The organism is Candidatus Ozemobacteraceae bacterium (assembly GCA_035373905.1).
Classification (GTDB): Bacteria; Muiribacteriota; Ozemobacteria; order Ozemobacterales; family Ozemobacteraceae; genus MWAR01.
The window spans coordinates 1-57,671 of the sequence record DAOSOK010000014.1; the positions used below are offsets into that span (position 1 = coordinate 1).

General features: G+C 60.7%; 50 protein-coding genes. 40 read left to right on the top strand and 10 right to left on the bottom strand.

Translation table 11 applies throughout. The features are described 5' to 3' along the window. Positions 1 to 102 precede the first annotated feature (102 nt). Positions 103 to 363 carry an AbrB/MazE/SpoVT family DNA-binding domain-containing protein gene (locus tag PLU72_08365; GenBank protein ID HOT28191.1) on the top strand — a complete coding sequence of 87 codons (261 nt, stop codon included), beginning with the start codon at positions 103 to 105 and terminating at the stop codon, positions 361 to 363. Next, positions 360 to 794 carry a PIN domain-containing protein gene (locus PLU72_08370; protein ID HOT28192.1) on the top strand — a complete coding sequence of 145 codons (435 nt, stop codon included), beginning with the start codon at positions 360 to 362 and terminating at the stop codon, positions 792 to 794. Before PLU72_08365 ends, PLU72_08370 begins: the two co-directional genes overlap by 4 nt. A gap of 364 nt (positions 795 to 1,158) precedes the next feature. Here the strand turns inward: PLU72_08370 and PLU72_08375 are convergent, their stop codons facing one another. The 3 genes from PLU72_08375 to PLU72_08385 all read right to left on the bottom strand — a co-directional run bounded on the left by PLU72_08375 (position 1,159) and on the right by PLU72_08385 (position 10,442). Continuing rightward, a complete protein-coding gene (locus tag PLU72_08375; protein HOT28193.1) occupies positions 1,159 to 6,432 on the bottom strand; it encodes an Ig-like domain-containing protein in 5,274 nt (1,757 codons plus the stop codon). 267 nt (positions 6,433 to 6,699) lie between these two features. Continuing rightward, positions 6,700 to 7,587, bottom strand: coding sequence for a DNA-processing protein DprA (locus PLU72_08380; protein HOT28194.1), 888 nt, complete (start codon positions 7,585 to 7,587; stop codon positions 6,700 to 6,702). Next, positions 7,584 to 10,442, bottom strand: coding sequence for a SpoIIE family protein phosphatase (locus PLU72_08385; GenBank protein ID HOT28195.1), 2,859 nt, complete (start codon positions 10,440 to 10,442; stop codon positions 7,584 to 7,586). Before PLU72_08385 ends, PLU72_08380 begins: the two co-directional genes overlap by 4 nt. Positions 10,443 to 10,585: 143 nt before the next feature. Here PLU72_08385 and PLU72_08390 point away from each other — a divergent pair, with 143 nt between their 5' ends. Both PLU72_08390 and PLU72_08395 read left to right on the top strand, forming a co-directional pair. After that, on the top strand, positions 10,586 to 11,290 hold the full coding sequence (locus tag PLU72_08390; GenBank protein HOT28196.1) for a 50S ribosomal protein L25: 705 nt from the start codon (positions 10,586 to 10,588) through the stop codon (positions 11,288 to 11,290). A gap of 142 nt (positions 11,291 to 11,432) precedes the next feature. Further along, complete coding sequence (locus PLU72_08395) at positions 11,433 to 11,939, top strand: CarD family transcriptional regulator (protein HOT28197.1); 507 nt, start codon at positions 11,433 to 11,435, stop codon at positions 11,937 to 11,939. Between the two features lie 63 nt (positions 11,940 to 12,002). Here PLU72_08395 and PLU72_08400 read toward each other — a convergent pair whose 3' ends face one another. Further along, entirely contained in the window at positions 12,003 to 12,989 is a 987-nt protein-coding gene (locus tag PLU72_08400; protein HOT28198.1) for a D-glycerate dehydrogenase, read from the bottom strand. 108 nt (positions 12,990 to 13,097) lie between these two features. On the opposite strand from PLU72_08400, the gene PLU72_08405 reads away from it, so the two are divergent. Beyond that, positions 13,098 to 15,365 carry a hypothetical protein gene (locus PLU72_08405; protein HOT28199.1) on the top strand — a complete coding sequence of 756 codons (2,268 nt, stop codon included), beginning with the start codon at positions 13,098 to 13,100 and terminating at the stop codon, positions 15,363 to 15,365. Here PLU72_08405 and PLU72_08410 read toward each other — a convergent pair. Continuing rightward, entirely contained in the window at positions 15,355 to 16,470 is a 1,116-nt protein-coding gene (locus PLU72_08410) for a homoserine O-acetyltransferase (protein ID HOT28200.1), read from the bottom strand. The genes PLU72_08405 and PLU72_08410 overlap by 11 nt on opposite strands. 123 nt (positions 16,471 to 16,593) lie before the next feature. Between PLU72_08410 and PLU72_08415 the strand changes: the two genes are divergently transcribed. From PLU72_08415 to PLU72_08425, 3 genes are all read left to right on the top strand, one after another. Then, positions 16,594 to 17,214 carry a tetratricopeptide repeat protein gene (locus tag PLU72_08415; GenBank protein ID HOT28201.1) on the top strand — a complete coding sequence of 207 codons (621 nt, stop codon included), beginning with the start codon at positions 16,594 to 16,596 and terminating at the stop codon, positions 17,212 to 17,214. Positions 17,215 to 17,224: 10 nt separating this feature from the next. Next, positions 17,225 to 18,970, top strand: coding sequence for a tetratricopeptide repeat protein (locus tag PLU72_08420; protein HOT28202.1), 1,746 nt, complete (start codon positions 17,225 to 17,227; stop codon positions 18,968 to 18,970). 66 nt (positions 18,971 to 19,036) lie between these two features. Continuing rightward, positions 19,037 to 19,192 carry a hypothetical protein gene (locus tag PLU72_08425; protein HOT28203.1) on the top strand — a complete coding sequence of 52 codons (156 nt, stop codon included), beginning with the start codon at positions 19,037 to 19,039 and terminating at the stop codon, positions 19,190 to 19,192. Between the two features lie 78 nt (positions 19,193 to 19,270). Here PLU72_08425 and PLU72_08430 read toward each other — a convergent pair whose 3' ends face one another. Then, positions 19,271 to 20,110, bottom strand: coding sequence for a tetratricopeptide repeat protein (locus tag PLU72_08430; protein ID HOT28204.1), 840 nt, complete (start codon positions 20,108 to 20,110; stop codon positions 19,271 to 19,273). 94 nt (positions 20,111 to 20,204) lie between these two features. Here PLU72_08430 and PLU72_08435 point away from each other — a divergent pair, with 94 nt between their 5' ends. The 5 genes from PLU72_08435 to PLU72_08455 are packed head-to-tail and all read left to right on the top strand — an operon-like array spanning position 20,205 to position 26,771. After that, positions 20,205 to 22,421, top strand: a complete 2,217-nt coding sequence (locus PLU72_08435; GenBank protein ID HOT28205.1) for an extracellular solute-binding protein — start codon at positions 20,205 to 20,207, stop codon at positions 22,419 to 22,421. A 12-nt stretch (positions 22,422 to 22,433) separates the two neighbouring features. Next, positions 22,434 to 23,255 carry a carbohydrate ABC transporter permease gene (locus PLU72_08440; GenBank protein ID HOT28206.1) on the top strand — a complete coding sequence of 274 codons (822 nt, stop codon included), beginning with the start codon at positions 22,434 to 22,436 and terminating at the stop codon, positions 23,253 to 23,255. Continuing rightward, positions 23,252 to 24,235 (top strand): hypothetical protein, encoded by a 984-nt coding sequence (locus PLU72_08445; protein HOT28207.1) that lies wholly within the window; start codon positions 23,252 to 23,254, stop codon positions 24,233 to 24,235. Before PLU72_08440 ends, PLU72_08445 begins: the two co-directional genes overlap by 4 nt. A gap of 24 nt (positions 24,236 to 24,259) precedes the next feature. Continuing rightward, positions 24,260 to 25,192 carry an N-acetylmuramic acid 6-phosphate etherase gene (gene murQ, locus PLU72_08450; protein ID HOT28208.1) on the top strand — a complete coding sequence of 311 codons (933 nt, stop codon included), beginning with the start codon at positions 24,260 to 24,262 and terminating at the stop codon, positions 25,190 to 25,192. Continuing rightward, positions 25,182 to 26,771 (top strand): SpoIID/LytB domain-containing protein, encoded by a 1,590-nt coding sequence (locus PLU72_08455; GenBank protein ID HOT28209.1) that lies wholly within the window; start codon positions 25,182 to 25,184, stop codon positions 26,769 to 26,771. The genes murQ and PLU72_08455 overlap by 11 nt, the downstream gene beginning before the upstream one ends. Before the next feature lie 367 nt (positions 26,772 to 27,138). Here PLU72_08455 and PLU72_08460 read toward each other — a convergent pair whose 3' ends face one another. Next, positions 27,139 to 28,491, bottom strand: a complete 1,353-nt coding sequence (locus PLU72_08460) for a hypothetical protein (protein HOT28210.1) — start codon at positions 28,489 to 28,491, stop codon at positions 27,139 to 27,141. Between the two features lie 228 nt (positions 28,492 to 28,719). Here PLU72_08460 and miaB point away from each other — a divergent pair, with 228 nt between their 5' ends. The 10 genes from miaB to PLU72_08510 all read left to right on the top strand — a co-directional run bounded on the left by miaB (position 28,720) and on the right by PLU72_08510 (position 38,642). Continuing rightward, the gene (gene miaB / locus PLU72_08465; protein HOT28211.1) at positions 28,720 to 30,045 is read left to right on the top strand and encodes a tRNA (N6-isopentenyl adenosine(37)-C2)-methylthiotransferase MiaB; all 1,326 of its coding nucleotides are present in this window, start codon (positions 28,720 to 28,722) and stop codon (positions 30,043 to 30,045) included. A gap of 12 nt (positions 30,046 to 30,057) precedes the next feature. After that, positions 30,058 to 30,612 (top strand): epoxyqueuosine reductase QueH, encoded by a 555-nt coding sequence (locus PLU72_08470; GenBank protein HOT28212.1) that lies wholly within the window; start codon positions 30,058 to 30,060, stop codon positions 30,610 to 30,612. 444 nt (positions 30,613 to 31,056) lie between these two features. Continuing rightward, positions 31,057 to 32,448, top strand: a complete 1,392-nt coding sequence (locus PLU72_08475) for a SpoIID/LytB domain-containing protein (protein ID HOT28213.1) — start codon at positions 31,057 to 31,059, stop codon at positions 32,446 to 32,448. 136 nt (positions 32,449 to 32,584) lie between these two features. Beyond that, the gene (gene pilM, locus PLU72_08480; GenBank protein HOT28214.1) at positions 32,585 to 33,673 is read left to right on the top strand and encodes a type IV pilus assembly protein PilM; all 1,089 of its coding nucleotides are present in this window, start codon (positions 32,585 to 32,587) and stop codon (positions 33,671 to 33,673) included. 3 nt (positions 33,674 to 33,676) lie between these two features. Next, positions 33,677 to 34,267, top strand: a complete 591-nt coding sequence (locus PLU72_08485; protein HOT28215.1) for a PilN domain-containing protein — start codon at positions 33,677 to 33,679, stop codon at positions 34,265 to 34,267. 12 nt (positions 34,268 to 34,279) lie between these two features. Then, positions 34,280 to 34,840 carry a type 4a pilus biogenesis protein PilO gene (gene pilO / locus PLU72_08490; protein ID HOT28216.1) on the top strand — a complete coding sequence of 187 codons (561 nt, stop codon included), beginning with the start codon at positions 34,280 to 34,282 and terminating at the stop codon, positions 34,838 to 34,840. Between the two features lie 19 nt (positions 34,841 to 34,859). Continuing rightward, the gene (locus PLU72_08495) at positions 34,860 to 35,546 is read left to right on the top strand and encodes a hypothetical protein (protein HOT28217.1); all 687 of its coding nucleotides are present in this window, start codon (positions 34,860 to 34,862) and stop codon (positions 35,544 to 35,546) included. Between the two features lie 8 nt (positions 35,547 to 35,554). After that, on the top strand, positions 35,555 to 36,061 hold the full coding sequence (locus PLU72_08500; protein ID HOT28218.1) for a hypothetical protein: 507 nt from the start codon (positions 35,555 to 35,557) through the stop codon (positions 36,059 to 36,061). After that, complete coding sequence (locus PLU72_08505; protein ID HOT28219.1) at positions 36,058 to 37,458, top strand: secretin N-terminal domain-containing protein; 1,401 nt, start codon at positions 36,058 to 36,060, stop codon at positions 37,456 to 37,458. The genes PLU72_08500 and PLU72_08505 overlap by 4 nt, the downstream gene beginning before the upstream one ends. 182 nt (positions 37,459 to 37,640) lie before the next feature. Continuing rightward, positions 37,641 to 38,642, top strand: a complete 1,002-nt coding sequence (locus PLU72_08510; GenBank protein ID HOT28220.1) for a magnesium transporter CorA family protein — start codon at positions 37,641 to 37,643, stop codon at positions 38,640 to 38,642. A 473-nt stretch (positions 38,643 to 39,115) separates the two neighbouring features. On the opposite strand, the gene aroC is transcribed toward PLU72_08510, so the two are convergent. Further along, positions 39,116 to 40,282, bottom strand: a complete 1,167-nt coding sequence (gene aroC / locus PLU72_08515) for a chorismate synthase (GenBank protein HOT28221.1) — start codon at positions 40,280 to 40,282, stop codon at positions 39,116 to 39,118. Continuing rightward, complete coding sequence (locus tag PLU72_08520; GenBank protein HOT28222.1) at positions 40,283 to 41,356, bottom strand: DUF4434 domain-containing protein; 1,074 nt, start codon at positions 41,354 to 41,356, stop codon at positions 40,283 to 40,285. Between the two features lie 326 nt (positions 41,357 to 41,682). On the opposite strand from PLU72_08520, the gene PLU72_08525 reads away from it, so the two are divergent. The 14 genes from PLU72_08525 to PLU72_08590 all read left to right on the top strand — a co-directional run bounded on the left by PLU72_08525 (position 41,683) and on the right by PLU72_08590 (position 54,332). Further along, a complete protein-coding gene (locus PLU72_08525) occupies positions 41,683 to 42,261 on the top strand; it encodes a DUF501 domain-containing protein (protein HOT28223.1) in 579 nt (192 codons plus the stop codon). After that, on the top strand, positions 42,258 to 43,106 hold the full coding sequence (locus tag PLU72_08530; GenBank protein ID HOT28224.1) for a flagellar hook-basal body protein: 849 nt from the start codon (positions 42,258 to 42,260) through the stop codon (positions 43,104 to 43,106). The genes PLU72_08525 and PLU72_08530 overlap by 4 nt, the downstream gene beginning before the upstream one ends. A 28-nt stretch (positions 43,107 to 43,134) precedes the next feature. Continuing rightward, entirely contained in the window at positions 43,135 to 43,923 is a 789-nt protein-coding gene (gene flgG / locus PLU72_08535) for a flagellar basal-body rod protein FlgG (GenBank protein HOT28225.1), read from the top strand. 14 nt (positions 43,924 to 43,937) lie between these two features. Then, the gene (locus PLU72_08540) at positions 43,938 to 45,086 is read left to right on the top strand and encodes a flagella basal body P-ring formation protein FlgA (GenBank protein HOT28226.1); all 1,149 of its coding nucleotides are present in this window, start codon (positions 43,938 to 43,940) and stop codon (positions 45,084 to 45,086) included. After that, the gene (locus PLU72_08545) at positions 45,073 to 45,672 is read left to right on the top strand and encodes a flagellar basal body L-ring protein FlgH (GenBank protein ID HOT28227.1); all 600 of its coding nucleotides are present in this window, start codon (positions 45,073 to 45,075) and stop codon (positions 45,670 to 45,672) included. Before PLU72_08540 ends, PLU72_08545 begins: the two co-directional genes overlap by 14 nt. Positions 45,673 to 45,834: 162 nt before the next feature. Then, a complete protein-coding gene (locus PLU72_08550) occupies positions 45,835 to 46,944 on the top strand; it encodes a flagellar basal body P-ring protein FlgI (GenBank protein HOT28228.1) in 1,110 nt (369 codons plus the stop codon). A 120-nt stretch (positions 46,945 to 47,064) separates the two neighbouring features. After that, positions 47,065 to 47,901, top strand: a complete 837-nt coding sequence (locus PLU72_08555) for a tetratricopeptide repeat protein (protein HOT28229.1) — start codon at positions 47,065 to 47,067, stop codon at positions 47,899 to 47,901. A 9-nt stretch (positions 47,902 to 47,910) separates the two neighbouring features. After that, positions 47,911 to 48,243 carry a rod-binding protein gene (locus PLU72_08560; protein ID HOT28230.1) on the top strand — a complete coding sequence of 111 codons (333 nt, stop codon included), beginning with the start codon at positions 47,911 to 47,913 and terminating at the stop codon, positions 48,241 to 48,243. A gap of 19 nt (positions 48,244 to 48,262) precedes the next feature. Further along, on the top strand, positions 48,263 to 49,606 hold the full coding sequence (gene rho / locus PLU72_08565; protein ID HOT28231.1) for a transcription termination factor Rho: 1,344 nt from the start codon (positions 48,263 to 48,265) through the stop codon (positions 49,604 to 49,606). After that, on the top strand, positions 49,606 to 50,307 hold the full coding sequence (locus PLU72_08570) for a M23 family metallopeptidase (protein ID HOT28232.1): 702 nt from the start codon (positions 49,606 to 49,608) through the stop codon (positions 50,305 to 50,307). The genes rho and PLU72_08570 overlap by 1 nt, the downstream gene beginning before the upstream one ends. A 25-nt stretch (positions 50,308 to 50,332) precedes the next feature. Beyond that, a complete protein-coding gene (locus PLU72_08575; GenBank protein ID HOT28233.1) occupies positions 50,333 to 51,427 on the top strand; it encodes a tetratricopeptide repeat protein in 1,095 nt (364 codons plus the stop codon). Further along, on the top strand, positions 51,402 to 51,881 hold the full coding sequence (gene smpB / locus PLU72_08580; GenBank protein ID HOT28234.1) for an SsrA-binding protein SmpB: 480 nt from the start codon (positions 51,402 to 51,404) through the stop codon (positions 51,879 to 51,881). Before PLU72_08575 ends, smpB begins: the two co-directional genes overlap by 26 nt. Further along, entirely contained in the window at positions 51,878 to 53,656 is a 1,779-nt protein-coding gene (locus tag PLU72_08585) for an N-acetylmuramoyl-L-alanine amidase (protein HOT28235.1), read from the top strand. Before smpB ends, PLU72_08585 begins: the two co-directional genes overlap by 4 nt. A 13-nt stretch (positions 53,657 to 53,669) precedes the next feature. Continuing rightward, positions 53,670 to 54,332, top strand: a complete 663-nt coding sequence (locus tag PLU72_08590; protein HOT28236.1) for a GerMN domain-containing protein — start codon at positions 53,670 to 53,672, stop codon at positions 54,330 to 54,332. A 66-nt stretch (positions 54,333 to 54,398) separates the two neighbouring features. Here PLU72_08590 and PLU72_08595 read toward each other — a convergent pair whose 3' ends face one another. Beyond that, positions 54,399 to 54,740 (bottom strand): prepilin-type N-terminal cleavage/methylation domain-containing protein, encoded by a 342-nt coding sequence (locus PLU72_08595; GenBank protein ID HOT28237.1) that lies wholly within the window; start codon positions 54,738 to 54,740, stop codon positions 54,399 to 54,401. 99 nt (positions 54,741 to 54,839) lie between these two features. Between PLU72_08595 and PLU72_08600 the strand changes: the two genes are divergently transcribed. The 3 genes from PLU72_08600 to PLU72_08610 are packed head-to-tail and all read left to right on the top strand — an operon-like array spanning position 54,840 to position 57,637. Further along, on the top strand, positions 54,840 to 55,751 hold the full coding sequence (locus PLU72_08600; GenBank protein HOT28238.1) for an NHL repeat-containing protein: 912 nt from the start codon (positions 54,840 to 54,842) through the stop codon (positions 55,749 to 55,751). A 21-nt stretch (positions 55,752 to 55,772) separates the two neighbouring features. Continuing rightward, positions 55,773 to 56,816 carry an endolytic transglycosylase MltG gene (gene mltG, locus PLU72_08605; protein HOT28239.1) on the top strand — a complete coding sequence of 348 codons (1,044 nt, stop codon included), beginning with the start codon at positions 55,773 to 55,775 and terminating at the stop codon, positions 56,814 to 56,816. Between the two features lie 17 nt (positions 56,817 to 56,833). After that, a complete protein-coding gene (locus tag PLU72_08610; GenBank protein ID HOT28240.1) occupies positions 56,834 to 57,637 on the top strand; it encodes a helical backbone metal receptor in 804 nt (267 codons plus the stop codon). Positions 57,638 to 57,671 lie beyond the last annotated feature (34 nt).

Below are 57,671 nucleotides of genomic sequence, written 5' to 3' on the forward strand. Positions count from 1 at the left end.
GTCCTCCCAAGAGGACTTGGGCCTTCCTGTGGTCGCGTTGTTCGTACACTCCTGTTTGACATTTGCCATTAATTATTTATCCTTATATTAGGAGGTGCTGCCATGGAAGCGATTTTGGATAAATTTGGTCGGATTGTTATCCCGAAAGAAATTCGTGATGCCCTGGGTCTACGACCGGGCTCATCATTTCAAATTGAAGAGAAGAACCAAGGAATTATATTAAAGCCGATAGAAGGAACTCCTCATATAAAAAATGAGAATGGATGGCTCATTTTTACCGGCGTTCTTCAGGCTGATATTTCCAATATCATCAATGATGTCCGTAAAGAGCGATTTGAACTTGTATCAGGAATGAAAAAATGAAAATATTTGCTGATACTTCGTTCTTCATTGCGGCACTCATCGAAAGTCATCCTCATCACTCAAGAACCATGCCATGGATTGAAAAGCTTTCTCACAAGAAAATAGACCTCGGTGTTTCCAGCCATTCAATTGCTGAGATATTCGCAATCCTTACAACACTCCCAATTGTTCCCAGAATTCCTCCCGGCACAGCATTAGAAATCATTAACAATAACATTATTCAAAATTCTCACGTCATTGAATTGAAAACATCTGACTACTTGAAATGTTTACATTTAGCTACCGAAAGAGGTCTTCACGGTGGAATCATTTACGATATATTAATTGCTTATTGTTTCGATAAATTCAAAGGCGATGGCATTCTCACATTTAATCACAAAGACTTTTTGAGAATCTTACCCGATAAAAAAGAGTTCATAATTGTCCCATAAGGCAACATACCAAAGCGATTGAGCGGATCGTCGGAGGTGATGTTGTCCATCAGGTCGACGGCGGTACCGATCAGTTCGTGCCAATTGGTTATTCCGTCCTCCGACGCCCAAAGAAATTTCGTACGTTATATAATACGCAGGAAAGGGAACGGGAGCAATTGGATTCACGGTTATTTTGATATTTGCTGCCTATTGAGTCCTGCATATCAAAAACCAGCTTCGTGTCTCCGTTCGTGCTGAGCTTGTCGAAGCACGAACAGCCACTTGCCGATGGTTCCTCATTTCGCCCTTCGACAGGCTCAGGGCGAACGGTTGGTTTTCATTCTGCAGGACTCAATAAGAATGCCTTGCCGATAGGGGTCTGCTACGGGGTCCCAACCAATACCAGGCCAACGCCTACATTTCCGGCAACATCTCCTACATCAGCCATAACATTGTTTTCGTATGTTGTGCCGCCCGCCACTTGTTGGCGCGCATTTACGGTCAACACCTTGTTCGTTCCATCCCAGGTATATCCCGAGGGCGGAGTTGCCGAGCCATTCGTCAATGCATTTTCAACTGCCGTTTTGCCGGCAGAAGATATCGGTTCATTGAATACAATCGTTGCCGTTGAGCCTTTCGGGATATTGAACGGCAACGGGGAACCGTCGTTCAAGGTTTTCGTTACAACCGGAGGCGAGTTGTCTATAACGTAAGATATCTTTCCGGTTGCGGCGGAATTTGGATTCCCCGAACGGTCTTTTGAGGTTATCGAGACGGCATAGGTTCCATCGTTATCGGCCGGGACATTCCAGACGTAGGTCCAGTGCTTGTTATCGGTTTTCGTCATGTTGGCGGTCACAAGAGCACCGATCGTGATCGCGGGCGGGGTGGATTCAGAGATTTGATCGGCTTCGGTGAATGTCGCGGTTATTGTGACGGTGTCGGCGTCGCGAACGATCGCATCGGGGTGGTCATCCGACAGGACGACGGTGGGGGCAACCGAGTCGAGGCCGTAGGTCTTCACCACGCTGGCGTGCGTCGACGGGTTTCCCGCAGCATCGATGATCCATGCTTCGATTCCGAGATCACCGTCGATGAAGGCGTTGATGGCGCCCGACACGAAGGTTCCGGTATCGGCCGAACCCGCGCCGGCCGCGATGGCATCGCCCGCCGTCGTGGAGGTATGGGGAGTGGGATTGCTGTCGGAAAGCTTGATGAACAGGGTTCCGGCCTCATTTCCGCCGCCCGTATTGGCGATCGAGACCTTGAAGTTGTTGAACGCAGCCTTGAGAGCGGCATTGATATGGTCCGCGGCATTGCCCGTTCCGCCAAGGTTGGCCGAAATGGCGGGAGAGCTTATCAAGGGTGCCGCCGGGGCGACATAATCGACTACCAGCGTCGGATTAGCCGCCGTGCTCACGACGGGATTTCCAGCAGCATCCTTGAGCCTGACGCTGATCGTGCCGCCGGCGGGGAACTTCGTTTGCACGGCCGCGTTGTTCAGAAGACCGAAGTCGAACGTCACCGTCGAATCACCGGCGGCGATCTCCGTATCTTTCATGGCAGGATCGAAGGAGTTTCCACCGATCAGCAGCTCCGCTTCGCCGCCCGTCGCCTGGCCGGGAGTTATCGTCGCGGCGGCCGTGAGGTTCGTGTTCGTCGTATTCAGGGTATTCGCGACGACCGTCCCGCCGACCGGCGTGAGGGTCACGGCCGTGGGCGCCGCCGGCGTTATATTGTCAATCGTATATACCGTCTTTCCTGTCGCCGGAGCGTTCTTGTTGCCCGCCCGATCCGCGGCCTTGATCGTCACCGTATGATTCCCGTCGCTGCCTGCCGGCACATCCCAGGTATAGGTCCAGTGCAGATTATCTGTCTTCGTCATGGGCGCATCGGTCACGAGCGATCCGATCGAGATCGTCGGAACGGGGGTCTCGTCGATCTGGTCGGCGTCGCTGAACGTTGCCGTGATGACGACGGTGTCGGCGTCACGCACGATCGCATCGGGGTGGTCATCTGACAGGACGACCGTCGGCGACGCGGAATCCAGCGCATAGGTCTTTTCCACGCCGGCAGAAAGCGACGTATTGCCTGCGGCATCCACGATCCAGGCATCGATGACGAGATTTCCGTCGACGAACGCATTGACGGCGCCTGCCGCAAATGTGCCGACATCGGCCGCCGCCGCGCCCGCGGCGATGGCATCGCCCGACGTCGTGTAGACGTGCGGCGTTCCGTTCGCGTCGGACAATCTGATGAACAGCGTTCCCGCTTCGTTCCCGCCGCCGGTGTTGGCGATCGAAACCTTGAAATTGTTGAACGAAGCCTTGAGAGCGGCATTGACATGGTCCGCCGTGTTGCCCGTTCCGCCGAGATCTGCCGTAATGGCGGTCGCGCTGATCTCGGGCGCGGCGGGAGCAATATAATCGACGACCAACGTCGGGTTGCCGACCGTGCTGACGTTCGTGTTTGCGCATGCATCACGGATTCTGACGCTGAACTCGCCGCCCGCGGGGAGTTTCGCCTTCAGGTCATCGTTGTTCAGAATCCCGAAATCGAATGTCACGGTCGTGTCTCCGGCAGCAATGACGGTATCTTTCACGGCCGGGTCGAATGGGTTCCCGTTCAGGAGCAGTTCGGCCTCGCCACCGGTCGCCTCCCCGGCAACGATCGTTGCGGAAGCGGTCAGGTTCGTGTTCGTCGAATTCAGGGTATTCGCCACGACCGTTCCGCCGACCGGCGTCAGGGTCACGGCCGTCGGTTTCGACGGGGGGGTGTTATCGACCGTGTACGTGGTCTTGCCGGTCGCAGGCGTGCAGTTGTTGCCAGCCCGGTCTTTCGCCGCAATCGACACCACATGGTCTCCGTCGTTTAAAGCCGGCACATTCCAGGTATACGTCCAGTGCAGATTGTCGGATTTCGCCATCGCGGCGCCGCTCACAAGGGCACCGATCGTAATCTTCGGAGCCGATGTTTCGTCGATCTGATCGGCCTCGGTGAAGGTTGCGGTGATGACAACGGTGTCGGCATCGCAAACGCGGGCATCCGGGTGGTCATCCGACACGACGACCGAAGGGGCCGTGGAATCGAGACCATACAGTTTCGTCACGGTGTCATGAGCGGAATCGTTGCCGGCCGCATCCGTGACCCAGGCCTCGATGACGAGATTCCCGTCGATGAACGCATCGATGGCGCCAGCCTGGAACGTTCCGGAATCGGCCGCCGCCGCACCGGCAGCAATCGCTTCCCCGGCCGTCGTCCAGGTGTTGGGCATGCCGTTGCTGTCTGACAGCTTGATATACAACGTGCCGGCTTCATTTGCCGGCCCCGTGTTGGCCACCGACACCTTGAAATTCGCGAACGCGGCCTTGAGAGCCGCATTGATATGGTCGGCCGTGTTGCCCGTTCCGCCAAGGTTGGGGGGAATCGCGGTCGCACTGATCACCGGGGCCCCCGGCCCGACGTAATCGACGGTCAGCGTCGGATTGCCGACGGTGCTGACGCTCGTGTTGCCGAAGGCATCGCGCAGGCGCACGCTGAACACGCCGCCGGCCGGGAACTTGGCCTGCACGGCTGCGGTCCCGGCCAGGCCGAAATTGAACGTGACGGTCGTTTCGCCGTTCACGATGCTCGTGTCTTTGACCGGAGGATCGAACGAGGCGCCGTCGAACAGGAGTTCGGCCTCGCCGCCGCTCGCCTGGCCCGCGACGATCGTTGCCGAGGCCGTCAGGTTGGTGTTCGTCGAGTTGAGGGTGTTCGCCACGATGGTTCCGCCGACGGGAAAGAGGGTCACGCCGGTCGGCGCCGCGGGCGGCACGTCGGCGAACCAGATGCTGGTCGCCACCGCGCCCGATTCGTTCCCGGCCGCGTCACGGCATGCCACGCTGACGACATTTTCCCCCGACGTAAGCGCCATGGCATACTGCCAGGTCGTCGCGGACGGGAACGTCACCCCGAGACTCGAACCGTTCACCAGCACTGTCGCCGCATCGGACGGTTTCGTCCCGGAAATGACCTGCGGCGTCACGTTCGTCGGCGTGGTGACGGCATTGATGGTGGGAGCAGCCGGGGCGATTCTGTCATAGACGATGTTCGCCGTCACGACACCCGACTCGTTCCCGGCAGCATCGCGGCTTTTCACGGTAACGGCATTGGCGCCCTCGACCAAAGCAAGCGAATACTGCCAGGACGTCGCGGTCGGATACGTCACACCCGTGGCCGAGCCATTCACCAGGATGGTGACCGTATCCGCCGATTTCGTTCCGGAAATGACCTGGGGCGTCACGTTCGTCGGCGTGGTCACGGCGTTGATGGTCGGATCTGCCGGCGGCGTCGTGTCATCCGGGACGGACACCCGGTTCGGCACGGTGATGGCAGTGGCAGCCAGGTTTGCGTTTCCGCCGTTGTCGGCGACGGCGGCGGCTGGGAGTCCGAGGCCCACGTCTCCGATGACCGTCGGGGTGATCGTGGCGATGAAGACGGTTCCGGGGGTGACGGCGGCAAGGTTCGTGACGGTTCCGTTCGTGACGGTCAGATCGCCGGCGGCGAATCCGGTGATTACCTCGGAAAACGAGATCCGCACCTGGAACGGAGCGTTATCGAACGTTTCGCTCACGAGGGCGGCCAGGGTCGCCGTCGGCGGGGTGAGGTCGGCTTCCGAAGGCGAGTTGATGCCTATGAGCAGGGGGAGGTTGATGGTGCCGGTCGCGCCCCGCGGGTCGGTCACGATGACGCTGATCGTGGCCACGCCCGTGTGGTTCGGGGCCCTGAATGTTTTTTCCTTCGGTGTCGAACCGGCTTCGAGCGTGCCGAGAGTGGTCGACCACTGGTAGAGAAGCCGGTCGGTTTCGCCGGCATCGGGGTCATACCCGTTGGCGGTGACCGCCAGCGTTCCGCCAACGCCCGTCGAACTTGCGATTCCCGACGCGTTTCTCGCGATGAGCGTGCCTGACGGCGGATGATTGGAAGCCGTTCCGGCCATGTCGATCCTGAGATCGACGAATGCGGGCATCACCCCGGAAACGAAGGGGGCGGTGATGACGGCAACCTGGCCCGCCGGACCGGTCTGCACGAGGATGATTTCTTCGTAGATTCCGCCAGGGAGCGGAGGACTGGTGAACGCGCCGTTCAGACCGACGGCGAAAGCTTCGCCCCAAAGTCTCAGGACAGTTCCATACGGCAGATACGCCCCGCTCGTGTCGCGGAGAATGCCGGTGACGTAGTTTTTGGCCGGCTCGAGAACGAGGGATTCGACCACGGTGGTTTCGGCCCCGATCGGCACGGAAACGGGATACGAGCGGGTTTTCTTCACGCCGGACGCGTCGGTGAAACGCGCAACGACCCGGTGCGGCCCTTCGGGAACCCCGTGGAACGCGTATTCGCCGTTCGGGCCGCTGACGGTCCAGAATTGGGCATCAGCGGCGAGATCTTCGATCCAGACCTGGGCGCCCGGGACGCCGACGAGCGTTCCCGCGGCGCGCACCGAAGCCGGCGCGGATTCGTCGAGGACGCGGCCGGAAAGGGTGTTGAGGATGTTGCTGGAGGAGACGGACGAGCCGCCGCCGCAACCGACGCCGATCAGGGCGCTCACGCACACGGCGATGACAAGACCAAGAAGTATTCTAAAGCGCGAAAAAGCGCCGGATCCAGCATTCATATAGCCACTCCAAATGGGTAACTCAAGCTTGCATGCTACCACGATTCCAGACGGGATTCGAGCATGACGCGCCGTTCTTTGTCAGGGATAAAGCAGGCATACGGAACAGGCATCGGCAATCGGCGAGGGATTCCGAACCCCCGGTACGGGGCGGGAGGATCTCGTGCTTCGACAGGCTCACCACGAACGGGTGCGGATCACTGGTCTTTGATGTCCAGCGAATCAATCGTTCGTGCCGATAGGGACGGGCGGGTTTCAAATCCACCCCTACACCACAAATACATCAGATACTACATTATACGCATCCAGGGGGATGGCGCCGGCGGCGAGGAGAGCGCGGTTGCCCGACCAGTCGGGGGTTTCGGCGGGAGGATCGACGACAAACAGCGGCCGGCCGAGCCTGGCGGCCCATTTCGCGGTGATGAGGGAGCCGCTGGCTTCGCCGGCCTGGACGACGAGGACGGCGTCGGCGAGGGCTGCGAGGAGGCGGTTGCGGGTCGGGAAAAAGCTGCGGCGGGGCGGGGCGCCCGGCAGGAGTTCGGTCAGCAGACCGCCGCCGGCGGCGATCTCTTCGATGAGAGAGGCGTTGCAGGCCGGGTAGGCGATATCGATGCCGTTGGCGAGCACGGCGGATGTGCGCATGCCGCTGTCGAGCGCCGCGCGGTGGGCCGCCGCATCGATTCCGAGGGCGGCGCCGCTGAGGATTTCCCACGCGTGGCCGCTCGCACGGGCGCTCGCGGCGACGCCGGCAATCAGGCTTCGCAGGCTTTCGAGGGCTTCAGCCGATGCCCGTCTCGCGCCGACCACGCAGAGGCGGCGGGCCGCGGGCGGCTCCATCCAGGCGCCGCGCATGAACACGACCGGGGGCGGCTCGGTGAGATCGAGAAGGCGGGCCGGATACCCGGGGCCGCCCGCCCAGGCGGCGGTGGCCCCGGCGCAGCGGGCGCGTTCCGCCCAGCCATCGACGGGGCCGGCCTGTTTGGGCTTCTCCCCTGCCCTGCGGCCGGGCCGGGAGGTTTCCGTCGCGGTCCATGCCGCGAGCGCCGTCGAAGGTAGACCGTGTTCCCGAATCAGGTCGATGAATCCGCGCGCCCCCACCCCCGGCAGCCGGCTCAGGATGACAGCCGCCTCGAGCTCCGCAGCCGGCTGGATCACGAGCGGACAGGTCCGCCGACCGTCACGATGACGACGGTGATGTCGTCGGCCTGCGGCCCGGGTTTGACGATCCGTCCATGCCATTCCCGGATGGCGCGCTCGGTCGATTCGGCGTCATCGCGCATCAGCCCGGGAAGGGCATCGATGAAACGATCGTAATTGACCGGCTCTCCGTCGATCGCCACCGCCTCGATCAGGCCGTCCGTATACAAGACGAGGCGGTCGCCGGCCTCGAAGGCGAACTCGGTCGGCGCGAGGCGGTTGCGCTTCGAGGCGCCGAGCGGAAACGCCCGTTCCCCCTGGATCTGGATGACGGTCTTCCCCCGCACCACGAACGGGTCGTTGTGACCGGCGTTCGAGAAGGCCATGCGCTTCTTCTCTCCGTCGAGAAAGCCCATGAAGCACGACATGATCCGCTGGCGCTCGAGCACTTTCAGAAGCGTCGTGTTGATGCTCGCCAGAATGACCGCGGGGTCGGCCGACTGGCTCACCATGTGCGCCACGAGGGACTTGGCCATCGCCATGACCATCGCCGCGCCCACGCCGTGGCCCGAGACGTCGCCGATCAGGACCATCAGCCGGCCGTCGGGCATCGGGAAGAAATCGTAATAATCGCCGCCCGTCTGGGTCGCCGGCACGCAGGAGCCGCAGACCCCGAACGGCGGCAGGGAGAGCGACTTTTTCGGGAACAGGCTTTCCTGGACGATGCGTGCGACTTCGAGGTCGGCCATGCCTTCCATCATCTCGTTGAATGTCTGGGAAAGGTCACCCAGCTCGTCCCGGTCGAGGATCGGAAGCCGCTTCTCAAACTCGCGCCGGCGCAGCGACGCCACGCCCTCGGCGAGGTTGCCGATCGGCTCGAGGAATTTGCGGGCCAGAAGCGTGCCGACGGTGGCCCCCGTCAGCAGGATGGCCAGACTGACGATACCCACGGCCCACTGCAGCCGCCCGATCTCGGTCCGGATGAACCGATCGGATGTCACCGCGATCAGGTCGAAGGAGGACAGCTCCTGCCCGGGGACGCCCGTCAGAAGATACCTGTGACCCTTGATCTGGAAGCTGTCCCGCAGAGCCTGCGCGCGGCCGCGAAGTCGCGAACCGAACGCGTCGACTTCGGACGGTATTCTGATGCCGCGGGGAACGAAAACGCTCGGATCGTCCCGGTTGACGGCGACCCAGCGAGTGTCGTCGAGTTTTCTGAACGTGGGGATCATATATTTATATAGATACATATTTTCTATTTTATTCCGTCCCCACCCGGCCGAAAGCAGGAAGCGGACTTTTCCCGCGACGTCATACAGCGGGAGGATGATCTGGACCGTCCGTCGTCCGGTGAAATTGAACTGGGTGATCCGGCCGAGCGAGGAGACGATATCCGCATACAGCGCATCGACGTCGATCCCGCCGGCGGAGCCGATTTTGTACAATGGGGAGTCCTTGACGTCATCGACGTCGGGGCCGTGATTGTACTGTCTGAAGAGATTCAGGTAGATCGGCCTGAGGAGCTTGCGATTCCGCTCGTCGTCATAATCGACCCTTCCGTCCGTGTATCCGATATCGCCGTTTTCATCCACGGCGACGCCGACGTCCAGCCCGGTCAGCGATCTGAATTTCGCCATGCGATCGGCAAGCGTCCGGTCGAACGGGACATCCGTCGGAAGGGGGCGGCCGATCACCTGTTTGACCAGGCGATCCAGTTCGCCGATGGTCACCGGCATCCCGCGGTCGAACAGTCGGAGGGACTTTTCCATCTCGTCATGCACCTGCTTTTCGAGAACGATCCGCTTTTCGCCGAGATAATCGGAAGCGACCAGACTCATGAACGCAAGTGGCAGCCCGACCATATACAGGAACAATCCGACCAGTTTCTGCCGAATCGAAATGTACGGAAGCCATTTTCCGCTCATGACCATCCATGTAGGAACCGACAGGGCAAAGAAAAGGGCCACGAGGAAGAACGAGAGCAGCCGTTGTTCGACGGTGCGCTCGCGAGATTCCGCCTCCGGCATGCTGACGAGGAGCCGGACGGACGGGCCAATGACGGCATGTCCCCACAACGATCCGCCCAGCCGCAGATGCATGCGGGGGGTGACCCTGAACTCGGTCAGCAGGCGTTCCATCGTATCGATATCGGCTCGGCGACGGGCATCACGCTTTCGCCAATCGCTCATTTCATCGATGACGTATGCCCTGGCCGATCGCGAATGCCGGTTGAAAAAGGTCGCCCGATCCTTCACGGCGATCGACTCCCAGGTCGGAATACGGTTGACGTGGGCGACCAGCATCCCACCGGCATGCCATCGCGAGATGATGACGAAGTGGCGCTCGTCGGTATTTGCGGCGACTTTCAGCGCCCCGTATCTCAGCTGATCGGGCCTGAGCATCCCCCCGAGGAACCCCTGGAAAAGCCGCCACTGGTCTTTCAGCGGCCTCGCATTTTCACCGATGGCGTGGGCCTTCACGGCGGAGGCAAATCTCCGCAGGACGGCGAGGGGCGGTTGCCTGTCGGACAGTTCGGGGCGTGGTTCGCCTCTTCCGTCGATGAACGTGAACGTAAACAGCCCCGGGAATCGGCGATGCAGATGTCGCCTGTATATCTCGAACGACCGCATCGAATCGCGGCCGCTTCTGAACACCCGGGTCACCAGGATGTTGAAGAGGCGCTCCACGAACACGTCCGGCGAACGGAACTGGTCGAAACTTGACGTTATGCGCTCGAGTCGTTCCTCGAGCTGCCGCCGATCCTTCTCCTCGGCTTCGCGCCAGAGGTTCCCGAAGGCAAGCCAGACGAGAAACAAGGGAATGCCGAAAAACACCAGCGAAAAGGTTGCCCACCGGAGGCCGGGAAATTTCATCTCTGCCCTGCCATTGGTCACTGTCATCCTCTTCTATATACCATATCTGCCAACGGGCGACCCGGGAGGATCGCGTGGTTGACCAAACTTTCCGTTGGTGTTATACTAAGCAATCCTCAATTCAACTTTTTACAGGAGGTTCTATGGCAGGGTTAACGTTGAACGCTGAAGTAAGAACGAAAACGGGGCAGGGTCCGTCCCGCCGCGACCGCGTTTCCGGACAGGTTCCGGCCGTCGTGTACGGTCGCGGTGTCGAGCAGCCCATTCACTGCACGCTGAATCGCCGCGAGATCGAGGCGATCATCGCCAAGGCGCAGCGCAACACCATCTTCAAGCTGGCTTTCGGCGGCAAGACTCAGGAGCGCGAGGTCATCGTTCGCGAGATCCAGCGCCACCCGATCACCCGCCTGTTCTCGCATATCGATTTCCAGGCCATCGATATGACTCACCCCATCAAGATCGACGTCGATCTCAAGTTCGTCGGCGATCCGGTCGGCAAAAAATCGGGCGCGATCTTCACGACGCAGCTCAAGACCGTCCGCATCGAGTGTCTTCCCACCAAGATTCCGACCGAGCTCACGCTCGACATCTCCCCGCTCGACGTCGGTGACTCGTTCCACGTCGCCGATCTTCCGAAGGGCGATTACAAGATTCTCACCAGCCCGAAGTTCACGGTGTGCCAGATGTCCATCGTGAAGGAAGAAGTCGAAGCCGCTCCTGCCGCCGCCGCCGAAGGTGCCGCCCCCGCCGAGGGTGCCGCAGCTCCCGCCGCCGGCGCAGCCCCCGCCGCCGGTGCCGCTCCCGCCGCCGCTGCAGCCGCAGCTCCGGCCAAGAAGGAAGGCAAGTGAGGGTTTCCCTGAACAGAACTGCAGCCGCTTCCGCCGTATGGCGGAAGCGGTTTGCTCGTACTTTTGACCTGACCTGACCTCCGCCCTGTCCTGTCCGCGCTCTGTCCTCCTGCTAGTACCTGAAGCACAGGAGTAAGCGTGCATGAATTTTGAAATCGGTTCTCCCATCGTCCATCCGATCCACGGCGCCGGTGTCCTGAAGCAGATCGAAAAGCGCCAGGTGCGTGGTCGCCTCACCAGCTACTACATCATCGATTTCCCGTACAGCGATCTGGGCCAAGTCATGGTTCCGATCGATATGGCCGACAAGGTCGGCCTCCGGACCATCAACGGCCACTCGAACATCGACACGATCTTCCAGACGCTCAGCGAGAGCTTCTCCGACTCCGACGAAGAGGAAAGCAAAAGCTTCCATCAGCGGTATCGCGAGCATCTCGAAAAGATCCAGAGCGGCGACCTCCGCCAGGTGGCGCACGTCTACCGGCTCCTCTATCGCCGGAGCATGATCAAGCCCCTCGGAACGAAGGACAAGGCTTTGTTCGAGACCGCCCGTCAGCTTCTGATCTCGGAAGTCGTCTACGCCAAGAAGGTCGGCGATGACGAAGCCCGCTCCCTGATCGACGAAGCGATGGAGGATATGATTTTCTGAATCCATCCGGGACTCCCGCGTAACGCATGTTTCCGATGCATGCGCGGGAGTCCCGGAGAAGGTTCATTTTCCGGGATAATGACCGCGCCAGATCGGCGTGTCGAAGACCGCAGGGTTGACCGTCAGCGCGGGCCGCCTTCCCTCGAGCGCTTCTATCAGCGCGCGGGCCGCCGTGGCAGCCATGGCCGAGCGCGTTTCGATCGTCTGCGAGCCGATGTGGGGCAGGAGAACGGCGTTCTCCGCCGTGAGCAGCTCGGGATGGATCTCGGGTTCGCGCTCGTAGACGTCGAGTCCGGCTGCGTAGATAGTGCCGTTGTGAAGGGCCGCGGCGAGCGCGGCTTCGTCGACGATCGGGCCTCGTGCGGTATTGATGAGCACGGCCGTCTTTTTCATGCGCTTGAGTTCGGCCTCGCCGATGAGGTGGCGCGTCATGTCGGTCAGCGGCAGGTGCAGGCTCAGCACATCGCTCTCGGCGAGAAGCGTTTCGAAGGAGACGTGGGGATACGGCAGGGAAGCCTTGCCGCCCGATCGGGTGTGATACAGAATCTTCATGCCGAACGCTTCGGCGCGTCGGGCGACGGCCTGGCCGATGCGGCCCATGCCGAGAATGCCGAGGTTCTTGCCGGCCAGGTCGAGGCCGAGCTGGACGTCGGGCTTCCAGCCCTTGAAGAGGCCGTCGCGGAGCAGCCGTTCCGATTCGCGCACGCGGCGCATCGTCATCAGGATCAGCACGAGCGCCGTGTCGGCGGTGGCGTCGGTCAGCACGTCGGGCGTGTTCGTCACGACGATGCCGGCGCCGGTCGCGGCGGCCAGGTCGATGTTGTTGAAGCCGACCGCGTAGTTCGCGATGGCGCGCAGGTGGCCCGACTGCCGGATGATCCGCGCGTCGAGCGTGTCGGACAACAGCGGAATGACCCCGTCGGCCTCGGCAAGGGCAGCCTGGAACTCTTCATCCGGCCGGTGCGCATCGAGCACGCGGACGGTGTGGCCGGCCTGCTTGAGCAGCTCGACGGCGGCCCCCGGAATCGGACGCGAAATGACGACCTTCATCGAATCTTTCCCTCCTCACTCGTTTTCAGCGGAAGGGTAGCATGAACCTTGTCTCATGTATAATGGGAAAAATCGCTCAATCGTCTCGCGAGAGGAAGTTTTTTTCACATGAACAAACTTACATATATAATACTTATAAGTATTGTATTTTTCACCCCTTCATTTCTCGGCGCCTGCGATCCGGAGCCGGGGGCGCACCATTTTCCGCCGCCGAAGGCGCCGAACCCCGTGTTCAGCTCGGGCTACTTCGAGCTCCACAACTCGCTCAGCGGGCTTCCCTGCAACCATATCAGGTCGGTCCTGGCTCTCAAGTGCTACGTCCTGGCGGGAACGGAAGGCGGAGGGCTGCTGGTGTTCCGGAACGGGACATGGCGCGCCTTCACGCCGAAAACCCAGCCCGCGTTTCCCTCGGAGACCGTCACGGCCCTCGCCCACGACGTAGAGCCGGGCTGCGTGCTGGCCGGAACGCCCGGCGGGCTGGTCAGGATATCGAACGTCGATGATGCGATTCGGTTCGAGACCGTCACGCGGCCCACGCCGGAGGGCGCGAACACGCTCTCCGTCGCGGCCGCGGGCCGGACGATCCAGGCCGGCACCGACGCGACCGCCGGCGTCGTGTCGGACGGCCAGCTCGTTCCCTACAGGATCGACGGCGACCGCCAGCCGACGGGTTTCGGCGCAGCGACGCACCACGACGGCGTGACCTGGTTCGGAACGAGCCTCGGGCTATACTGGGCCCGCGACGGGATGCTGTTCCCCGTCCTCGTTCCCGGCACGGATCTCGGCTGGGTGCAGGGGCTGTCGCCGATCGGCGAGTGGCTTCTCGCGGCGAGTTCGAAGGGGCTGTTCGCCGTGAAGGGAAACACGGCCGTCGACATCCTTCCCGGCATCTGGACCACCTGCGTCGCCGTTCCGCCCGATGCCTCCGAGGCGCTGAACCGGGCGATGAGCCCGGCCGCGGGCGACGAAGCGCAGGAAGAGGGCTTCGCCGGTCTCATCGGCCGGACCGAGGAAACGGCGAGCCTTCTCACCCAGATGCAGGCCGAGTATTCGCGGGTCAGCAGCCTCTACCAATCGGGGCGGGCGCCGACCTGGGATGATCTGATCGCTTACAATGAGAATCTCATGAAGCTTCAGACGCAGGTCATGGTCCTTTCCGAGCCGCTCCAGCGCGGGATCTGGGCCGGCACACAGAGCCAGGGCGTGGTCATGTTCGGAACCGACGGGAAGCGCCGCCACCTGACCGCCACCAATTCGAAGCTCCCCGAGAACCGCGTCACCTGCGTCTCGTGCTGCGACGACGGAGAAACCTGGATCGGCACCTACGAATCGGGCCTCCTGCGTTACACCAGATACACGACGTCCCAGCCGGCCGAACCGATCCCGGTGTGGCAGGGCGAAGCCCTGACCATGCGCGTGATCGGGGAATACCTGTACGTCGGCACGAAGGGCAACGGCCTGCTCGTGTTCGACGTGAAAACGCTCCAGCAGGTCGCCTCATACGAGCCGAAAAAGCCGGACGGTTTCCATAGTCATGTATATACGATAGCCGCCGACCAGCAGGCCCGCGTCTGGACGGGCGGCAACGCCGGGGTCTGGATGCTGGACGACGCGGGCTGGCACCGGTTCACCACGCTCCAGGGTTTGCCCGACGAGACGATCACCTGCATCGAGGCCGACGCGGAAGGCCGCGTCTACGCGGCCGGCGGAGGCGGCCGGCCGCTGTCGGAGCAGCTCGCCCTCTTCACCGGGTCCGGGTTCACCCGGTACGAGATCGCCACCCTGAAAGAGATTCTCGCCAGCCGGGGGAAAGCCGCTTCCGACGGGCTCCGCGCGATGCAGATGGGGGGCGGGTACCAGCGGAGCTTCGACGCGACCCAGGCGACGCAGGCCCTTTCCCTGTTCGATCCGAACCCGGTCGAGCAGCCCATTTCGCTCATGCTCGGCACCGACCGGTATCTGCTTGTCGGCACCGAGGACGGCCGCCTGTATATCTTCGACGGGGAATCGTTCAAGCCGGTTTCGATGAAGGGAACGGGCGAACTGCGCGGGCTGGCCGGCCTCGCCCGGAAAGCGGGGGGCGATCTGGTCATTCTCGGCCGGAAGTCCTGCGTGCTCTTCGACGGCGCCACGTTCAAACCGACGATGCCGCCCGACTCCGCCGTCGATACCTTCACGAGCCTGGCGCTCGACCAGAAGAACCCCGATCTCTTCTGGGGTTCGTTCAAGAGCTCGACGGACGACGGCGGCTTCGCGCTGTATCAGCACCCGCTCTGGAAGGTCTTTCCCATGAAGAAACCGGTCCGGAAATTCGTCATTTCCGAACCGTTCGGGTTTCTCCTGACGCCGGACGGCGTCTACCGGGTCATGCTTTGAGGAACGAGGCGATCTCGGCCTCGAACAGCGGGGTCTCGTAGAGGCACGACAGATGCCCGTTCCCGCTGTCGTAATACACGGTCTGGCCGTACGGCAGCATCGGGGTCGCCAGTTCGGCCTGCTCGCGCGTGAACAGCAGGTCCGACTCGTCGATGATCATCTTCACCGGCATCTTCAGCCGGCCGAGCGCCTGTTCGAGGGACTGGCCGGGCTCGCAGAGGTCGAACAGCGTGTTCGCCTTGGCGATGTAGATATACGAATTTGCGTCGAAGAACTGCATGCGCTGGATGACGGTCTTTTCGATCTCCTCCTCGACGAGGAAGCGGCCGGCGAAGCTTTTGAAGGGGTCCTTCCCCGCCCCGCTGCCCTCGGTCGCGAGCCGGCGCCCGAAGTTCGCTGCCGCCCAGTGATCGGTCCTGGTCGAGGTCACCAGGATCTTGAAGGCCAGCAGGAGGCCGTTGCGGGGCTGTTCGCCACCGTAATACTCGCCGCCGTTCCAGCGGGGGTCGAGCATGATCGCCTCGATGCCGAGCTGGTTCGGCACCATCAGGGTCGCCGGCCTGACCATCGGGGTGGCGACGACGGACAGAACCTTCTCGACCATATCGCCGTACATTTTTCCCCATAAAAACGCCTGGAGGCCGCCCATCGACGGCCCGATCACGAGGCGCAGCCGCTTCACGCCAAGGTGGTCGAGCAGCATGCGCTGGCTTCGCACGACGTCGTCGAGGGTGAAGATCGGGAAGTTCATCGCGTAGGGCTTTCCCGTCTCGGGGTCGATCGTGGCCGGCCCGGTCGTGATGACCTTCGGATTGTGCGCGTTGATGTTGCTGAACGAGTCGCTGCAGATCACGAAGTATTTTCGGGTGTCGATCGTCTTGCCCGGCCCGATCAGGGCGTCCCACCAGCCGGGAAGCGGATCGGTTTCGGCGAATTTCCCGGCCGCATGGCCGGTTCCGGTGAAGAAGTGACAGACGAGAATCGCGTTGTCACCCGCGGCGTTCAGCGTTCCGTAGGTTTCATACCCCAGTTTCACCGGAATCGAACGCCCCGCGTGTTTGAACTGAAACTTCGAAACGGCAAATTCCCGCTTTTCTACGATCATGTTCTTCTCCTGGTCATGCTGATGCACAGTGGTATGGAATTGTATCTCGCCACCCCGAGCGCGTCAAAATTTCTCTCAGGTGGAAACCGGAGACGGCCGATGTGCATTGAAGAGAAGATGCATATGAACCATCATCGCCTGCTGGTCGGACTTCTGCTTTTCGGCCTCTACCTGTGGCCGACGGCACGCGCAACCATGACCGACAACAGGGCACCGTTCCTGTCGGCGCCCCAGCCGCCTTCCGCCGGAAGAGCCGCCGAGCGCCGCTGCCAGGCGTATCTCACGGCCGCCGACACGACGTATGCCTCCTGGGTGTCCAAGGGGCGCGCCTACCTGGGCCGCAAGGAATACGAGCAGGCAATCTGGGCCTTCCGAAAGGCGCTGCGCCTGAAACCGCTCTCATCGGAAGCGCATTTTCTGCTCGGATACGCATTCGAGCGACGGGGACTCGAAGGCCTTCCCGGCGATGTCACGAACTGGGACGAGCTTGCCGAGGCCGAATACCGCGCCTCGATCGCCCTCGACGACCATCTCCCGGCCCGGTACAACCTCGGCCGCATGCTGGAACGGCTCGAACGACACGACGAAGCCCGCCGCGAATTCGAGCATATCCTGACCGTCTCCCCCCGGGGCCGTCTCTCCGCGCGAGCGGCCGCGGGCCTCGACCGGACGATCGACGCGGACCTCGAACCGGCGCGTCGCCTGTCAAACCTGCCTGCGGCCGACACGCAGCGCGGTCGTTGAGGAGCGAATCATGCGAAGCAAGATTCCCATTCTCTTCGGCGCCCTCATCGGCCTGGCATCGCTCTCGCCGCTAAGCCTCGAGAGCCCCGTCGCCCGGGCGCGCGATCTTACGGTCGAGGAGCGGCTGTTCCAGAAAGCCGAGCCGCTCTGCAGGGCCGGAAAGATCGAAACCGCCATGGATGACCTGAAGCGGGTTCTGAAGCTCAACCCCAGCCACGCCGGCGCCCTCTACTACGCGGGCGTGTACCGTGCAGGCAAGGGAGACCGGAAAGGCGCCGCCGCCGTTTTCCGCAAGATCCTTTCCGACCCCGCCTGGGGCTCTCTCGCCCGGGAACGTCTGGCCGAACTTTCGGTCAGGAACAGGCAGGAAGATCTCGCCCGTTCGATCAAAAGCTATCTCGAAGGCGAGGCATGGCCCGAGGCGCTTCAAAGCTGCAAGACGGCCCTCCAGCATGCTCCAGGCGATCCGAACCTCCTGTTCCTCACGGTGTATTCGGCCGTCATGGCGGGCGACAAGCGGTATGCCGAGGCCGCCTGGAACGCGTTCGGCGCCACATCCGCTCCTGCGACGGAGCGCGGCGACCTTCGCGATTTCATCGACGGCTGGTTCTGCCGCGACCATTCGCCCCGAGAAGGCCTCCAGCGCCTGATGGGCATCAAGGACGAGAGACTGCGGACGAAGGCGGTCCGCCGGACGATCCGCCGGATTCTCCTCGACCAGCAATTGTTCGACGAGTATGAGAAGATGCTGCTCGCCGAGCGCGACCGGCCCAATGCCGACCCCGCCTCGATCGAGCGCGAGCTGATCAAATTTTACGTCGATACCGGCCGCTATGATAAAGGCATGCAGCTGCTCTCGCGGCGCCCGATCGATTCGATGGCGGACAACCTCCTGTATATCAGGCTCCTGTCGGCTTCCGGCGACCATCTGAAGGCGATGACCGTCGCCCAGCAACTGATCGGCATGCAGCCCGACCAGCCGGAACCGCACGAGGCCTTTCTCAACGCATATATCCCGTTCGCCTCCCGGAACGGCGGTCTCAGCTCGCTCAAACCGGCCGAGCGAGAAAAATGGCAACGTCTCGTCAGAGAGGAGATCGACCGCTTCAAGGCTTCGCTCAACCCGTCCGAAACGCCGGCCACGGGCATGACCCTTGCGGCCCTGCGCAGCGCGGTCACGCTGAACGATTTCGGTATTGCCAGAAGCCTGCTGGAAATCGCCGGCCGGCTCCGGGTGGACGATTCCAACATCCGCGAGTTCCGCGCCGCCGCCGAGGATATGGCGGATAACGGCTTTCGGGCGGAGAGCACGACGCTGCTCGAAGCCGCTCTCGGACAGTATCCCGAAGACACGGGGCTGATGACGGCGCTCGCGAACAATTATTACCTCGACAATCGGGCGGCGGAAGCCGCCGTCATGCTCGAAACCGTCTTGGAAAAAGATCCGCGGAACATCCACACCCTGTTGCTCCTCGTCGATTGCCTGGCCGCTTCCGGCCAGCGCGAGCAGGCCAGGAACAAGCTCGTCGATGCCATTTCGCGAACCGACCTTCCGGACATGCTCCGGAACCAGTGCAAAGCCAAGCTGAACCTGATCGATATCGGCGCCGTGCCGACGGCCGCCACCGGAAGCGAACCGGAGTCGCCGCAGGCCGAACCCCTCCCAACCGACACCGGGGTGCAGGATACCGGCGACGCGCCCCAGACCGCCACCGAAGGAGCCTACGCCGGCTTCGAAGGCGTATCCGCCCCATGATCGTGAAAACCGCTCGACCGGCTGTCCGGCGAGCCTGCACAAAACCGAAAGCCTCAAGGAGGTCGAATGCTGATCGAAATCTTCACTGACGGGCGTGTTCTGATGGATGGCCAGGAAATGGGCCCTGCCTACCGGGCCGAGCATGCTCTGTACGAGTATCTGACGAACCCCCAGAAACTCCTGAACCAGGGCCAGGTTGCAGCCCGCAAGAAAGCCGCCTGACCGGCCTCATGACGAGAGCCCCCGTTCCGGACCCGGAACGGGGGCTCTCGCTCTGTGAGATAGCGATAGTTATCGAATTCAGACGGCTGGCAGTTCCTTGTCGCCGCGCATTTTCTTCTGGACGTATTCGAACAGCAGTTTCCAGTCTTCCTTGCCCTCGGTGAGCTTGTAGACGCGTTCGAACAGCGCCTTGGCCTCGTCGGGCTTGTCGAGTTTCTCGAGAAGCTCACCCTTGGTGCAGAGGGCCGGCGGGTATTCGGGCTCTTCCGCAAGCACGATCTCGATCTCCTTGAGGGCCTCGTCATACCTGTTCAGCTGCAGAAGGGCATCGCAGTAGTTGTTCCGGGCCTTGGAATCCTTCGGCCGAAATTTGAGCGTCAGCGCCCACTCCTCGGCGGCCGTTCGGTAATCGCCAAGATCGTAGCTCGTGTTGGCGAGATTGTAGTGATAGTCAGGATCTTCGGGGGAAAGCGCGATCGCTTTCCGGAACTCCTCGACGGCGTTCGCGAACTGGTTCGTGTTGTGGTAGGAGAGGCCGAGATAATGGTGCGTATCGGCAGCCTCCGGCTTGATGCGTGCGGCTTCGACAAGGGCACGGATGGCTTCGCGCAGAAACCCCTTCTGGTAATAGTGGTATCCGAGATTGAAGTAGGCGTGATCGAAATCCGGCTTGACTTCGATGGCCAGGTGCCAGTAATGCACCGCTTTTTCCTGCTGGTCCATTTTGTAGTATGTGTTGCCGATATTATAGAGAGCCTTGAAATATTTCGGATCGAGTTCGAGAGCTTTCTGGTAATACTCGATGGCCTCATCGTACTTTTCATCGCGGAAGTAGATGTTACCCAGCTCTTTGTACAACTCCGGATTTTTCGGGTCGGCCTTGATCGCTTCGGTCAGTTGAGCAAGTTTGTCGTCCATCATCCAATCCTGTCTGTGGGGATAGTAAAAAGCATAATGTGTACCCATTTTATCTGAAATGAAACGTATTGACAACACTCTCCCGTCCGGGAAAATGCTTCCGTTTCCCCCGGTCCCCTCCCGGGTCCTGTCCGTTCTTCTGCTGATGCTGATTTTGGCTTTGCAGGCGTCGGCAACGGAGATCGAAATATGGGATTATCCCCGCTGGCTCGAACCCGGCGAAACGATCGACCGGTTCGCATGGATGAAAAAGCAGATCAGGGCCTTCGAAGCCGAGAATCCCACGATCAGGGTGAAACTGACCGAAATGACGTGGAATCGCGGCGACGAGAAGCTGAAGATCGCCGCGATGGGCGGCAGGTATCCCGACATCGCGCCAGGCACCGTACCCCTGCTGTTCATCCGGGAAGGCCTGGTCGAGCCGATGGACGCATATCTCGAGCCGGGTGACCGGGAAGACTACCTCCCCGGTGCCCTCGAGGCCTACACGGTGGACGGGAAACTGTACGGATGGCCTTGGTATATGGGCGGCCAGCTTCTCTACGTGAACCGCTCGATCTTCGCCTCGGCCGGGGTCGAACTGCCCGGCGACGGGCGGTGGACCCCGGAGCGTTTCACCGAGGCGCTCGGCCTGGTTCAGCAGTATCAGAAGGGCCAGAACGGGCAGTATCCGCTCGGCATCTACTTCCAGAAAAACGAGACGGCGAACTTCCCGTTCATCCTCCAGTTCGGGGGCACCTGGCCGGGGTTCGGCGCCTCGGAACCCGGCGAGGCATCTGATATCGTCCGTGGTATAGAATGGCTCAGGGAGCTGATCGCAAAAGGGCTGATACCGCCAGACTCGGGCGGCCGCCAGTCGAACGACATCTGGACGGCGTTTGCGCGAGAGCACCGCATCGCGGCCGGCGCGTTCGGTCTCTGGGGGATCAAGGCGCTGACCGACAAGTATCCGATGGATTTCGATCTGATGCACTTTCCCGCGCCGGCCGGCACGCGGTCGGGCTCGTTTCTGGGCATCTCCGGCCTGTATCTGTTCCACCGCGACGATCCGGTCCGCATGAAGGCCGCGGCGAAATTCGCCCGGTTCGTCACCAGCGCCGAGCGTCAGCGCGACCTCGTGCGATACACTCAGTTCCCGACCCGTCGCAGCGCCGGCAACATCTACGCCGGCAACGCCCACATGACCCGAGCCTGGGAGATCCTCCAGGAGGGACGCACCGTTCCAAGCGACCCCCGCTGGCCGCAGATCGACGAGGAGATCGAACAGGCGGTTCAGAACGCCCTTCTCGGGAAGCAGGCGCCGTCCGCGGCGATAAACGCCGCCGGAGAGCGCGTTCGCGCCCTCATGCAACGCGCGCAGGGCTCGGTCTGCGAGGACATCCGAGGCGGCTCGTGGTTCGGAAAGGCGTTCCTGTGGCTCTTTCCCCTCGTCATCGCGGCGGCCCTGGCCGCACGCCAGGCGCACATGATCATGCTGATGCCCGCCATAACCGTTCTTGGGCTGTTCCTGGCGTATCCCCTGATCGACGCCATCCTGCTGGCGTTCCGCGACTACCGGCTCGGGGAAGTCGGCGGCTTCACGTTCGGCAACTTCACGCGGGTGCTCGAAGACGCCAGGTTCATGAAAGCCTGCTGGAACACCACGATCTACACGCTCGTCACGGTCAGCGTGAACACCGGCACCGCCCTCATCGCGGCGAGCCTGATCCATGCCCTGCCGGGTCGCCTCAAATCACTATATCGAGCGCTTTACTATCTCCCCGGCGTCGCGTCGGTGGTCGTCGTCGCGATGGTCTGGCGATGGCTGTTCAACACAGAGGTCGGCCTGTTCAACACGATCCTGCGGGCGATCGGCCTGCCGACGGTCGGCTGGCTGACCGATCCCGATGTCGCCTTCGCCTCGATTCTCCTGACGGGCGTCCTGCGCTCGCCGGGCGGGGCGATCCTGATCTACCTCGCGGCGCTCGGCAACATTCCCAAGTCGCTCTACGAGGCAGCCGATCTGGAGGGCGCGACGCCGATCCAGCGCTGGTGGCACATCACCGTTCCGCTGCTGCGGCACACGACGATGTTCCTGCTCATCACCGGCGCGATCGACGCGCTCCAGGTATTCGCCCAGGTGCTCATGCTGACCGACGGCGGCCCTGGCATGTCGACCGAGGTCATCGTCCACCGCGTCTACACCGCAGCCTTCCGGGACTTCGACTTCGGCCTCTCGTCGGCGATGGCGCTTCTTCTCTTCATCGGGATTCTCACCGTCACGGTCCTCCAGCGCAGGTTCGGCGGGAAGACCGAGATGGAACTGGCCTGAACGGAGGCTCGCATGACATCCGGCCGCCGCATGACCCCCACCCTGCTCTCCACCGGCGTTCTGACCGTCGGCCTCGTCCTGACGCTCGGGCCGCTCGCCTGGATGCTCGTCACGGCGTTCACCGACCCGGCGGCGCTCGAGCAGAGCCCGCCCCGCTACGGGATCTGGTCGCTCGAGAATTTCCGGCTGCTGCTGAGCGGCGGCCGCATGTTCCGTTGGACGCTCAACTCCCTGGTCATCTCCGCCGTCATCACGGCCGGGCAGCTTTTGTTCAACGCCCTCGCCGCCTTCAGCTTCTCGGTCGGCAGGTTCCGGGGCCGCGAACTGCTGTTCTGGCTCGTCCTGGCCGCCATGATGGTCCCGGGCCAGATCGTCATGCTCCCGCTGTTCCTCTTCCTCGCCCGCTGGGGCCTGATCGACAGCCTCTGGGCGGTCATTCTTCCCTCGCTGGCCGCACCCTTCGGCATCTTCATGATCCGCCAGTACATGGATTCGATTCCCCGACAGCTCCAGGAGGCCGCCCGCATGGACGGCGCGGGTGAATACGAAGTCTTCCGGCACATCTACCTGCCGCTTTCGGCACCGATCATGGCCACGTCGGGCATCTTTATCTTCATCGCCCAGTGGAATTCGTTCCTCTGGCCGCTGATCACCCTGAATTCCGAAGCGAGTTACACGCTCCCGGTCGGGCTCGCGACGATGCAGGACCAGCAGATCATGGATTACGGCCTGCTGATGGCCGGGGCGACCTTCGCCGCCCTGCCGATGGTCCTGGTATTCATGCTGTTCTCGAAACATCTCCTCGAAGGAATGCGAAGCGGAGCCGTGCAATGATGGAACCCACCTGGATGATCTCCCTCGACATCGGCGGCACCGCCGCGACGGGCGTCGCGGTTCTCTGGCCTGACGGTCCGGTCCTCGAACTCTCCTGCCCGTCGAAGAACCTGAGAGCCATGAGTTCCGAAGAACTCGCGACGCTGATCAATACTATATTTACTAAAACATATGAAACCGGCGACGTCGAGGAGGCTGTCTGGCTGATCGGCGCCGCGGGCGCCCGCCCGGAACCGGACCGGCAACGATGGGCCCAGGCCATGGCGGGGCTCGGACTCGAAGCGGCGGAGATCGTCGTTTCGCGCGATTACGAAGCCAACCATGCCGCCGCGTTCGGCGGCGAGGAAGGCATTCTCAGCGTGAACGGGACCGGCTCGGTCCTGTTCGGCCGGAGGAACGGCACGGACCGTCGCCGGGGCGGCTGGGGGTTCCTCCTCGACACGTCTCCTTCCGGAGCGGAGTTCGGCCGACTCGCCATGCAGCAGGTGCTCGGCGCGATCGAGGACAACGCACATGGAAACAGCATTCTTGCCGGTTTTCAGAAACAGTTCAGGCATCTCGACATCGACCGGGCGGCCCTTCTCGATTGGCTCTACGCCGATCCGGCCGCGCAGCGCAGGCTCGGCGAGATCGCCCCGGTCCTCACCATCGCCGTGGATGAAGGCGACCGCACGGCCGAAGCGCTCGTGTCGGCGTCTCTCCGCCGCTGGGCATCAGACGTCCGGGCACTTTCGGGGGAACTGGGTTTCGGAAACCGGGTGCCGCTGGCGGGCGTCGGAGGCCTCTGGTCGCGCTGGAAGGCGTTTCCCGAGCGGGCTCTGGCCGTCCTGAGCGAACGCGAGCCGGGAAGATTCACCCTGAAACAGCCGGCATTTCCGCCGGCCTGGGGCCCCCTGGTCCGATATCTCGCGGGATCGCCCCGCGGCCTCGACCCCGACGGCCTGCGGCACCTGCGCGCCCTTGCTGACAAGGTTCACTGAGCATCATTCGCCACCGGAGGAGTCATGACGCAATCGACAACCCAGGCCGCAGCAGCCTCGCTGCCGCTGACGGAAAGCAGAAACCCGCGGTCGGTCTATATCGACCGCCAGCCCACCCGTGACGTCGTCAAAACGTTCCTGCACGAGGATCGCGCGGTCTTCACCGCCGTCGAGGCGGCGGCCGACAGCATCGCCCAGGCGGTCGACCGGATCGTCGCCTCGTTCAGGCAGGGCGGCCGGCTCGTCTACATCGGGGCGGGGACATCGGGCAGGCTCGCCGTTCTCGATGCCTCGGAGTGCCCCCCCACCTTCGGCGTGCCGCCGGAGATGGTCACGGCCGTGATCGCGGGCGGCTCGGCGGCCATCCTCCAGGCAGTCGAAGGCGCGGAGGACGATCGGGACGCGGCCGTTGCAGATCTGAGGGCGGTCAACCTCTCGCCGGCCGATACCGTGGTCGGGATCACGGCTTCCGGAACCACGCCCTACGTCATTTCCGGCCTCTCGTTCGCGAAAGGGGTCGGCAGCTGCACGGTGTTGCTTTCCTGCAACCCGTATGGGCGCCCCCCCGACGTGGATATTCACATCAACCCGGTCGTCGGACCGGAGGTGATCACCGGTTCGACCCGGCTCAAGAGCGGAACGGCCTGCAAACTGGTGCTGAACATGCTGTCTTCGATCTCGATGATCAGGATCGGCAAGGTGTATCAGAACCTCATGGTGGACGTTCGGGCCACGAACGCGAAACTGCGCAGACGCGCCCAGCGCATCGTGATGGAAGGCGCCCGCACGACGCCCGAACACGCCGACACCTGCCTGTCCCGCGCAAACGGGGAAGCCAAGCTGGCCATCTACCTGGCGAAGAACGGCGGAACGGCCGACGAGGCAAGAAAGGCTTTGAACGCGGCCGCCGGCCGGCTCGCCGTCGCCCTGGGAGAAATCGACGCAGATGAGATCTGATTTCAAACGGCTCGCCCGGGTTTCCCTTCTCGCCGTGAGCCTTCTCGGGGCCCCGTCGCTGGATGCAGCGCCCGCGCCGGTCGTGAAAGTGAAAACGGCGGAGTATGCAAAAAGTCTCGAATGCCGCCTTCCCGGCGGGGGAACGTGGCGGCTCGGCAACGCATCGGGCAAAATCGGCGGGAAGGACGCGGTTTCAATATCAGGAACGATCCTCTCTCCCGCCAGGAAGCGATATCACGTCATGGTGGAGTCGGCGCCGCGCAGAGAGCCCGATCGGCTCGAAGCGGCCCTTCGGAAGTGGCGCTCGAGCGGCAGGCCGATCCATACGTTCGAAGCCGGGAAGATCTCCTATGCCGCTGACGGGAAGACGGTCGCGTGGGACGGCCGGGTCGTGTATATCGGGGTCGGCGTGTTCGACGCACGCGATGCCGCATCGAAGCTCGCTGACGAGATGGCCGCGGCCGGCAGTTCTAGCTGGATCTTCGAGGAAATTCTCGCCCGGGCGCGAGGCACCCTCACGCTTCATATCAATGGGAAACGCGTTGCCGCCGGGAACACGGAGCTTCAGCTCGTTCCGGGCGACGTGGTCGAACTGAAAAAGGTCGAACATGCCAGAGGGTATGCTTGGCACGGCTTCGAAGACCGGTCTTACCGCGGCCCCGTAAGTATCCACTGGGGGGCACAGGACGCGCTGGACGCGATTTTCACGACCGATCTCGAGACGATCCTCGCGGGGGTGGTGCCCTCCGAAATATCTGCAAAAGCCGCGCCTTCAGCCCTTCAGGCGCAGGCCGTGGCGGCACGGGGTGAAATTCTTTCGAAGATCGGCCTCAGGCATCTCGGCGAAGGCTTCGACTTCTGCGCAGAACAGCACTGCCAGGTGTATGCCGGCGAGAACGCGGCATCCCGCAAACTCGCTCCCGTCATTGCAAAAACACGGGGCGCCCTGCTTCGCAATGCCGAGGGAGCGATCGTCGATGCGGTATATGCGGCGAACTGCGGCGGCCGCGGTGAACCGAATCATCTCGTGTGGACCTCTCCCCCCGACCCGTATCTGAAAGGCGTCTGGGATATCCGGGGAAACCCGGGGAATCTCGATCTGAGCCGCGAGGAAGACGTCTCGTCGTTCATCCGGAACCCGCCACCATGCTGGTGCGGCGATGCGACGGTGGAGGGCGGCGATAAGTTCCGATGGAAGAAAACGCTGACGGCAGACGACTGGAAAAAGGTCGAAGAAACTGCGGGAATCGGGAAGATATCGAGTGTTTCCGGGTTCGAACGCGGTCCCTCCGGCCGACTCTACAAAGTTATACTGACCGGAGAATCCGGCACGAAAACCGTCATGAAGGAACTCGCCATCCGCAAGCTGTTCGGGGGGCTGAGAAGCGCTTGTTTCATTGCGGAATGGAAGCGCGACGACCGCGGGTTCATCGCGGGCGCCGAGATAAGCGGAGCCGGCTGGGGACACGGGGTCGGCATGTGTCAGACGGGTGCGCAAGCCATGGCCAAGGCCGGAAAAACCTTCGACCAGATTCTCGGACACTATTTTCCTGGCGGAAAAATCGAAAAAGCCTACTGACCGGCATACGGAAAAGAGGACATCCTGCCGACAATGTATGACGAACCTGGATTGAAGGGGGAAAACGATGAATTATCAGAAATTTGTTTTGATCTTTGTGGCTCTCGCCCTGTTCCTGTTGCCTGCAGCTCTCACAGGATGCGGTGCAGACAACGAATATACAGGCCAAAGTTGCAATACGATCGGCCCTGGCGCTCTGAGCAGTTTCGATGCTACAGGATCGTGTAGCATACGCTAACTTATCACATTTCAGATAAATAAATAAATATCTGAACTCAAAGCTAAACCGCCTTCACGCCATGGAAAGGGCGGGATTCAACTGACACCGCCGTCCAGAGCAATCCGGACGGTTTCTTCTTCGGGAATATTACTTGCGGGTGCGCTTCTGATTCGTCGTACCGCCGGCAAGGTGGCCTTTGAAAATCATACTGAGAACCATTCCGGCACCGTTTCGGGTGAGGATGTCCTCGACCGCCGTCTTGAGCTTGGCGATACTCTGCGGCAACTTGTCGAATGAGCCACCCTGGCTGGGAAGAACGATATTCAGGCGTTTTGCCTCGGCCAGGCGGTATTCGCGCCGCTGAGCCATTTTCGCAAGCGGTCCGGAGAAGAGGGCGAGCTTCGCGGATTTTTTCTGGAACACGACGGGTGCCTCGGTCAACGGGGGAGATGTGACGGTCGAAGCCGGCGCAAATGTTTCTTCCCTGGGTTCGGGGACGCTCGCCGGCTCGGCAGAGACCATCTCGATCTTGGATGCGCCGGTAGCGGCCTCGCTTTTCTCGAGGGGTTTGACAGACGACTGTTTTCCGGGCTGCTGACGAACGATCAGAGGCTTTGCCTGATCTGGCATCGCAAGAACGTTTGGAGTTTTGCCTGCGACCTGAAGCTCCTCATCGGTATTGTGAATTTTCAGCCAGAAGTCACGAACTTTGGAGGACAATTTCCGGTCGCCGGCAGTCGTTTTCTTCGCCGGAATTTGGGGAATCGACTTCGGTTCTTCAACGGCGGCTGGGGTCTCTTCAGGAACATCCTTACCGGCTGGCTTTGAATCCGCAAGGACCGTCATGTTTTTTTCGACGGAAGGCTCGGTTTTTTCGACAGAAGGCTTTTTTTCAACGGGAATCTGGCGAACAATGGTGCCTTCTCTGCGGGGTTCGACGGAAGGGGCGGCTGATTCATTCCGGACATCGTTTGCAGGAGCCGAGATCACGTTTGCTTTTGGAGAAACGGCTGCCGCAACGTCTTTTTTCTCGACGGCGCCTGCATCGGAATCAGCATGGATTTTCAACCAGTATTCGCGAATCCTGCCGGAAATTTTCCGGTTCCTCGGATGGCGACCGTTTTCCGCCTTTCGGTCTTCAATTTCGCTTCCAGAACGCGCCTGATCGACGGCCGGCTCGGTATTGGCAACCGCAGATTTCGTCTCTGGAGTCCCGGGTTCTTCTCGAGCGCTCGTCGGCGCAGTTTCTCTGATAACCGGTTTGGGCGCTTCTTCGACCTGGGCTGGAACGAAATCCATTTTGGGAAGCTCGTAAGCAGAGGCCTCAGGGGCTTCCACCACGTCCGCTTCAATCGCATCACCTTCGAGCCGTGCAGCCGGAACGTTGGCGGCAAACGCAGGCATGGCAGCCGTCACGCCAAAAAAGGCAATACAACAAAGGATGCTCCAGAAGACCAGTCTAGAAACGCTTTTCATTATTCCTCCAGCAATACGGGACATATTTTTTCAGAAATGACCGGGCATAAATACACTCACCGAATGAGGGCCCAAGTGTATCACATCTCTGCACCGTGTCCAAGACTCAGGCTCGTTTCTCAATTCATTGTAATTGAATAATTCCACCAAAATTGCTTGCTTTAGTGATTATATTATTCTTGCAATAATAGAATAATCATAATAATGATCAATCGCTTCTTTCTTTTTTGTGGTAGAATGGATCACTCTATTATGTGCGTCCCGCAATCTCCAAAATACTTCCTCACCACATTCGGGTGCCAGATGAATCAGGCTGACGCTCAGCGGATTCGCGGCATGCTTACGAGCATCGGGTATGAAGAGTCCGCCTCGGAAGACGATGCCGATCTCATCCTGTTCAACACGTGTTGCGTTCGGGAGCATGCGGAACAACGGCTCATCAGCCGCATCCAGTCGCTTCAACGGTTGAAGAAATCGAACCGCGAACTCCTGATCGGCATTGCGGGTTGCGTGGCCCAGGCAAAAAAGGAGCGGCTGTTCGAGATGCTGCCGCATGTCGACCTCGTCTTTGGGCCGAACGACATTCCGAGCCTTCCTCTTCTGCTGCAGCACGCCCGCACTCGGAAAGCGACGGGGGCGTTCGCCGCCATCGGCGGCTTCGACGGCGAGCAGGCCGACGGCATCATTCTCGAGAAGCCATTTTCGGCCTTGGTAAACATCATCAGGGGATGCACGAACTTCTGCTCCTACTGCATCGTCCCGCATGTGCGCGGCCCGGAGGTTTCACGCCCGTTACCCGAGCTCGTCGATTTCATCACGGCCCTCGCCGGCAAAGGCGTCGTCGAGGTCACCCTGCTCGGCCAGAACGTGAACGCCTACGGGAAGGACATCGGGTTGGAGGAAGGGTTCATCACTCTTCTCGAACGGGTCGAAGAGATCCCGGGAATCCAATGGGTCCGGTTTCTGACCTCCCACCCCCGGGATTTTTCCTTTCAGGCCGTCGAACGGATGTCGCGCCTCCGGAAACTCTGCGAGATGTTCCACCTTCCTGCACAGGCGGGGTCAGACCGCATTCTTAGACTGATGAACCGGGGGTATACCCGAAGGCGCTACCTGGATCTCGTCGAACACGTCCGAACCGCCGTTCCCGGGGCATGTATAACGACGGATTTAATATGCGGTTTTCCAACCGAGACCGAGGCGGAGTTCGAGGAAACCCTGTCACTCGTCCGAGAAGTCCGGTTCGAGTCCGCGTATACGTATTACTATTCACCCCGCGAAGGCACCCCTGCGGCTTCGATGGAAGGAATTCTCCCCGAAAGCGATCGCAAGGCGAGGCTGTCCCGCCTGATCGAGGTTCAGAACGCCATCTCCGAGGAGGAAAGCGCGAAACAGGTCGGCCGTACGTTCGACGTTCTGGTCGACGGAAGTTCCGACCGCTCGCCCGGCCATCTCCTGGGGAAGACGCGTACCGGCCGGGTCGTCGATTTTCCCGGCTCATCCGACCTGATCGGACGCTTCGTCCGGGTGAAGATCGATCGGGCGCGCCTCTGGACAATGTCCGGCACGCTCGTCTGAAGGCGGTTTTGCATGTCGCTTCTGCTTCACACCTGTTGCGGTCCCTGTCTGAGCGGTGCCTGGCCGCACCTGAAGCGCAACGGCATATCCGATATCGTCCTGTTCTGGGAAAACCCCAACATCCATCCGTACGTCGAGTATCATTCCAGGTTCGAATCGTTCAAAAAGATGGCGGGCGTGCTCGGCGCCGAGATACGCCGGGGCGACGTCTCCTACGGTCTCGAACGCTTTCTCGTGGCTCTCGGGGGCGACTTCGGGCCTTCCCGCTGCGCCGCCTGCTTCCGCATGCGCCTGAACGCTACGGCTTCCCGGGCCCGGCAGGACGGATTCGAGTCGTTTTCGACCACCCTGCTGATCAGCCCCTTCCAGGATCACGACCTGCTGGTTGCGATCGGCCGAGAAGCCGGCCGCGAGCACGGCGTCGCCTTTGTTGAGACCGACCTGCGCCCGGCGTTTCCCGACACCCATGCCGGAGCGCGGGAGAATGAATTATATCGCCAGAAATATTGCGGCTGCGTGTTCAGCGAGCGTGACCGTTTCGCCCCGAAACTGCGCCTGGCGCTTTAGTCCCGCAAAAGCCTCCCGCTCGCCCCGAACCTGCCGAAGGCCGAGAATTTCCCGTGCTTTGACACCTCAGCACGAACGCTGACCTTCGATTCGGCGCGGGATCGATGCCCGTCAACGATCCTGGCTCTTCCACGGACCGAATGGTGCATTTCACTGGAATCCGCCGCCGGCGCCCCCCCCCCGCAGGGCGAAAACCCTCACCGTGCGCTCGAGCGCGTTCTCCTCGTCGAAATATCAGGCACAGCAGGATCTTCACGAAACGATCGAAAAACCGACATCCGCCCCTCGCGGGACATCACGCCCCCGGAACGTCCAAAATTCCGCTCCATGCGCGCTTTTTCGCCGGAAGACTCATGCGCCGGGCCGTTTCGGTCGAAACATCAGTATATGGGCAACGTATCTCTTCGCATAACCATTCTGGCGCTCTGCTTTTCGGCGTGCGTCATGACCACACTCGCGACGCCCGAGGCAACACTCAGGATCGGGATCGAAGCCGCCGTTCCGACGGTGACGATCCTCATGCCGGGGGGTGGAGACCTGGTCGATGAAAAAAACCGGCGGGTCAAATCGTTCCGTTCCGGCGAACGCTTTTCCTGGAGCGTTTCTCAAGAGACGCCCCCGTCGAAAAAGCAGGATCGCCGCGCGTCACGAAAAAAAAGCGTCTTCTCTTCCCTGGCGGGCCGCAGCATGCGTTTTCAGCCGAAGCAGGGAACGTTGTCGCTGAACGGCCGGGCCTATCGCGGCGTTCTCGAGGTTTCCTTCGGGAGGAGCGGGGCTACCGTCGTGAACCTCGTCGGCATGGAAGACTACGTGAAAGGCGTCGTCGGAAGCGAGATCGGCTCACTTTCCCCCGAAGAAAGCCTCAAGGCCCAGGCCGTCATCGCCCGCACCTTTGCCATCGCGAGCAGAGGCAAACACCAGAAAGACGGGTACGATCTATGCGACCGGGAACACTGCCAGGTGTATGGCGGGGTAAAGGCGGAACGGGCGAGCGTCTCGAAAGCGGTCGACGCCACGCGCGGCATCATCATGATCAGCGACGGCGTTCCCATCTCCACGATGTATCACGCCACGTGCGGGGGCATGACGTCCGACAACGAAAAGGTCTACGGCGGCGCCCCGACGAAGTATCTGCGCCGCGTGCGATGCGATTACTGCAAAGCCGGAACGAAATACCGCTGGCAGCAGCACATCGACCTCGCCAGCCTCCGAAAGGCTCTCGCGTCTGAAAGACTCGGTTTCGAACGCCTGTATGCCGTCGAAGCGATTGCCCCAGCTCCGCTCGACCGGGTCGATCTGGTCAAGCTTCAGACGGATCGAGGCGAACTGCGGGTGAAAGGAACGACGTTCAGGCGCCTGTTCAATCTTCCCAGCACGACGTTCGTTGTTCCTGCCTTGGAGGCAGATCCCCGCCCGAGAGTTGGACACCCGTCGCCGTCAGTCGGATCAGGCGCCCCCCCGAAAACCGCTCTTCCCGTCGATTCGGTAAGCATCTTCGCAGGCGGGAAGCAGTCCGGGCCTCCGCAACTGATCGTCCAGACCGCCCAGGGAATACGTCGCGCGAAGAGGCCCTCTTCAGGCTGGATTGTCGTCGCGGGCCGGCGGCAGGCCCTTGACACCTCTCTCCGCCGGGGTCTACTCTTGAAATCAGGAACTCGTGAACTCACCGGCATCGACCTTTCGGGTCGCGGATTCGGTCATCAGGTGGGACTCTGCCAGTCGGGCGCCATCGAACTCGGTCGACGCGGCTGGTCCTATCGCCAGATTCTCGCCTTGTATTATTCCCACGTCGCCCTTCGACAACTGCGCTACGAAGCAGTTCCCAGACGCAAATGACGATTTCGGGGAAAAAAATCTGTTTTCACTCTCAGGAAATTACGCGATGACGTCGATACAGAACTGACGTTCTGTAGAATCATCAGTTCGCGGCCCGGACAGACCGGCGGTCAGGCCGACCTTGGAGGAACCACGCATGGGCTTGTTTACCTTCGGGACAAGCAATACCTCGGTGGGCATAGACATCGGCACCTCAACGGTGAAGATCGTCCAGCTCAAGAAGACCCCCTCGGGTCCGGAACTGACGGGTTACGCGATAGCGCCTGTTCCCCCCTCGGCAATCGAGGAAGGCAATATCAGAGACCCGCAGTCGATCGCGGCAGTGATCAAGGACATGTTCAAGAGTTCCAAGATCAAGCCCGACCGTTCGTTCGCCTCGATCTCGGGCCAGAACGTGATCATGCGCTTCACCAAGCTGCCGATCATGAGCGACGAGGAACTCGAACAGACTGTTCGGATCGAGGCCGAGCAGTATGTTCCCTACGCCATCGACGAAGTCAGCATCACCCATGCGAAGCTCGCCGAACTGGCCGAAGAGGAAGGCGGCGGCAAGTATTCGATCCTGCTGGTCGTCGCGCAGAAGGAACTGGTCAACAGTTATCTCGATGTCCTCAGGGGCGGCGGCTCGGCGCCTGAAGTGATCGATGTCGACACGATCGCCGCGATCAACGCCCTCGAAAACTCGATCCTGCTGACGGCCGGTTCCCAGGAAGGCGGCGAAGTCGTCGCCATCATCGATTCCGGCGCGCGCACGACCAACATCTCGGTGCTCAAGTCCGGCGTGCTGATGTTCACCCGCAACATCCCGATCGCCGGAAACAACATCACCCAGATGATCATGAACGTGATGAAGCAGGAGTTCGAGCAGGCCGAACAGATCAAGTTCAACGAGGCCGAGGTCAACATCAGCGATTCGGGCGGCAATGAGGTCGCCGAAGTCGTGAAGACGACGGTCGAGGAACTGGCCTCAGAAATCCGCCGCTCGTTCGACTATTTCAAGGCCCAGTCCCGCGAGCCCCTGATTCACCGCATCATTCTCTCGGGCGGCTCTTCGAACCTGAAGGGGTTCAACACCTACATCAGCAACGAACTCGGCGTCGACGTGGCCATGGGGAACCCCCTCGAAGGCATCTCCGTGACCGTGCCCGACACCGACATTCTCTACAACAACCTGCAACGATTCACAGTCGCCATCGGCCTGGCGCTCAGAGGGGTGGTGGATTAACCGATGATCAAAGTAAACCTCATCACCATTAAGCGGCGTAAGCCGATTCAGATTCCGTTCGCCGCGATCTTCCTCGTCATCGCGCTGGCGGGCATTCTCGTCCTGTTCTACTTCGGAACGATCTGGATCGAGTCCTACAACAAGGATCTCGAGGAACAGAAAACGAGACTCGAGGAAGAGGTCCGCAAAGACAAGGACAAACTGGAACAACGCGACCGTCTCGACCAGGACAAGCGGGCCCTGGAAAGCCAGATCGAGCAGCTCAAACAGCTTTCCGGCGTGAACCTGCTCCAGTGGTCGGAAGTGTTCTCCGCCTTGACCACGGTCGTTCCCGAGAAGACGGTCTGGATCACGAGCATCCGCATCGATTCCGACCGGCGCGTCCAGTTGACCGGGTATGCCTGCTCCGAGCAACCCGACAAGAAGAACGACCGCCTGACCCTGGGCATCCAGAACTTCATCAAGGAACTGCAGAACCACTCCTACTTCGAAGAAGTGTTTCTCAGCAATGCCAACAAAAATACCTTCGAAAAAGCTCCCGTGTGGCGGTTCGACATCACCTGCCGCATCAAACGGGATCTCGGAAGAAACTGAGGGAGCGAACAAATGAACAACTTTGCGGTCGTCATCATGGTCATCGTGTTCGCTGCAGCCGGCGCCGGCGGTGCGTTCTGGATGTACTACTGGGAACCCACCATGGCCACCCGCGAACAGCTCGAGAACGACATCAAGGACCTCGAGCGGAAACAGGAAGAGATCAAGAACGTTGCCGACGAAATCGCCCGCATCAACGAATCCATCGCCAAACTGACGGAAGAGAAGAAAAAGCTGGAAATGGAATCCAACCAGCTCGGAACCGTCGTTCCAAAGCTTCTCGACTCGACGGAAGCGATCGCCAACAAGTTCAACGTCAAGTTCAACGACATCCGCATCTCGCCCCTGGTGCGGGCCGAGCAGTGGTCGGAACTGCCGATCGAAATCGGGCTTCTGGGCACATTCCAGGACATCGGCAACTTCCTGCTCGTGATGGAAAAGCGCAAAATCGTCAACCTGGCGGCCGGCTCGATCAACATCTCGGTTTCGGCCGAGCCCGATCCCAAGACCAAAGCCCCGCTTCTGACGGTGAACCTGAACGCCAAGATCTACATCATGGGTGGCGCCTACTAAACGGCAACAGGAGGCATATATGAGAACAGGAACTGGTTCCAGACTGATTTTCGTCCTCATCCTGTCGGCCCTCCTCTCGGCCGGCCCAAGGATGGCATTCGCTCAGGGCGCTGATGACTTCAACATCCCCAACACGGATACGAGCGCTCCGGCAGAGACTCCCGATACGGCTTCCGGGGCCGAAACCCCCGCTAACCCGGAAGAAGCGCCCGGAAGCGCTCCTGCCGACGCAGCCGTCGGCAACATCGGAGCGGAAGCTGGCGGGGCCTCCGCAGCGGCCGTGGACGAACCCGAACAGATCGAAATGCTGGCTGCCAATAACAAGTTCTCTCCCAGCAACAAGAACAAGGACCCCTTCAAGCCCCTCATCGAAAAGAAGGTCGTCCTTCCTCCCCCGCCCCCGCCGTCCACGACGGCGAAGCGGGACAACGCTCCCCCGCCGCCCCCGCCCCCGAAGCCGATCCAGCTCGTCGTGACCGGCATCTGCGGCAATGACAACGAGCGTCTCGCGATCATCACCTTCGAGGGCAAGCCCTACACGGTTCAGAAAGACCAGGTCATCGACGGGAAGTTCAAGGTCGTCGACGTCATGACCGACCGGCTCGTCATCTATTCCAACAAGGAACAGATGCGTCGCACCTTCCAGATCGGAACCGGTGGCGGTGGCGGCGGTGGCGGCGGTGGTGGCGGCGGCGGAGAGGATTGACAGGCATCATGCGCGTGTCCAGACGATTCAATTTCAGGATTCTCGGCCTTTCGCCATTGGCTCTGGGGCTGCTCGTGACGGTTCTTACCGCCGCCCCGGCTTCCGCACAACAAGCCGGCCAGGAGGACCTCGAGGAAACCGATCGGGTAGGCGAGCTTTCCCAGTCGCACCAGTTCAGGCCCGCCGTTTCCGAAAAGGATCCGTTCAAGCCCCTGATCACCAGGCCGAAGCCGCCGGAGCCCGACATCCGGCCTCCGAAAGAGGAACAGGCCTCCAGGCCGGCAGAGATCAAGCAGGTCATCCCGCCGCTCAGTCTGAAAGTTACAGGGATTTGCGGGAACGAAAGCGAACGGCTGGCCATGATCGAGTTCAATCAGAAATCGTACGTCGTTTTTAAAGAAATGACGGTGGACGAATCATTCAAAGTTGTCGATATCTTTTCTGACAAGGTCGTCGTTTACTCATTCAAGGAACAGATGCGTCGGACATTTCCGATTGGAGGTGGAAAAGAATGAATTCCACAGGTAAAACCAAGAATGGCCTCAAGTACACGGTTGTAGCCGCGGCCATGCTGGCGTCTCTCTGGGGACAGCCGGCGGCGGCGGAGGACAACATCTCGCTCGACTTCCGCGACACCGACATCCGCGAGATCATCAAGATCATCGCGCAGAAGTCGGGCACGAACATCATCGCGGAAAAGACCGTCCGCGGCAACGTCACGGTTCGCCTGACGGACGTCTACTACGAGGAGGCCATGAACCTCATCGCCAAGACGAACGGGTTCGCCGTCCGCAAGATCGGCAACACCTGGATTCTGGCCGACGAGAAGAAACTCATCGAAGCCTTCGAAAAGGGCCTGACGATCACCAAGCGTCTGCAGTATGCCAAGGCCGCCGACGTGAGCAAGATCATCGCCCAGACCATCAAGAAGGACGTCAAGGTCGCCACCGACGATCGCATCAACGCGGTCATCGTGTCGGGCGGCAAGGACATTCTCGACGAGGTCAAAAAGCTGATCGAAACGATCGACACGCCTGTCCATCAGGTCATGATGGAAGCGAAGATCGTCGAAGTGAAGACGACGGCCGCCAAGAAGCTGGGCTTCGCCTGGAAGACCGGCACGAAGGATGCCGCCGGCGAACTCGACGGCAGCCCGACCGTGTTCGCGACGAAGGAATACTTCGCCCAGAACCCCGACTCGAGCCTGTATCAGAACGGCTTCTCAAACCCGCAGGGCGAGTTGTTCGGGCTCGGCGACTTCTATCGCGACACCCTGCTGTTCCAGGCCACGCTGAACGCCCTCGAGCGGCACAGCGAGACCAAGATCCTCAGCAACCCGAAGATCTCGGCGGTCAACGGCCAGGAAGCGAACATCGTGGTCGGCACAAAGGTCATCTACCCCGGCGGCGCCGATCAGCCTCCGAAGGAAAAAGACACCGGCATCAAGCTCAAGATCACCCCGCGCATCAATGATGACGGCTACATCACGGTCGATGCCGAACCCGAAGTCTCCTTCGTGGAATCCTGGTCGAACAACGGCATGTATCCGGTCATCGGCACCCGCTCCGCCAAGACCCAGGTGCGCGTGCGCGACGGCGAAGAGATTCTCATCGGCGGCCTGATTCGCGACGAAGAAGGCCGTGAAAAGAGCAAGATCCCGCTGCTGGGCAACATTCCGATCCTCAAGTCGCTGTTCAGCTACAACGGCAAGAACGGCGAGTCCCAGGAACTGATCATCCTGATCACCCCGCACATCATCGCGCAGAGCATCGAGTCCGCCGCCCCGACCAGCATCGTGCCCGAGGCCGGCAGCGAGATGGAACCTGCCCCCAGAGCGGCCCCGGCCGCCCAGCCCCAGCCCGCCGGCAACGCGGGTGACGCGTTCGACAACGCGTTCGACACCACCTTCTGATCCAATCTCCAATGTTCACGCCCCGGCTCCGGCCGGGGCGTTTTTTCATGTCGGCTCGTAACGACCGGCAGCTGGGGCGGTTCGCGTTCCGTCCCTGCGGAAGCGGGGGATGGAGGCTTTGACCCTGAGGAGGGTTTCGTGGTGAAATGGAACCGCTTCTATGACGAATGGAGAGGATGACGATGGCCGAAACCCGATATTTTCACATCCCGCGCAAGGGAAAGATCGCACGGCTCGCTTCGCTCGGCGAGGCGCTTCAGTTCCAGAAGAAGGGTGAGTATGTCTGGATCGACCTGATCGATCCCGTCAGGGAAACGTTCGACGAGCTGATCGAACCCTTCGGCATTCACCAGTTGAGTGTCGAGGACTGTCTCGACGACGACCAGATCCCCAAGACCGAGAATTTCGAGAAGAACACCTTCATCCTGTTCAATTGTTATACCTATACGAAAGAGGAACTGACGATCGACGAGGTCGATTTCCTGATCGGGGCGAACTACCTGATCACCGTCAGAGGCTTCAAGGCCCAGAATCCCTCGTTCTTCGACAAGCTCGACGAAGCCGTGTTCCGTGGCATGTCAGATGTCAACCGCGGCCCCGACTTCCTGCTGCAGCTGATTCTCGATTATATCGTCGATAAAAAATTTATCGCTATAGATTCAATTCAGGAAGAGGTCGAGCGCATCGAGGAGAGTATTCTGGGTGAAAAACCCGATTTCCAGCCCGAGCATCTGATGCGGCTTCGTTCGACCCTGCTGACCCTCCGGAAAAGCCTGTTCAACGAACGCGAAATTCTGATCAAGATCTGCCGCCGGGACTCGCCGTTCGTCAGCGAGAAGGCGATCTATTACTTCCGCGATATTTACGACCATCTCGCCAAGTTCTTCGAGTTCATCGAGATCAACCGCGAGCAAATCACCTCGCTGATGGAACTCCATCTTTCGCTCACGAACGCGAGAATGACACAACTGTCGAACCAGACGAACCTCGTGATGAAGCGCCTCACCGCCATCACGACCGTTTTCATGCCGCTCACCCTGATATCGGGCATCGGCGGCATGTCGGAATGGTCGATGATCACCGGCCCCGAAAACTGGATGATCTCCTACCCCGTTTTCTTCGGTGGAATGGCTCTTTTGGGCTGGTTCAACTGGTGGCTTCTCCACAAACTCCAGTGGATTTGACTCCGCTTTTCACGAAGGCCCGCCAGGCAGCAAACCCTCGACGAACTCTCACAGCGGTTCCAGATTCACCCGAATCAGATCACACAATCGAAGAAAAAACTCCCGAAGCGAGCTGGCGAACTTTTCGATAAAGGCCGCAAAAGCCAGATGTGAAGGAGCTTCACGCGAAAATCGGAAAACTCACCATGGAGAACGTTTTTTATCATGTACGCTCGATCGTATCGGGCGACCGGGCGGAAGCAAATTCAAGGCAGAAGCAGGCTTCCTCCACCGAAGCAAGACTCGGCCATTACTGAATGAGATCAGAGTATTGAGTCCTGCAGAATGAAACCAACCGTTCGCCCTGAGCCTGTCGAAGGGCGAAATGAGGAACCATCGGCAAGTGGCTGTTCGTGCTTCGACAAGCTCAGCACGAACGGGACCGAGTCTGCGAGTGATTGTCGTGTTCCATGTGAGACAAGGAGTTACACCGATTATCGGGTGTTTGGGCGTGGCATCGACTCGGCAATTTGCGGCAGGGAGTCGCCGCCGAAGCGCTCGAGGATGGCGTTTGCCAGTTCGAGGGCGAGGGCCGATTCGGCAGTAACGGCGAGGGCAGCGAGGGCGACGGTGTCGGAGCGGTCGGCGGCCAGCGGAACAGATGTGTGGGACGGCTCGATCGAGGGGGTTTCGCCGGGCATGCTGCCGGGAAGGGGCTTCATTACGGCACGGAGCACGAGTTGGGAACCGTTCGACATGCCGCCTTCGAGGCCGCCGCACAGGTTCGTGGGCCGCACCCAGCCGCGCGGCTCGTTCCAGAGAATCGGGTCGTGGGCCTGAGATCCAGGCAGGCGGCTCTGTCGGACGGCCTGGCCGATCTCGACGGCGTGGACGCCCGGCAGGCCCATCACGGCGGCGGCGAGCCGGGCATCGAGGCGGCGGTCGGCCTGCACGTGGCTGCCCAACCCTGCCGGCAGGCCTTCGAAGCGAATCTCGACCTCTCCGCCGAGCGTGTCGCCGGAGGCGCGCGCCTTGTCGATCAACAGCGTCCAGGGGATGACGACGTTCGGGTCGGGTGTCAGGAAGCCTTCGCCGACCTCGTCGATCAGAGCCGTCAGCTCCGCGACGGCCGCCGTTTCGGGAATCGCGGCTTCCTGCGTTCCGATGCGCCGCACGAAGGCGGCCGAGGTCATGCCGAGTTCCGAGAGCAGGGCCCGGGCGGGCACGGAAAGCGCGCACCGCATCGCCGTTTCCCGGGCCGAGGCCCGCTCACGGATATCACGGATGTCGCCGGTTTCATACTTCAGCGCGCCGGCGAGGTCGGCATGGCCGGGCCGCGGTGCCGTGACGGGCTTCTCCCCTTCCGGTCGGGGCCCGAACACCTCCATCGCGGCGGCGTGTTTTGAATAGTCTTTATTATATATCGCCATCGAGATCGGGCTGCCGGTCGTGCGGCCGAACCTGATGCCCGAGAGGATCTCCACGGCGTCGCGTTCGATCGAGGCGGCGCGGCTGCCTCTTCCATAGCCGCTGAGGCGGCGGGTCAGGAGCTTTTTGAACGCAGCCTCGGCAACAAAAACCCCGGCCGGCATTCCCTCGAGAATGCCGACCAGGGCTTTTCCGTGCGACTCACCCGCGGTCAGCCAGCGCAGGGCAGCCATTCAGGGATTTTTGTGGGTGATGCCCACCCAGGCGCAGTAGTCTTTGTAGAGCTGTTCGGCCTTGGGACCGATCCTGGGCGAAAAATAGTGATTGAAATCGAAACAAATGAAACGGTCGACGAACGGCGCAGCGCCCTCGATCTGCCGGGCAAGAATCTCCATCGTCGTCGGTTCGGCTTCGAAATCCTCCGATAGGGGCGACGTGCGATGGAACACTTCGCAGTTTCCCCAGATCTGGATATCGAGTTCCCGGGCCGCCGAGGCGATCGGAGCCAGATCGTGTGGAATACGCGCGATCTGATTCGTGGTGCCGCCGACGCCGTCCTGCCAGGCGATGATGTCCACCTTCGCCTTCGCGAGCATCGACTTGAAATACTGCCTGAGCATCCAGGTCGGGAGCGATTTTGCCATTCCCGGGCGGGGGGTCGTGAACGGGGATATCATCACTTTCAGCTCGGGCTTCTCCGCCCGCGCGGCTTCGGCGATCGCGCCGTAGAAGGCACCCATCGAACCGGGAAGCGAGAGCGTGTTGTCCTCATAGGGAATATAGAGGCCCCGGAACGACGTGTATTCCTTGAACCGCCTCACCAGTTCGGTCGTGTATGCCGCCACCTTGACCCGCTCCTTCGCCAGGAAAAGCGGATTCAGCTTTTTCAGATACCAGCCCTCTTCGTCGAGCAGCGTTCCGATGAACACCTGCATCTTCAGTTCGTCCGCGACCTGCAAGATCAGTTCGACGGCGGGCGTCAGATCCACGCCGCTGCTTTTGGAGTATTGGGGGATGACGATGCGCATTCCGGCAGCGCGCATCGCTTCAAGCTCGCCGCGCCAGAATTCGAGGGAATTGTCGTTGTCGGATTCCCAGATCTGGAGGAAGGCGCCCGTAATGCGCGGCCTCATCGAAGTCGTCGCCAGCTCGACATCGGCGGTCTCGGCCACAGCCTCGTCCGTCGCATCGTTTCCCGTCACCACGACGTGGCCGGCATCGAATGGGCCGGCTGACGCAGAGATCAGCGTTACGAAAAGGAACATGGCGATGTAAGCGAATGTTGCCGCACACGATCGAATTTTCATGTATTTCCCCATTCTGACTGCATTTCCAGCTTCACTTCTCAAGATACTCTGATCCCGTCACCCCCGCAACACCGGGCGCATCGAGATATGCCCGCGTTTCCCCGAACAAATGCTTTTCGAAGATTTCATCGGGATGTTCTCAAAGGCATGTTCGTGGTTCGATACCTCACCACGAACCGAAATCATGATTTTATCCACAGGCTGCTAAGGGATGGGCGGAAACGTGCCGAAGATTCGAGAGAGTCAGAAAAATCGAAAAAAATGTCGTTTTTCCCTTCGGGGAGTCTTCGCGTTTGCCGATGTCCTGAGTAAGGATGAGCAAAACTATGCCTGTTCGAAACGAAATGCCGACACCGGAAGAAGCCGCGATGGTCGAGACACTGCTCGGCCGGCCGGCCAAGCTTCCCTACCGCATCGCGACTCGGTGCGGCGACGGCACGCCGCAAGTTCTGCAGGCGGATCCGGTGTATCAGGAAAACGGCCGGTGGAAGCCGTTTCCGACCTTCCTCTGGCTCGTCTGCCCACGCCTTCGCTACGAAGTGGCAAAACTCGAAGCGGCACAGGAGGTCCAGATGTTTTCCAAGCGACTTGCTGAAGATGCGGGGTTCCGGGAACGGTTTATCGAGGGGCAGCAGCTGCTGCAGAAGCAGCGTTGCGACCTGGCCGAGGAAATTGCGGGACATCCGCTTCCTGACGATGTCGAATCGGTGCTTTCGGCGACGAATATCGTCGGCAGCCGCAGCATGTTCGGGGTGAAATGTCTTCACGCGCACGTCGCCCAAAGCCTCAGTTTCGGTTCGAATCCCATCGGAGACGACGTCCTCGCGCGCGTCGGCCCGTGCGACAAGTCCATGAACTGCCGTCAGGTGGTTCCACCCCGGTCTCACGGAAAGGCAAAACGATGATACGCGGCATTTACACGTCGGCGTCCTCGATGCTGGTGGAGACGATCCGCCAGGACATGATCGCCAACAATCTTGCGAACGTCGACACCGTCGGTTACAAGCGCGACCAGGGGGTGTTCAAGGAACTGCCCACGATGGTGCTCAACCGCGTCAACGACGGCGAGCTGTATCCGCCGCGGCCCTTCGAGAAGGCGCCGAAGATCGGCAAGGTCGGAACCGGCGTCATCCTGGACGAGTCCTACACGGATTTTTCCCTCGGGAAGCTGCAGTTCACCGACAACGAGCTGGACTGCGCGCTCGAGAACGCCAAGGCCTTTTTCCTGATGGAGACGCCGAACGGCATCCGCTACTCGCGCGACGGGGTGTTCACGCTGAACCAGGACGGCTACCTCACGAACATGAACGGCGATTTCGTGATGGCCGAGCCCGAGCCACCGCGAAGCCTCGAGGACCGTCTTCTCGTGGGGGAAGACGGGACGCCGAACGCCGCGCTCGAGATCGCCCGCGTGCAGGTCGGGCCGACCGACAAGGTCACGCTCGACACCGAGGGCCGCGTGCTGGTGAACGGCGAGCCGCGATTCAGGCTCGTTCGCGGCATGGCCTCCGATCGCAAGGCGTTCCGCAAGGAGAACACGAACAATTTCACCCGCGCGTACGGCGACGTGCAGCGGGCGGACGGGAAGGTGAAGGTCGGCTACGTGGAAAAGCCGAACTTCAGTCTCGTCGAGGAAATGGTCAAGATGATCGAGGTCTCACGCGCCTATGAAGCGAATTCCAAGTGCATTCAGGCGCACGACTCCCTGCTCGACAAGGTCGTCAACTCCGTCGGGCCGACTCGCCGCTGATGAAACACAAGACGGGAGGTAACCAGCCATGATGCGTTCGCTGTGGTCCGCTTCGACCGGCATGAAGGGCCAGGAAATGAACATCGACGTCATTTCCAACAACCTGGCCAACGTCACGACAACGGGATTCAAGAAGGATCGCGTCGACTTCCAGGACCTGATCTACCAGACGCTCAAGGAGCCCGGGACGCCGATCTCGACGGGGAACAACTATCCCGTCGGCATCCAGCTCGGCCACGGCGTCCGGCCGGTCGCCATCACGAAGATTTTCACGCAGGGCGAGTTCCAGCAGAGCGACCAGCCTCTCGACGTCGTCATCACCGGCAAGGGCTTCTTCCAGGTGCAGCTGCCCAACGGCGACGTCGGCTACACACGCGACGGCGCATGGAAGCTCGACAGCAACGGCATGATCGTGACCAGCGACGGGTATTCCATACTGCCGAACATCACGATCCCTCAGGATGCGTTGGGCATCAACATCACGCCGTCGGGCATCGTCGCAGCGAAGATGCCGAACCAGGCCGATCTCCAGGTGCTCGGCCAGATCGAGACGGCGGATTTCATCAACCCGGCCGGCCTCAAGTCGATCGGCAGAAATCTGTTCACGCCCACCGGCAGCTCAGGCGAAGCGATCGTCGGCATTCCCGGCACCCAGGAACTCGGCGAGATCGAACAGGGCTACGTCGAAATGTCGAACGTGAAGGTCGTCGAGGAGATGGTGAACATGATCGTGGCGCAGCGCGCCTACGAAGCGAACTCCAAGACGATCCAGACGTCCGACTCGATGCTCCAGATCGCCAACAACCTGCGCCGCTGAGGAGCTTCTGACTGATGGCCCATCTTCGTCAGCCCACTGATTCCGGCTTCCTGAAGCCGGCTGCCCACCTCGCGGGAACGGCGCTGCTGGCCCTCTTCCTCTCGTTCGGCCCCGCCCCTCTACCGGCCCGGGCGGCGACATCGCCGATGTTGCCGGTGAAATCGACGGTTCTCGTCACCGACGGCCGCGTCGACGCGTCGATGCTGGTAGGAAGCGACGCCGCGCCGTCGGTGAAGGCGGCGCTGGCGAAAATCCCGGTCGGATTCATTTCGGAGCCGCTCGGCTCGATCACCCTCCACCGGAACGAGCTGAGCCGCAAACTGGGAAGCTTCGCGACGATGTTCGAGCTTCCGCAGCGCGTGCAGGTGCTGCGAAAAGGCGCGATGCTCTCCGGCGAGGAGATCGCAGCGAAGGTGCGCGAACTCTGCTACGAGCGCATCGAAAAGGACGTCGCCGGCGACGTTCAGGTCGATCTGTCGAATCTCCCGCGCCACGTCGTTCTGCCCGAACCGCCTGAAAGCTGGACGCTGACGCCGATGTCTTCCAACAAGCTCGGCATGAGGGTGTTTCAGCTCGAAGCCCGGTGCGGGGAAACGACGGTCCGGCAGATCATCCAGGCCGACGTTTCGAGAACCGTCCGGGTCGCCAAGCTCCGGCGGCTGGTGAAGCGAGGCGAATGCCTGTCGGCGAACGACCTGATCGAGGAAACGATCCGTCTGCGGAACGACCAGCCCAACCCGGTCGTGGCGATCGGCGAGGTGGTCGGAAAACAGCTGGCGAACTTCAAATCCCCCGGCACCATCGTCCGGGCAGGCGACCTGGCCTCGGCGTGCATCCCCGAACCGAAACAGAACACACTATCGAATATGACGCACGTGTCCGAGAATACCGACTCCGCCGACCACGCCGAATCACCGGCCCTCCCCGGCGAAACGGGCCCCGAGCCGGAGCCGATCGGGAATTCATCGGGCGAATATCTGGTTAAGAACGGAGAGCAGGTCGAATTCACGGTCAAGAGCGGCAGCCTCTGTCTGGTCGTCCCGGCGAAGGCGCTGCAGAACGGTCGCGCCGGGGAATCCATCAGGCTCCTCAACCTCCAGAACAAGCGCCCGATCAAGGGCATCATCACCGCGGAAGGAAAAGTGGAACATGTCGCGAACTAACGTTTCCCGCCTGCTCGTCGTCGTTCTCTTCGCCCTGGCGGCATCGACCGCCCCGGCGGCCTCGCTGTGGCTGAACGGCCGCGACCTGTATTCGTCCCAGGGCGCCCACGAGTTCAGGGCCGGCGACATCATCACCGTCGTGATCTCGGAAGAGGCGACAGCCCAGCAGGCGGCGACGACGAACGCGCAGGACGACGCGTCGGTCGAGGTGAAGTCGGAGCCGCAGATTCCCTTTTTCAAGAAAGTCGTCAGCGAGTTCATCGGGAAGAACGAGATCAAGAACGCCTGGAAGGGCAACGGCACGACGACCCGTTCCGGCAAGCTCGCCGGGACCGTCACGACGACGGTGATGGAAGTGTTGCCCAACGGCAACCTGCTTCTCGAAGGCAGCCGCTCGATCCGGGTCAACCGCGAAACGCAGATTCTGCGGGTGAAGGGCATCGCCCGGCCGCGGGACATCAACGCCAGCAACCAGGTCAAATCGAGTCTGCTCGCGAACGCAGAGATCAAATACGACGGCAAGGGATCGGTCGGCTCGACGCAGAAGCCGGGCCTGATGACCCAGATAACGCAGTTCGTTTTCTAACGCCTCCTCACTCGGTGAATCGGGCTTCCCTCGGGGGGGCCCGATTTTTTTCGGCCGAAAACGGCGTCCGGCTCTTCGGCAGGAGCGACCGCGTGCCGATACATTTACTGGAGCAGAGTATTTCGGCCCCGATCGATCATCTTGTTTTTCGAGGAACAGACCGTGAAACGATTTTCTGGTGGAAGATGCGGTTCGGTTGTCGCCCTGGCCCTGGCCGGCGTGCTGACGTTCGGCGACGTGTGCCCTGTATGGGCCGAGGCTCAGGTTCGCATCAAGGACATCGCCCGCATCAACACGGCCCGTGAGTATCAGGTTCTCGGATACGGTCTGGTGACAGGTCTCGACGGCACCGGCGACAAGACGGCCATGAGCACGGAAATGATGAAGGGCATGCTCCAGAACATGGGTATGGAGATCGACGCTTCGGCCATCCAGACGAAAAACTGCGCCGCCGTCATCGTGACGGGGATGCTTCCGGCGTTCGGCAGGACCGGTGAATCGTTCGACGTGACGGTCAGTTCGATCGGCGACTGCAAGAGCCTCCAGGGCGGCGTTCTGCTTCCGACGCTGCTGAAGGGCGGCAACGGCCAGGTGTATGCGGTCGCGCAGGGCAACATCTCGATCGGCGGGTTCCAGGCCGGAACGGCCGGCGGTGGGGGGGCTGGCGGGAATACCCCGCAGAAGAACCATCTCACGGTCGCGCAGATTCCGAACGGAGCCATCCAGGAGCAGGAAGTCGGAGACGTGTTCGGGCAGGACGGCTCGTTCAGCTTGGTTCTCCAGCGGAAGGACACGGCGCTTTCCCGCAAAGTGAAAGAGACGATCGAACGCAAGTTCGGCGAGGGCTGGGCGCGGATCTCCAACCCGGGCACCCTTGAATTGACGATTCCGAGCAGTTTCAAGGACGATCCGGTCAGCTTTGCGGCCGCTATCGACGAACTGACCCTGACGATCGAGGAGCCGAATCGCGTCGTCATCAACGAGCGCACGGGAACCGTCATCGTCGGCAACAAGGTGCGCATCAACAAGGTCGCCATTTCCCAGAGCGGCCTGAAGATCGAGATCGGCGACAATGCACAGCGCACCCCGGCAGGCGGCGGCGCAAAACAGCAGCCCAAAAGCGGAAGCCTCGTGGCGATACAGGGCGAAACGACGGTCGATGACCTCGTTACCGCCCTCAACAGTATCGGGGCATCCCCCAAGGACCTGATTGCGATCTTTCAAGCCATTGAAGCAGCTGGAGCCCTGAACGGCGAGCTCAAGATCATGTAACGCAGAAAAATTTTCCCGTGCCTTGATCTTTTCGGGAGGGTATGCTATGGTTTGTCGTCTTTTGCTTCCCCCCTCTCCCCAAAAGGGTTGTATCTTGGAAATTTTCCAGGAGATGAACGCATGATCAATATCGAGGATCGGGATCTCGCCAACCAGCACTTTGACCGCGGCCTGTCGTTCGACATGCGCGGCAAACTCACCGACGCCATCACCGAAATGGAGAAGGCCGTCAAGCTCGACCCCCTATTCGCCGAGGCGTATAACAAGCTCGGCGACTTCTACATGAAGAAGGGGCTCATCACGCAGGCCGTCGATATGTTCAAGAAGTCGAGCGAACTCAAGCCCGAGGTCGAGAACTCGCATTTCGATCTCGGGTGTGCCTATGCCCATCTCGGACGTCATTCCGAAGCGCTCTACGAGTTCCAGAAAGCGCTGAGCATCGACCCGAAGCATTTCGAGATCTACGGCCGCATGGGCCACGTGTATCTCGAGATGGCGATGTACGGCGAAGCGATCGAGAATCTGAAGCGGGCCCTCGTGAAAGATCCGGGCGACGTCATGGCCCGATTCATGCTCGGTCAGGCGCTGATGCAGGTGAACCACCCGATCGAGGCGATCCAGCAGTTCGAGAAGGTGATCGAGCATTACTCGAACCTGATCCGGTTCAAGAACCGGTATGCCGAGGGCCACTACTACATCGGCCGCAGCTATTTCTTCCTGCAGCAACACGAAAAGGCCGTCGAATACCTGCTCAAGGCCGTCGAATACGACACCGACGAGATCGATTTCCATTACAGCTTCGGCATGCTGTACAGCGATGCCGACGCGTTCTTCGCCCTCGCGGAAGCGCAGCAGGCGACGGGCGATTACGCCGGCGCCCGCGAGAACCTCCGCAAGGCCGTCGAGCTCGAGCCGAAGAACGAACGGTTCCGGGCCCTTCAGCAGAAACTGAGTTAGGAGCGTCGCTTGGAAAACATTCGCCGGTTGTCGGCCCCGTCGGGCGTTTCGGCCAAAGCCGCCGTGCCAGGCTACGACCGGCTGTCGGACGACAAGAAAAAAGAGCTGAAGAAGCTCGAAACAGCCTGCAACGACTTCGAATCGATCTTTGTCATGCAGATGATGAAGGAAATGAGGAAGACGGTGCACAAGACCGGTCTCGTAAGCGGCGGCATGGCGGAAAATATATTCACCGATATGCTAGACCAGGAACGGTCGAAGAACGCACCGGTCGGCGTCGGACAAATTCTGTTTAAGGAACTGGCACGCGCCATTGTCCCGCCGACGAGAAAACCCCGCTGATTCCGGGAAGGATACATCGATGCAACAGGTCACCGCGCCAATTCACCCGTCTGAACCCACGAAAGGGGAAACCGTTGTGGACGAGTCCGCCCTGACGTATCTCAAACTCTGCGAAGAGCCTGTCAAGGGCCTTCGGCTGATCGCCAAGGAGTTCAACATCCTCGGCGCAGAGAAAATGAAAAAGGACCAGATGATCCGGGCCATCCTCCGCGAGCATCTGAACCGTCAGGGCCTCGCCCTCTCCGAAGGCACTCTCGAGGTGCTGCCGGACGGCTACGGGTTCATCCGCACCCGCAGCTACATCCAGAACGACGACGACGTCTACGTCTCCCCGTCGCAACTCAAGCGGTTCGGCCTGATGAACGGCGATCACGTCATCGCCCAGGTGCGCCTGCCGAAAGATGACGAGAGCTACCATTCGCTCCTGCGCATCGAAGCGGTGAACGGCCTCAGCCTCGAGCATCTGTCGAAGCGCAAGAATTTCGAAGACGGCGTGCCGGTCTTCCCGACGAACCGGTTCACCCTCGAAACGAGCGACCTCGATACGTCGATGCGGGTCTTCGACCTCATCTGCCCCATCGGAAAAGGCCAGCGCGGCCTGATCGTCGCCCCCCCGAAAGCCGGCAAGACGGTTCTGCTCAAGAAGCTCGCCAACGCGATCATCGCGAACCATCCCGAAGTCCTGATGCTGATTCTGCTGATCGACGAGCGGCCCGAGGAAGTCACAGACATGCGCCGCTCGGTCGATGCCGAAGTCGTCGCTTCGACGTTCGACGAACATATCAGCCACCATATAAAAGTATCCGAACTGCTCCTGGAAAAGGCGAAACGGTACGTCGAGCTCGGGCGCGACGTCGTGATCCTGCTCGACTCGATCACGCGGCTGGCCCGCGCCTACAACATCTCGGTTCCGTCGGCCGGCCAGACCCTCACCGGCGGCGTGAACCCGTTCGCCCTTCACAAGCCGAAGCGCTTCCTGGGCGCGGCCCGCCAGATCGAAGGCGGCGGCAGCCTGACGGTCATCGCCACGGCGCTGATCGACACCGGTTCCAAGATGGACGAAGTCATCTTCGAGGAGTTCAAGGGCACCGGCAACATGGAGCTGCACCTCGACCGCAAGCTGTTCAACAAGCGCGTCTTCCCCTGCATCGACGTGAAGATGTCCGGCACGCGCAAGGAAGAGCTGCTGATGAACGCCGAAGACCTCAACAAGGTCATCATTCTACGACGAGCCTTCGAGGAGAAGGGGAACCAGGAAGTCATCGAAATGCTCGTGAAGAGCATTTCGGCCACGAAGAGCAACGCCGAGTTCCTCTCGCTGATCAACCCGAACTACAAAGGCTCAGGGAAGAGCGGCAGCTGATGCAGGAACCCGTTATCCGCCCCTTGCCCGGCCGCGTACGGTATGCGCTGATTCTGGTCGCGTTCATCGGCCTCCAGATCCTGCCGCCCGATCCGGCCGTTTCGTCGTTCGAGGCGAAAGGGACGTTTTCCGTGACGCCGCTCTGGCGGCTTGTAGCCTCGGAACTCTTCCGGCTGGCCCGCCGCCATGCGCCCACCCTGGATGAGACGCTGATGGCGCTCGCCGGCGAGCAGGACGGCGGCGCGAAAAATACGAAAAGCTATAAAATAGCGAGCGTCTCCAGCCGCCAGTATTCCGACTCGGATCTCTTCTGGCCGGTGAACGGGGAGATTTCGTCCGGCTTCGGCATGCGCAGGCACCCGATCACCCGGCGCTCCTCCTTCCATACCGGCATCGACATCCGGTCGATGAACGGCACGCCCATCGCCTGTCCGATCGACGGGATCGTCGTTTCGGCCAGCCGGGCCGGCGCCATGGGCCGGGAAGTCCGCATTCAGAGCGGTAACATGACCCTCGTGTTCGGCCACCTTTCCGCATACCGGTGCAAGGTCGGCCAGCGAATTCGCGCGGGACAGCTTCTCGGCCTGGTCGGCAGCTCCGGACGCACGACGGGGCCGCACCTGCATTTCGCCATCAAACACGACGGCCGCTGGGTCAACCCGCTGCCGTATCTTACGGCGCGACGCCTTGCCAGCCGTTGAGAAGGCTGGTTCGGAGCGAACCGGCATGACCGGCTCTCGACGGGAGGCGCACGCGAAGAATCTCGCGTTCCTGCTCCTTTTCGCCGCGTGCTGCGCCGCCGACGCCGTCGAACCGGCACACCCTCTCGAGCCGCGCGGACTCCACGAGGCCGCGGCGATTTCCGAAAACGCCCTCACGGCGTATGAGAACGGTTATCGGCATTACCGCGCCGGACGGTTCAGCGACGCGATGCGTTGTTTCCAGGAGGCGCTCAAGCGCGAACCGAACCTCTTGAAGGCCCATTACTGGCTAGGCAAGGTGTATCGCGAAATGGGACGACTGCGCGAAGCCGACTTCCACTGGGAGGAAGTGCTGAGACTTCAGAAACTCGTCCGAGAGCGGCGCGAAGCGCTGAGCGTCCAGACGAACGAGTATCCGGCGCTCAGCCAGTTGAAACAAACACGGAAGCGCGAGGAGGAAGCCGAAGAGTCGTTCCAGGAGGGAAAACACCTTCTCAAGGAAGGCCACTGGGAAGGCGCGGTCGCCTGCATCAAGAAGGCAGTCGGGCTGTATCCCGCGAATCCCGACTACCAGAAACTCCTCGCCCGTCTTCTGTGGGACCGCAACGACCGCCAGGCCAGCGCGAAAACCTACGTCGACATGCTCGATCTGCACCGGGACACGGATCGGGACCTCGTCGAAGAAGCGACCGACCGGCTCGTGAAGGCTGGCTGGCACAAAGAAGCGGCCCGTATTCTTCGGGAGGCCACGCGACGTTTTTCCGGCGATGCCGTCTTCCAGCAACGGCTTTCTTCGATCGAGGATCGCGGCGATGCGAAGCCGGTCTCATCCGGCACCGTCATCGACCGCTCGCGCGGACTGGCGATTCTGGATATCGGGCTTGAATCCGGGCTGACACTTGCCGATGAATATACATTGAAGCTGCGTTCGTTCCGGCCCGGCGAGTCGATTACCGACCCGAAGACCGGCCGGGTCATCGGGCGGCACCCCGACACGGTGACGGCAGATCTGCTGGTGACCAAGGTGTTCGCACGATCGTGCTGGGCATTGATCCGACAGGATCACGGACGCGGCGTGAAAGCGGGTGATTTGATTGAAGTCCAAAGCGGCGAGCGGTGACGGCACCAAGCTGATAGCGGCCAACAAACGGGCGTTCCACGAGTATTTCATTCTCGACAAGCTCGAAGTCGGCATCGTCCTCGTCGGCTCGGAGCTCCGCCCCTGCCGGGAAGGCCGGGTCAACCTCAAGGACGGGTATGCCGAGGCCGAGAACGGCCAGTTATGGCTGAACGAAGTCCACATCGGCTCGAACCCCTTCTCGAACAGGCTCGATCATGCCCCACTGCGCCGCAGGCGCCTGCTCGCGCACAAGCGCGAGATCCTGAAGCTTCAACAGAAACTGAAAGTCACCGGACACACCCTCATTCCGCTCCGGATGTATTTCAAGAAAGGGAACGTCAAGGTCGAGCTGGGCCTGGCCAAAGGCAAAGCCCAGTATGACAAGCGGGAAACGATCGCGAAGAAAGACCTGAAGCGCGAGCTCGACCGCGAGATGAGCGAGAGAAGGCGATGATATCGAACCGTTTCCGGCGCTCCTGGCGCCATACCCTTGCCGCGGGCGCGGCGGTCGTCCTGTTCATGGCCGGGCCCTCGTTCGCCCAGGAAAACGAGCGCTCGAAGGGCTACATCAACGCCCGCGAGTTCGCCGAATCGCAGGGAATCGCGTACCAATGGTTTCCCATGCAGAAAACCCTCGTGCTGACCCGCGGCGGCCGGACGATGCGCCTGACGGTGGGCAAAACCGATGCGCTGGTCAACGAACAGCCGTTCGCCCTTCCCTCGCCGCCGGTCCTGGAGAACGGGCAGGTGATCGTCCCGGCAAGATCGATCATCAATGCGTTCGCTTCCCAGCAGGCCTCACAGAAGCCTCTCCTGACGAAACCGCCGCAGGTGAAGATCGAAAGTCCCGAAGAGACGACAGAGGAAGAAGAATCGGATGAACTCGGCCCGGACACCCCCGCCGACGAAACCCCCGCCTTGCAACCGGCGCAGCAGCGGCCTGCGGCCCCGCCCCCCCCTGTCGTTCTGACAACCGCCCCGGCGGAGGAGCCGACGGTCGAGGAAGAGAAGGTCTCGACGCTCGTAACCGTCCGTCATTCGGTTCGTGAAGATCATACCCGCGTCGTGCTGGAGTTCGACGGCCCGATGCAGTTCACGACCGAAAATCTGGGGAAAGGCAAGCTCAAGCTTCGCATCAACGGCTGCCGGAACATCATCCCCACGAAGCGGTCGAATCCGGCAGGTCGCGACCTGAAGAGCGTCACCTTCCACGCGGGCCCCGACCGGAAAGGCCTCGTCGTGAATTTCGACGCCGTTTCCGGAGAATCCCCTCCGGTCATCGAAACGGTTGCCAATCCGTACCGGATCGTGCTGTCCTTCAAGGCTCCCCCCGATATCCTGGCCTCCGCCTCACAGAAACTGGCGGCTGCAAGCGAAACGACCGAAGTGCCGCCGAAACCAGCTTCGGCAGCGGCTGCGATTCCGGCGTCCGCATCCGGCCAGGTCGCGGCGGCCCCGTCGCTCCCCCCGGAGCCCGTCAAAGCAGAAAAACCCGGGACGACGGAGCCCGCCCAGGCAGAGCCTCCCGCGCGCGAACCGGCAAAGAACGTCAAAATCGACGTTCCTCTCGAGACGCTGACGCGAACGGTGTTCACGGGGCGAGCAATCGTCATCGATCCGGGCCACGGCGGCTCGGATATGGGGGTCACCGCGAACGGCCTCTCCCCGGAAAAGGAAATCACGCTCTCCATCGCCGCGAAACTCAGGCAGACGCTACGCCAGATGGGTTTCAACGCCTACCTCCTGCGTTCCCAGGACACGACGATGTCGCCCGCCGACAGGCTCGCTGCGGCGAACAAGGCCGGGGGCGACCTGGTCATTTCCCTTCACGTCGGAGGCTCTTCGGACGAAACGATCGAGGGAGCAGCCTGCTTCAGCTACGACAGCGCAGGCATCACGTTCGAAGGAGAGTCCGGCGGAAAGATTTCCCCGCATACGGTCTACGGAGACTGGGCGAAATCGACCCGTTTCGATCTGGCGCGCTTCCTGTCGGGAAAAATTCGCGATCGGCTCGTCCAGCACCTCTCGGCCCGGGATCGGGGCGTCAGGCCCCTCCCGCTTCTTCCCCTCAGGTTCATGGTCTACCCCGCCGTGCTGGTGGAAGTGGGGATGCTCTCGAATCCCACGGAAGGGCCGAAACTTAGCACCAGCGCATATCAGGAAGCCGCGGCGCGTTCCATCGCCAATGGGATCGTCGACTTTTTCAACAGCATCAAGCTGAATCCGTAAACGGAGGCCGGGAATGCAGCCAGTCATCAAAAAGCGTCAGCGGCATCAACCCGAGAATTTTCTCTTCATCCTGATGGGTTTGATTCTCATGGGGCTTCTGATATCGGGATACTTCCTGTTCGTCGACAAGGTTCTGCCCAGCCTGACGGGGACGTCCGGAAGTCCGGATCCGTCTCAGACGGCAACCAGATCAGGATCGGAGAGTTCCTCGGCGGGGAGCGCCGAAACAGTCATCCCCGAAGGGGAAGGAATGGCCGTGACGCTGTATTTCGGAGCACGCGGCGGCGAGCATCTCGTGAGGGAAGTACGGAAAATTCCCGAGCAGAAGATGCTTCTGAATCAGGCCACGGATCTGGTCAAAGAACTCATCAAAGGCCCGTTTTCGCAGGGATCGCGTGCGTTGATTCCGGGGGGCACCCAGCTTCGATCGCTCTTCTACAGCCAGGGCACCTTTTACGTCGATTTTTCGAAAGAATTCGCGGAAATGCATCCCGGAGGAGCTATCGAAGAGACCTTGACGCTGTATTCCGTCGTCAACACTCTGACCGAACTCGATCGGAAGGCCCGGGTCAGATTTCTCATCAACGGTCTGGAGCAGGAAACGCTGAAAGGCCATGCAGGCCTGAAGAACGCTTTTTCGAGATACGAGCAGCTCCTGCTCTCTCCCGGGTCATGAGCCGCAAACACGAAACAGCCCCGGCTTCAAAAAAAGCCGGGGCCGCAGTGAACGCCTGATATGGAATCAACCGCCGTAGGTGGAGCTGGCACATCCATGATTCGGATAGCAATGAACCTTCTTCTCATCTGTAGAGGGGAGCCATTGATACGTGCCCCCCGAGGGGCAGACAGGGAGAGAATTCCCGACGAGGAGAGGTTTCAGATCATCGATCGTTCCGGGAAATTCCCCGCGTTCGGTATTGTACAACTCGGTCATGCGGGTGAGCAGGGATGAGTTTTCCCAGCACTTGTTCTGCCGGGCTCGCTCGCGGACCCTGTTGAAATGAGGAAGTGCGATGGCCGCCAGAACTCCGATGATCGCGATGACGATCATCAGTTCGATGAGCGTGAAGCCTTTTCTTTTCATAGAAATCTTCTCCTAACCCAAGTATACTGCTTCCATAGAGATTTGCAAGAAAACAATCACCGGGGGCTTTGGTTGCAATTGCCCCAGAGGATACATATAATGAAAATCATGAACCGGCTGACACCGCTCGTCGTATCACTTCTCGCCTTGGGCTTGATGACCGGATGCGTGCCCGACAAGTATGGATTCTCTACTGAATTCGGCAAACCCGGCTCCGGGAGAGGGGAATTTCTCAGCCCCGCCGACATGGATCTCAGCCCGGACGGCGATCTGGTCATTTCCGATTCCGGAAACAACAGAATCCAGGTCGTATCGCCGAAGAACGGTGCCTATAAACTGGCCTTCGGCGAGTATGGCACGAGCGGCTTCAAGATATCCGGCATTGCCGGCTGCGGCGTGAATCCCCTTACCGGCGACATCTGGGTGTGCGACATGCGCGGAAACAAGCTGGTGAAGTTCTCGAAGACGGGCGCCCCTCTTCTGAAAGTCGACAAGAAGATGAAGTCGCCCATCGACGTCGCCATCGACAGGCAGGGCAACATTTATGTCCTAATGTCCAAACAGGCCGATATCGTCAAGTTTGACGGCTTCGGAAACCACATCGGGAATATCGGAGGAACCGGCAAGACGGCCCTCGTGTTCCCCACGTCCATCACCGCCCGGGAAGACGCGCTGTATGTGACCGATTACGGCGGCAAACGCATCCTCAAAATGAGCCTCACCGGCGAACTCATCAAGGAATACACGAAGAAAGGCGAGTATGAAGATCTGAAGGGACCGTCCAACATCTTCATCGACTCCCGCGGAAATCTCCTCGTTCTCGATATGGGCGAGGTTCCGATCGCCATTCTCGCCCCCGACGGACAGCTTCTTTCGAAAATCGGGGAGTTCGGTAACGAGAAAGGGCAGTTTTTGTATCCCCGGGGCATCGTCTCCACGTCGAACGGCGAGATTTTTGTGCTCGACAACAGCCGCAACTGCGTTCTGACGTTCAAAAATGCATCGAAATAGCGGAATTGTCCAGCAGGCCATATGTCCCTTTTCCGTTCGCTTCTGACGTTTGGGATTCTATTCGGAATCGCTGCAATAGGGTTTCTGGCCGGAGGATTTCTCTGGTTTCACGAGCAAACCCTGTCCCGCGGCTCATCGTCGCGGAATGCGGCCCCGATCGACATCGAGATAAAACCCGGCAACGCTCCCAAGGAAATCGCTTCCCGTCTGAAAAGCGGCGGCATCATCCGGAGCGCATTCGTCTTCCGCTTTTTGAGTTCTCTCTACGGTGTCGATACGCGGCTGAAACCCGGAAAATACAGTTTCAACGGCACGGAATCCGTCGAAGACATCCTGAAAGCCCTGATCAAAGGTCGGGAAGAGCTGGTTCGCGTCACCATTCCCGAGGGTTTAACGCTGGCGGCGATATCCCAGTTGATCGAAAAAGCCGGTATAGCGTCTTCGGCGGCGTTTCTCGAATTGACGCGCTCCAAGCGCATCTCGGACGCCTTTTTCGGAGATTGGGGGACTCTTCCTTCCCTGGAAGGCATGGCCTTTCCCGAAACGTACGCCTTTTCCAAAGGCGTCGACGTCGAGGAGGTGCTCTCCACGATGCTCCGCATGACCCGCGACAGGGTCGACCGTCTTATCGCCGGGCCCAAAACAAGTTCGGGCCTGACGAAGTATGAAGCCTGCATCCTCGCTTCGATCGTCGAGCGAGAGGCGAAACTCGCCTCCGAGAGGCCGCTGGTGGCCTCCGTGTTTCTGAATCGCCTTCGGAGCGGCATGCGCCTGGAATCCTGCGCAACGGTCCAGTTCGCCCTCCCCGAGCATAAGGAGCGGCTTACGTTCGATGACCTGAAAATTATCTCTCCTTTCAACACCTATCAGATCAACGGCCTTCCGCCCACGCCGATATCAAATTTCGGCGCGTCCGCCCTGGCGGCAGTGGCATCTCCGGCAGTCACCGATTACCTTTTTTTCGTCTCGGACGCGGCGGAGGGCCACCGATTCTCCACCACGCTGGCAGAACATGAACGATCGCGAAAAGACTTTTTCCAGATCAGAAAGAAAAAAAACCGGTAATGAGTCCTTGTCATTCCATGAAAATTGCGCTCCGCCTCCTCGTTCTGGGACTTCTTCTCGCGGTTCCCGGTTTTTGCGGCGAGTCGCGAATCGTCTCACTGGCACCGGAAATAACGGAATTTCTGCTGGAATTGGGAGGAGGAAGCTCGATCGTCGGCGTCTCGGATTCCTGCTCACTTCCTGCCGATGCCTCGCTCATTCCCCGCATCGGGACTGTCGAACTGAACATGGAGCGGCTTGTCAGGCTCAAGCCAACGGCCATCCTCGATCTGAACGGGGCCCACAGACGATACGAACTGCTCTTTCGCCAGTTATCCCTGAGATACGTGAATATCGGAATCGATCAACTGGCCGACATTCCCTCCGCCGCCGTTCGTCTCTCGAACGAACTCGGAACTCCCGATCGCGGCACGGCATTCACAGCCACATGGGAACGGCAATTATCCCGCCTTGTCTCGAAACACGCTCATCCCAAACCGAGGGTCTATATCGAGACCTGGGATGCTCCCCTTCAATCCGCCACGGAAAAAAGCTTCATCGGACAGCTCGTCCAGCTCGCCGGCGGTGAAAACGTCATCAGCGATTCCTCCAACAGATACCCGGTCGTCACGGACATTCAGATCATCACAAGCAATCCGGAAGTCATTTTCATCGCCTACCCGATCGGTGATATTTCCAGAATCAGTTCGCGGCCAGGGTGGGGGGACATAGACGCCGTCAGAAAAAAGCGCGTGTATCAACTCGGCGACGAACAAAACCGGCTTGGCTCAGCCGCGCTGAAAAATCTTTTGGCCCTCTCCAATCTACTAAGAACCAAATAACATTATTATTATTCTGTCTTATTTATCACTAATT

Excerpts from the sequence above, each read along its gene's own strand:
- PLU72_08455 (HOT28209.1), top strand. The coding sequence starts at position 25,182 with ATGAGATCTGATTTCAAACGGCTCGCCCGGGTTTCCCTTCTCGCCGTG.
- PLU72_08525 (HOT28223.1), top strand. The coding sequence starts at position 41,683 with ATGCCTGTTCGAAACGAAATGCCGACACCGGAAGAAGCCGCGATGGTC.
- pilO (HOT28216.1), top strand. The coding sequence starts at position 34,280 with ATGAACAACTTTGCGGTCGTCATCATGGTCATCGTGTTCGCTGCAGCC.
- PLU72_08460 (HOT28210.1), bottom strand. The coding sequence starts at position 28,491 with ATGTCCCGTATTGCTGGAGGAATAATGAAAAGCGTTTCTAGACTGGTC.
- PLU72_08505 (HOT28219.1), top strand. The coding sequence starts at position 36,058 with ATGAATTCCACAGGTAAAACCAAGAATGGCCTCAAGTACACGGTTGTA.
- miaB (HOT28211.1), top strand. The coding sequence starts at position 28,720 with ATGTGCGTCCCGCAATCTCCAAAATACTTCCTCACCACATTCGGGTGC.
- PLU72_08430 (HOT28204.1), bottom strand. The coding sequence starts at position 20,110 with ATGGACGACAAACTTGCTCAACTGACCGAAGCGATCAAGGCCGACCCG.
- PLU72_08575 (HOT28233.1), top strand. The coding sequence starts at position 50,333 with ATGACCGGCTCTCGACGGGAGGCGCACGCGAAGAATCTCGCGTTCCTG.
- PLU72_08485 (HOT28215.1), top strand. The coding sequence starts at position 33,677 with ATGATCAAAGTAAACCTCATCACCATTAAGCGGCGTAAGCCGATTCAG.
- PLU72_08570 (HOT28232.1), top strand. The coding sequence starts at position 49,606 with ATGCAGGAACCCGTTATCCGCCCCTTGCCCGGCCGCGTACGGTATGCG.
- PLU72_08470 (HOT28212.1), top strand. The coding sequence starts at position 30,058 with ATGTCGCTTCTGCTTCACACCTGTTGCGGTCCCTGTCTGAGCGGTGCC.
- PLU72_08530 (HOT28224.1), top strand. The coding sequence starts at position 42,258 with ATGATACGCGGCATTTACACGTCGGCGTCCTCGATGCTGGTGGAGACG.
- PLU72_08415 (HOT28201.1), top strand. The coding sequence starts at position 16,594 with ATGAACCATCATCGCCTGCTGGTCGGACTTCTGCTTTTCGGCCTCTAC.
- PLU72_08600 (HOT28238.1), top strand. The coding sequence starts at position 54,840 with ATGAAAATCATGAACCGGCTGACACCGCTCGTCGTATCACTTCTCGCC.
- PLU72_08610 (HOT28240.1), top strand. The coding sequence starts at position 56,834 with ATGAAAATTGCGCTCCGCCTCCTCGTTCTGGGACTTCTTCTCGCGGTT.
- PLU72_08500 (HOT28218.1), top strand. The coding sequence starts at position 35,555 with ATGCGCGTGTCCAGACGATTCAATTTCAGGATTCTCGGCCTTTCGCCA.
- PLU72_08520 (HOT28222.1), bottom strand. The coding sequence starts at position 41,356 with ATGAAAATTCGATCGTGTGCGGCAACATTCGCTTACATCGCCATGTTC.
- aroC (HOT28221.1), bottom strand. The coding sequence starts at position 40,282 with ATGGCTGCCCTGCGCTGGCTGACCGCGGGTGAGTCGCACGGAAAAGCC.
- pilM (HOT28214.1), top strand. The coding sequence starts at position 32,585 with ATGGGCTTGTTTACCTTCGGGACAAGCAATACCTCGGTGGGCATAGAC.
- PLU72_08595 (HOT28237.1), bottom strand. The coding sequence starts at position 54,740 with ATGAAAAGAAAAGGCTTCACGCTCATCGAACTGATGATCGTCATCGCG.
- PLU72_08410 (HOT28200.1), bottom strand. The coding sequence starts at position 16,470 with ATGATCGTAGAAAAGCGGGAATTTGCCGTTTCGAAGTTTCAGTTCAAA.
- PLU72_08435 (HOT28205.1), top strand. The coding sequence starts at position 20,205 with ATGCTTCCGTTTCCCCCGGTCCCCTCCCGGGTCCTGTCCGTTCTTCTG.
- PLU72_08365 (HOT28191.1), top strand. The coding sequence starts at position 103 with ATGGAAGCGATTTTGGATAAATTTGGTCGGATTGTTATCCCGAAAGAA.
- PLU72_08585 (HOT28235.1), top strand. The coding sequence starts at position 51,878 with ATGATATCGAACCGTTTCCGGCGCTCCTGGCGCCATACCCTTGCCGCG.
- PLU72_08440 (HOT28206.1), top strand. The coding sequence starts at position 22,434 with ATGACATCCGGCCGCCGCATGACCCCCACCCTGCTCTCCACCGGCGTT.
- mltG (HOT28239.1), top strand. The coding sequence starts at position 55,773 with ATGTCCCTTTTCCGTTCGCTTCTGACGTTTGGGATTCTATTCGGAATC.
- PLU72_08590 (HOT28236.1), top strand. The coding sequence starts at position 53,670 with ATGCAGCCAGTCATCAAAAAGCGTCAGCGGCATCAACCCGAGAATTTT.
- PLU72_08375 (HOT28193.1), bottom strand. The coding sequence starts at position 6,432 with ATGAATGCTGGATCCGGCGCTTTTTCGCGCTTTAGAATACTTCTTGGT.
- PLU72_08495 (HOT28217.1), top strand. The coding sequence starts at position 34,860 with ATGAGAACAGGAACTGGTTCCAGACTGATTTTCGTCCTCATCCTGTCG.
- PLU72_08395 (HOT28197.1), top strand. The coding sequence starts at position 11,433 with ATGAATTTTGAAATCGGTTCTCCCATCGTCCATCCGATCCACGGCGCC.
- PLU72_08540 (HOT28226.1), top strand. The coding sequence starts at position 43,938 with ATGGCCCATCTTCGTCAGCCCACTGATTCCGGCTTCCTGAAGCCGGCT.
- PLU72_08420 (HOT28202.1), top strand. The coding sequence starts at position 17,225 with ATGCGAAGCAAGATTCCCATTCTCTTCGGCGCCCTCATCGGCCTGGCA.
- rho (HOT28231.1), top strand. The coding sequence starts at position 48,263 with ATGCAACAGGTCACCGCGCCAATTCACCCGTCTGAACCCACGAAAGGG.
- PLU72_08445 (HOT28207.1), top strand. The coding sequence starts at position 23,252 with ATGATGGAACCCACCTGGATGATCTCCCTCGACATCGGCGGCACCGCC.
- flgG (HOT28225.1), top strand. The coding sequence starts at position 43,135 with ATGATGCGTTCGCTGTGGTCCGCTTCGACCGGCATGAAGGGCCAGGAA.
- PLU72_08545 (HOT28227.1), top strand. The coding sequence starts at position 45,073 with ATGTCGCGAACTAACGTTTCCCGCCTGCTCGTCGTCGTTCTCTTCGCC.
- PLU72_08555 (HOT28229.1), top strand. The coding sequence starts at position 47,065 with ATGATCAATATCGAGGATCGGGATCTCGCCAACCAGCACTTTGACCGC.
- PLU72_08400 (HOT28198.1), bottom strand. The coding sequence starts at position 12,989 with ATGAAGGTCGTCATTTCGCGTCCGATTCCGGGGGCCGCCGTCGAGCTG.
- PLU72_08370 (HOT28192.1), top strand. The coding sequence starts at position 360 with ATGAAAATATTTGCTGATACTTCGTTCTTCATTGCGGCACTCATCGAA.
- PLU72_08475 (HOT28213.1), top strand. The coding sequence starts at position 31,057 with ATGACCACACTCGCGACGCCCGAGGCAACACTCAGGATCGGGATCGAA.
- PLU72_08510 (HOT28220.1), top strand. The coding sequence starts at position 37,641 with ATGGCCGAAACCCGATATTTTCACATCCCGCGCAAGGGAAAGATCGCA.
- PLU72_08405 (HOT28199.1), top strand. The coding sequence starts at position 13,098 with ATGAACAAACTTACATATATAATACTTATAAGTATTGTATTTTTCACC.
- murQ (HOT28208.1), top strand. The coding sequence starts at position 24,260 with ATGACGCAATCGACAACCCAGGCCGCAGCAGCCTCGCTGCCGCTGACG.
- PLU72_08425 (HOT28203.1), top strand. The coding sequence starts at position 19,037 with ATGCTGATCGAAATCTTCACTGACGGGCGTGTTCTGATGGATGGCCAG.
- PLU72_08385 (HOT28195.1), bottom strand. The coding sequence starts at position 10,442 with ATGAAATTTCCCGGCCTCCGGTGGGCAACCTTTTCGCTGGTGTTTTTC.
- PLU72_08390 (HOT28196.1), top strand. The coding sequence starts at position 10,586 with ATGGCAGGGTTAACGTTGAACGCTGAAGTAAGAACGAAAACGGGGCAG.